The following is a 57,671-nucleotide window of genomic DNA, read 5'->3' as shown; positions in this document are numbered from 1 at the left end:
GATCGGTTCTACGTACGTTCTCGATTTTACTTGTACCTTTGTACGGTTCAAGTACGCTAACGAATTGCGCATTGTTGCCATACACCCGATTAACCACTGTAGGTGTGTAAGCAGCTGTATCGTTTCCTGGCCCTGGGGCTTCGCCTACGATCATCGTAGATGTCGCACTTGGCGAGCTGGTTAAGCTAAATAACTTTAACCCATTTCCATTAACGGTATTCCATGCACCTTCCCAACTACCGGATAGCTCCTTGGATGTGCCATTACGGAAGAAAGGCGTTGAGTCCTTCGTGCCTAACGGACCTGCGAAAGTGTCCATTGTCGTACCAGGTGTAAATGAACCAAGACCATGCAACAACCAATCGTACTGATGGCTCGTTGCCGATTCCAGTGTAAATAGATCGATCATATAATCCTTGGTTACAGCCACGGTTCGCTCATAACGACTCATGCCAGCATAAGCTTTACTGGATGTGTTCGTCATAATATTGAATGGTTCAGATTGCATGAATAACTTCGTTGGTTCATACACTTCCACATTGTTCACACTCGGTGTTGCCTGCGTATCGCCATCAACCATGACGGTGTTATGAGCGAATGTCGTTTTGTAATAAGATGTGTACATAGAGTTACTATATGGAGGGATGCCAAGATCCGGGGCCAACCGCTCCCCCTTCCCGAATACCTCCAGATGAAGCAAATCCGGATGACCGTGATACCCGCCATGCACACCATAATCAACAAGTGCGTAAAGCTGCTCATCTCCAGTACCTGCACGCAAAACAGAATGGCCGAGTCCCGTGAAATTCATACTTTCGGACGGCAATGTTCCTCCATTTGGAATCACGGATTTCCCGTAGAACACCGCTTGTTCGCCAACAATACCTGAGTTAGTATTGCCTGGCACGATAAAGCCGCCTCTAGCCCGCTCTCTATCGTTATACAGCATACTCAACAGCGTACCGTAATCAGCGTCATTATACTCCGCATATACGCCTTCGTAATCCATCGGTACAACTCTGCCTGGCGCCCCTAAATTCGTAGGATACTTACCAGAATCGTTACTGTTAATAATGCCGAGATCCGGGAACGCATATTGCAGTGTAACGTCAAATGTTTTCTTGAAGTTCGGACTAGCAAAAAGATCATAACCCATATTCTTCAAGGCTTGCGCATGGAAGAACAACGCTGACTGTGCGTAGAAATGATAACCAATCGCACCCTCATACCAGAATCCATCGGACAATACGCTGTTTGCCATTTGGAAATTAAATCCGCTCTTCCCTGTCACAGAGAAATCCATCAGCGTCTTATCTTCCAATGCTGCGCCAACTGCACCAATTGCCGCATTGTGCCACGTTTGCCAGTTAGACTTACCAACATCATAACCCTGCAAAGTTTTAGCTGAAGGGGCAAACAAATTCTGCTCCACATTGTATTTCTCAGCGGCACTCAACAGACCGCTTGGTTCAATTAAGTCATAGGCTTGCACGAGTTCAATCATTTGAACCGCTTCATCCAGCGACTGATAATATAGTCTGCCGTTTAGCGCTTGCATGGCATAGCTTGGATATAGCTCCGCATAATTGAGCAGCATCTCTTTGGCTTTCTGGGCATACTTCGCTTCACCACTTAATGCATAAGTTAGCGCAAGATTGCGTACCGCCTCGATATTTACCGTATGTGCTGTAAACCGCCATCCGCTATCTACATCCGAACCCGTGTATATTTGGTTGTCAGTCGGACATAAATGTTCATGAGGCTTGTCATAATTAAATACGAGTGGCGTATCTCCACAGACGAATTTCCCACTCTCTCCTGCTGGTTTGGAAGGATAATAGACCGTTTTGTTCAACCAGCTATCTGCTTTTACTTTAATCGCATCTAAGTAATCTTCTGCCCAACCATAGCTCTGAATCTTAGCCTTCGCCTCATTCAGTTGCGTTTGAGATGTCATAATGTAGGGATGCTGCTTCGTCGCGACCCTTGGAGCCCCTACCTTCGCATTCAATTCAACCGTTATTTCCTTACCACCTTGAATAGGTTTCACGGTATAAATGGCTTTCTGCACATCACCCGCTTGCGCGGAGGCAGGCACCTTGACCTGAAGATTCACATCCGTTTCCGCGCCTTTCGCAACGACAGCGGTAGTCGGAGTAACCGTCACATCATAACCAGGTCCAAATGCTGTTTTGGGCGAAATTTGATAAGCCGTATCGACGTCACTAATATTTTTGAGCGAAAATGTATAGTTTAGTAGGCTATCTGGCAATGTGCTCTTATCAATCTGTTTAATGGATGACTCTACTGCATTCTTAGCAAGTGCAAAACCATCGAAATACAACTTATCCGTCGGATCCGATACATCTAAATTGTACCAATTGGGATGTATGATGACTTGGTTGAAATTCGCTAAGTCAGCTAATCCCGTTGAATTCAGCATTTTATTGAAAGGTACTTCAACTTTCTTCCACCCTACCCAGTCCACATAAAACGTAGACATGAAATAATCGAAGCCAGGCGTTGGAACGTTACACTCAAGAATAAAGTACACCTTCTTATTCGATGCTTTCTCTGAATATAACCAGAATTCGATTTGGTCATTTTGCTTCCAAGGCCCTGTCATCCCTGTTATGTTGATGGCCGTTGTTGGATCCGTCCACCGCCCCGACTTGGTACCTAGAACTGCTGGTATTTCAGACGTTGCCGTCGTGTTCGTCCAGCCGGTAAAAGTCTCCATATTGCCAATCGGCGTACTCGAACTTCCAGACAAGTCCATATTATACGTATAACTCTTCACTTCACTGACCTTGCCTTCGAATTCAGCCTTCGTCGTTATTGTCAGTGGGTGATCCACTACTAGTGGTGTTGTATACAGCTTATAGGTGTTATCTACACCTTCAATTTTATAATAGACGGCAGCCCCAACTGTCGGGGATGATAAAGCAATCGACTTCGTTTCCGCATAGGTCCCCGCTGGAGGACTGGCGCTAACCGTTTCAACATAATCTCGATAAATAATCGCGTACTGATAGGTTGTTTCTTCGCTTTCTATATTGTTAATCGATGATTTCGTAACCAGCGTCACATTAGCGGTCTGTTCACCGTTCGATGTAAATGTGAGCGGGGTTGTGTAAAGTTGGAATGCACTGTCAATGCCGACTCGTTTATAGTACAGCTTCGCTAATGATGTTGGTGTTGATGCACTGGATAAGTTCACGATCACTTTATTCGTATACTCGCCTGAGGGCTTATTCGATGTGACAGGATGAACCGCTGCATTACCTGTCAACCGAAGGTCATCTAAGTAAATTTGCAAACCCACATCTTGGACTGTCGAACCTAGAGGCTGTGGATGGAATCGGATGTAATCTAAAGGTCCCCAAGCCGCAACGCTTGCAGAACTCTTCTGCGTTTGCACGACACTAAGCGGAATCTCGATTTCTTTCCAACCTGTCCAATCGAGAAGAACGCGATAATAGTAGTAGTTACTATCACCTTTCATGTGAAACCTGATCTCAAATGGCCGATCCGCCTGAGTGCCCGTTCTCGCCTTAGCAGAGTAAGCCCACACTTTAAACGTGGAGTAGCCATTCAGGTCAACATTGGGCGCCAATTTCGGATAAACCGAAACTGTACCTGTGACATCAGCTCCGTTATTGAACGTTAATAACCATTTCTTCGACCCTGTTCCCTCTTTGATAAATTGGGGATCCGCATTACTTTCTGCGGCCAGACTTGCCGTACTTGTGATATCGCCAGCTAGATTCGTCGTCGAATCCATATTGTTCAACTGTAAAGAAATCGGAAACTCCTGAACCGCCGCATCCGCGGTTTGGAGTGGAAGGAACAATTGCAGCAGGCTTAAGAGTAACAACGCTGCATGTAAAGCTGACAGCCTTTTCATAAACCGATGAAGCACCATAAACTTCATTCCTCTCCTTTGGATAATACAAAGCCCCGCTATCTCAGGCGGGGCTGTTAGTGGTAAAGATGGTAAATCCATTCCTCTGTAACCTTATTTCTTCACGGCTGCTTTCGCACGTTTGTCAGCATTTCTGTAAATATTTACGATTTCCTCATAACCAAGCTTCTTCTGCTCTTCAACGAATTTATCCCACTCGCTGAAGTTGCGTGAACCCATAATGAATTTGGAGAAATTCTCGTCACGATTCGCGTTTAAGGAATCACCCTTCGTATCCAAAATTTGTTGCTCTTCCAGCGTGAAAGCAAGCGTACTATTTTTCTCGCCATCATACTTAGGTGCTTCTTTATAAGCAGCTTGCAACTCTGGTGAAGAAACGGAAATATGAGCATTGAAATCAAACCATGTATAAGCGCCATCTGTGGACAAGCCGGTTTTCTTTCTCAAATCTGCGATATCCGCATACTTCGTTGTGAAGGAAGTTCCACTAGCCGTATCTCCTTCTTTCCCCCAGCTAACAAGTTTCTTGCCTTCTTCCGAGTAGAAGAAATCCAAATACTTCATCACATCTTTGATTTTGGTCGACTTGGAAGAAACCATGAAGCCTTCTTCTGTCACTGCGGTAAAGGCCGTCTTACGCGGTCCACCCGCCCAACCTGCTGGCGGAGCCATATAATTCATAGTGAACTGCGGATTGTCTTTACGTAATGCACTATTATAGAAGTCAATACGTCCCATGTAGTCAAGTGTCACGAATGCGCGATTCGTGGACACGATATCTTGCCACATTTTGGTATCAATCGTTAAGAAATCTTTCGGGATCAAGCTCTCTTTATAGAACTTGTTCATGTACGTCAACATCGTCTTGTATTCGTTCTGGATTGGCGCGTATTTCCAATCCTTGGATGCGCTGTCAAAGAACACGGAAGCTTTACGTTTCTCTACTTCGGCAGGTACATTGAAGCCCGCTCCGAAATCGTACATATAACGCAAGCCATTCCGGAATGTCAACGGATAGCTGTCTGGATAAGCCGCTTTCAGCTTCTTCAACGTATCATAGAGCTCATCCCAGTTCGTTGGCGGGGCTAAACCGAGCTTCTTGAATACATCTTCGCGGTACATCCATGTACGGCGGTTAGATTCACCTAAACCTTGGTTCGGGAACACATACATTTTGCCATCTGACGATAGGACGTTCTGTGCTTCTGTTGGGTACTTCTCCATCCAAGCCTTCAGGTTCGGCATGTCCTTCACATAGTCAAGAATGTTGACCAAAGCACMTTGCTGCCCGAATTTATCAGCGATTGCTTTCGTTTGTGTCCACATCAAATCCGGCATATCACCAGAAGCAACGGTCATGCTAAGTGCATCCTCAAGCAGATTTCCTGGCGGCAACTGAATATCTAGCTTCACGCCTGTTTTCTCCGTCAGATATCCCCATACCTTCCAATTCGCATCATAAGGCCAGCTTGGGTTACTGTAGTCTAGAAACTTGAAAGTTTGTGCTTTCGGTACTGCTGCTGATGAGGCTGCTGCTGTCGCTGCTGCGGATGGCGTTGCTACACTGCTTTCTTTGGAACAAGCACCCATGACGAAACTCATGCTCATAATTGTTGCTAACATAACGACCGACTTCTTCTTCATACGTTGCCCCACTCTCCCTAATTTCCTTCGATTTTGCTTTCCCCATGCTGAATGCCCTCATGCTGCACGACTGATTCGACTTCCCTGTCTCGCTTGTCTTGCTTTCCTTGCTTCCCATTGTTCTTGTACCTCTATATTAACCTTTGATCGACCCAATTAGTGCTCCTTTGGCAAAATACTTCTGAAGGAACGGGTAGATCATCAGGATGGGAACCGTTGTAATAATAATGGTTGCATATTTAATGGATTCATCTACGATCATGCTGTCGCCGCCGATATTGCCAGCGCCTGTACCCTGACCTTGCAGCACCATGTTGCGAACAATAATTTGTAACGGGAACAAGTCGGCATCTCGCAAATATAAGAGAGCGGAGAAGAAGTTGTTCCAGATTGCAACGCCGTAGAATAAACCAATGGTCGCCAGAATCGCTTTGGATAAGGGTAAAACGAGTCGGAAGAAGATGCCGATATCCGTAAGTCCATCCATTTTGCCAGACTCCTCCACTTCCTGCGGCATACCGGCAAAGAACGTACGCATCACGATGATGTTCCAGGAACTAACCAGCGTTGGTAGGATCATTGCCCAGATCGTATCAATGAGATGATAGCTTTTGACCACTAGGAACGTCGGAATCATGCCACCGCTGAAGAACAGCGTAATCACGATCATAATCATGAAGCCACGGTGAAACAGCATATGTTTCTTGGACAAGGCATAAGCTCCTGCTGCGCTGACTAGCAAAGAAAGCGTCGTACCGAGTAAGGTATAGAAGATCGTATTGAGGTAAGCCCTTCCAATTTCTGGTTTTCCAAAAACGGCTGCATACGTGTTCAAATTAAAATCTTTTGGCCATAGGAATACCTGCCCCTTTAAGACTGGCACGACACCACTGAACGAAACCGCTATCATATAAACGAAAGGATACAGCGCCGATACGACTACTCCCAGCAAACTCACGAATAAAACAATATCAAAGAGACCAAATTTTCTTTTCATACGTGTACTCCCTTCCCTACCATAAGCTTGTCTCGCTCGTTCTGCGGCTAATCCAATTGGCAGTCAGAATGAAGAGGAGGTTAATGATACTGCTGAATAAATCGATCGCTGTCGCATAACTATAGTTCATGGATTGAATACCGGTCCGATACACATAGGTGGATAACACGTCGGCGGTAGCATAAATGGAAGGATTCAACATCAGAAGCACTTTTTCGAAACCGATATCTAAGACATGTCCGATGTTCAAAATAAACAGAATAATAATCGCCGGCCGAATGCCCGGAATTGTAATATGCAGCAATTGGTGTCTGCGATTCGCGCCATCGACTCTTGCCGCCTCATATAATTGAGGATCAATCGCGCTTAAAGCTGCTAGATAAATGATGGTTTCCCAACCGACATGCTGCCAAATTTCTGATAAAATATAAATCGCTCGAAAGTAGTCTTCATTCTGCATAAAGTTCATAGCGTCATATCCGAACCACTGGATCACATTATTGACTAATCCACTCGTTGGCGAGAGAAACAAGAACATCATACTTACAACAACGACATTCGAAATAAAGTGAGGCAAATAACTAATCGATTGAACAAATCGTTTTAATGTAGCCCTGCGTACTTCATTTAGTAGTAGAGCTAGAATAATTGGCGCCGGGAATCCGAAAACAACTTTGGAAATCCCAAGGAGCACTGTGTTTTTCAGTAGCTTCAGAAAATCAGGACTATGAAAGAAAAGTGAGTAGTATTTCAAACCAACCCATTCACTTGCCCACACACCTTTGAAGGTGTTATAGTCCTTAAACGAAATCAAAATCCCGAACATCGGCACATACTTAAATAATAAGTAGTAAATAAGCGCCGGCAAAAACAAGAGCATTAAATACTTGCTGTTATGCCATCTCTTTTGGAATTGCCCCATGCCTTGACCTCCAGTCTGAATATCCTGTCTATGCTTCAAACTTTAAAGCAACGGGGACTCCTCAACAATGAGTCATACTTTCGATTCCTCACTATTTTCTACATTCCAGAAATCGACATAGATTCTTAAGGAAAGTCAATATTCGCTGCTCTAGCCTGATTGGAAAATTCCGCATGGGCATCCACCATCTGTCACTATTTTGCACCCTAACTACACTTCATGAGGCATGAATCATGAAAATAGAGAACTTTTTAAAGCTCAGAGTATTGAACCCCTCCCACTGTCCCGTGATATACTCAATATGGTTAACTCCTACTCAGGAAAGGAATGACACGATGAAGTGGATAGCACGATTTTCGACAAAAATCCAAAATCAAGTATCACTGTTCTACACCTTGTTCTTCAGCTTCATCGCGATTATTCTATTGCTCGTATCGATTAATACGTGGTCTTATTCCTTCTTCCGCGATCGGATCAAGGATGAGATTATCCTCAATAGCGGTCTGAATTTGAATACGACTGTCGCTAATTATGAGAAGCATATCAAGTTGATTCGAAGCATCATGGTCGGCTATCTGTTCAGCAATGACACAGAGATTCTCAAAAATAGCAATCCATTATCCCACTACGATACGGTGATTAAAGCCCAAAGTGAATTACAACACTCACTTAACAATTCCTTACTTTATCTAGACAACATCATCTACTACTTCAAAGACAGCCAGTTCATTATTGAGAAAGAAGGTACCCGAAACGCCGATACGATGTTCAGCAAGTTTTATGCCCAGTCTTCCTATACGGTTGATTTCTGGAATAAGGAATTGGCAAGCTCTCAAAGTTTCAAAATTTATCCTTCGGCCGTCTTCAACTCGGTTACCGCATTTGAGAATAAGCCGATTGGCAGTCTTATGCCCATTCTAATCAAGAGTGCTTACGATACGAATTTTGCCTTTATTGTCTTTATGAAGAGCGCTAAGGTCTATGAAGCCTTTCATCAGTCCCAGCCTGAAAGCAGCCTCCTCATTATGGATGGTAGCCACAACGTGGTTTTCTCCTCCGATGTGACTCAACTACCCTCTGAAATCAAGGAGCAATCTGGCAGTGGCTATTCCTTAATTAAGAATACCTATTACTTCTATCAAACCAGCGCAGAGACAGGTTTAACGTATATCGAGGTCGTTTCCGACAAAGGTCTCACCAAGCAAATTCACCGACTTAACCTCAATATGCTCGTTCTTATCCTACTTTCCCTAATCATCTCACTTGCGGTTTCCTATCTGATTGCTAGGAGATTCCATAATCCACTTGCGAATATGCTTCGCTCGCTGGAAGCGTATCACCCTGCAGGCCTGCAAGGCATCACGAATAGCCGAATTAAGGAATTCAACTTGCTTCACAATACCCTTCACGATCTATCCCGATCGAATCGGGAATTTCATAACGATATTCGCTCCAAGAATACACTGTTGCAGCAATTTGCCTATATGACACGGCTAAAGAAACTGGAAGGCAAAGGATCACAATTGCAGACCTCGATTGACGCAAACAAGCCGTACAAGCTCATTCTTTTTCAAATTGACTTCAAGGATAAGTTCCTCACGGAAATTACGAACGGGCATCAGCGCATTTTCAACACGTATAAGGAACTGATCGAGACTCATTTCTCACGCATATACACAGATTCATTGACCTTCCAATTGGAAAAAGATCAGATCTTGTCCATTCTTTTTATCGAAAATGAAGAAGATGTTAGGCATCCAGATGATCTAGATCATCTTGTGCGCATGCTGGATATTGACTCTGGGTATTGCAACTTCACCATTGCACCAAGTCTTATTCACAAGAACTCCTCTGACTTTGTGGAAACCTATCAGAACGCACTAGATCTCATTAAACAACGGAGGCTTGGCGAAGATGTTCAGATCATTACAGAATGGCTTCCACAGCCCGCTCTACTGATTCCTACACCATCTGAGGAGAACGAGCTGACAGCTAATCTACAAGCAGGTTCTGATGCCGTCACGATTCCTCTAGCCGATAAGCTGCTCGATCAGCTTGCCAAGGCTGGCGCACTAGCCCACCAGTTCCAAGACTTCACCAAAGATATCGTGAACAAAGCGATGAAGAGTATGTACGCCMAAAATATTTCCATCCACACGTTCTCGGACAGAGGTTCACCTTACGAGCTCTTGAAAGCATGCCATACCTTAGAGCAGTACAAGGATTTCTTGCACTGGTTCCTATCCCGGTCCGCAGCTGCCATGAAAGAGAAAAAATCTGAAACCGACGTCATGACCAAGTTCGTCATGGAATATGTGGAGTCCAATTTTGGAGATGATCTTTCACTTGAAGCGATCTCGGCTAAGCTGGGAATTACCGGTCCTTATTTATCGACCTACTTCAAGGAAAAGACGGGAACGAATTTCAGCGATTACATTTTCACCGTTCGAATGAATAAATCGATTGAAATGCTGCGAGATACCGACCTAAAAGTGCAGGAAATCGCTTCACTTGTTGGCTACTTCACAGCTGCTTCTTTCAACCGCGTTTTCAAGCGGCATACAGGGATTACGCCTAGTGAGTTCAGAAGGCTTAATAATAAGAATTAAATGAAAAGGGAGCAGATACACCTGGATGGTGTCTTTGCTCCCTCTTAGTTTCCCTTAATTTAGATCCTTAGCGTATCTCGCATAGCATTTCCAACTCTCATAACCCAACTTGCCATAGAAATCTACGAAAGGTGTCGTATCAATAACCACGTGGCGAACGCCACGCTGCAACAAATAATGAATCGCTGCTTGTACAATCGAGATCCCGTATTTATGTCCACGGTAGCTCTCATCGATGCCTAGAGGGCCAATACCGCCCAATTCTCCCTCGAAGAGCGGCGACCAGTAGATATTCTKAGCTAACAAAGGAGACTGCGCATCATTCATCCTGCAGAACCCAATAATTGAGCCCTCTTTCTCTAACAGAACGAACTCTCTGCCCGTACCCCCGCGTTCCCAGTAGTCGCGATGCTGGTAATCCCATGTGCCAGGAAAGCAGCGATTCATGAACGTTGTTAAGCCTTCTCGATCATTCCGATTGGCGACTCGGAATGTCGCCTCATGAACAGCTGGCAGAGATATGATCTGACCTTCTTCATAAGCGTTCAGTAGGTCGAAAGAATGCTCCAAGAAGGTGTATGTTCGCTTCTCAAACCACGCTTTCGTTTCATTAAGCTGATCTGGAATCCCCGGAAACAGACGACCGTGCAGATCATTGCCCAGCATGATCCGCCGTGCTCCGGCGTTCTGCAGGGATTCCTCGGCTTTGTAAAGCAAGTAACTCCCGATTCCCTTGTTTCTATGCTCAGGGTCTACCATCAGTGCCTGAATCCATCCCATATCCCCGCGAATGCCAAAACGCGCTGTAACTTCACTAGCCATCTTGGCAATGACAAATCCAACAACACGCCCGGACGGTTGCTCTAGCGCCACCCAGGATCCTTCCCTTAGCCAAAGTCGGTCTCCTACGACATTCTGCTCCAACAATCGAAGCCTCATCGGGAACGAGTCCGACAACTCCTTATTCCATAGCACGACCATATCACTCAGATGCGACGCTTCCATTCGTTCGAAAATCCAGTTCATGCTGCTCCTCCTCTGGGTATCCCTGATTTCACATACGTAACTTACAGCAAATGGCATAGCCTTACTGAGAAATATAGGACATCTGGACGATCTCGCCTATAAGCAAATCTTTCAAATGTTTGTAGATGATAAGAATCTAATCCACTCACAGGGCTATGAAAAGGCGGCATGCGCCGCCGTGCGATGGCCTACCGGGATTCTTCCTTAGCGCACAATATTTGTGCGCTAACGTGCGGCGGCCGACGGAGATTCTTCACTTGCGCACAATATTTGTGCGCTAGAAGGCGACGGCCGATGGGCATACTTCCCTTGCTCACAATATTTGTGCGCTAGCGTGCAACGGCCGACGGGATTCTTCACTTGCGCACAATATTTGTGCGCTAGCGTGCGACGGCCGACGGGATTCTTCACTTGCGCACAATATTTGTGCGCTAGCGTGCGATGGCCGACGGGTATGCTTCCCTTGCGCACAATATTTGTGCGCTAGCGTGCGACGGCCGACGGGCATGCTTCACTTGCGCACAAGATTTGTGCGCTAGCGTGCGATGGCCGACCGGATTCTTCACTTGCGCACAATATTTGTGCGCTAGAAGGCGACGGCCGATCGGCATACTTCCCTTGCGCACAATATTTGTGCGCTAGCGTGCGACGGCCGACGGGAATCTTCACTTGCGCACAATATTTGTGCGCTAGCGTGCGATGGCCGACGGGGATTCTTCCCTTGCGCACAAGATTTGTTCGCTAGCGTCCGATGGCCGACGGGCATGCTTCACTTGCGCACAATATTTGTGCGCTAGCGGGCGATCGCCGACCGGGTATGCTTCACTTGCGCACAATATTTGTGCGCTAGCGTGCGATGGCCGACGGGCATGCTTCACTTGCGCACAATATTTGTGCGCTAGCGTGCGATGGCCGACGGGATTCTTCACTTGCGCACAATATTTGTGCGCTAGCGTGCGATGGCCGACGGGGATTCTTCCCTTGCGCACAAGATTTGTGCGCTAGCGGGCGATCGCCGACCGGGATGCTTCCCTTGCGTTTCAAAAAGCCCCGCCCCCGCCAAAAGCGAGATCGGGGCATAGCATCCTATTACTTACTCCGCATATATGTGAGGATTTTGGCGTTGGCATTCCTCGATAACCCACAGTTGTCTGCGAACCTGCTGAGGCGTAATCTCCAGCTCTTTCCCCTCAGTCAGCGTGTCATACAGCATCAGATACAGCTTCTCTGTCATATGCTCGAATGCTGATTTACCGTCTGGAATCGCAAGCTCCCAGCTATCCGTTTGCCAAGGCAGCTTCTCACTGCAATAAGCAGGCTTCCCATCCGCCGAAAATAAAGGCTCTCGGATCAGCTTCTGCTCAGGTGCTTCTTCCGATATAAAATATTTCCACTCCAGCTTATTCCCCGTTCCATGGAGGCCACCGTTCGTTCCTTGAACGTTGAATAAATCATGAGGAAATGCAGAACTGGATGAAATTTCCATATCTATCGTAGGTCGACCCTTACCGCGCAAAATAAGCTTCACATAATCCTCCGCATTACCGAAGGTATTCGTTCTGTCCATGATGCACATCACCTCTGGCTGTGCGTCCGCACCGAACAGCTGCAGTGCCTGATCCAGCGGATGTGGCCCCGTATTCATCAAGCTGCCGCCATTATTGCTTTGCAACGTTTGCCAATCCCAACGGCGGGCAAACCCGTTATAGCTGAAGTCGATTTGCACGATGCGTCCCAGCACGCCAGACTCAATCACTTTACGCAGCTGAACAAAAGCCGGCTGATAACGGGATTGTTGGAATACAGCTAATATAGCGCCTGTACGCTCCGATGCCTCAATCAGCTGATCAACCTCTTCCGTTGACTTCGCAAGCGGCTTCTCGCACAACACATGTAGACCGCGGTTAAGCAGCTCCAGCGTAATCGGAAAATGCTGATGGCTCGGAGAAGCATTTACGATTAAATCCAGCTCCTCATTGGCCACCATCTCTTCCCAGGAGGCGTAGGCTTGGCATCCGTATTCTGACTTCGCCAGTTCTTGACGCTCTGGAATGGAGTCCGCAACCGCCGTAATTCGGTAATGCTCAGGCAATTGAACTAGCAAATTTCCGTGAATATCACGCCCGCTGCGTCCCTGTCCAATAATACCTACCTTCACAATTTTCTTGGTCATCGCAATTACCTCTTTCTATCATGGGTTTAGGTGGTCTTGCCAAACGTTTTCTTATATTCAGTAGGCGTAATGCCTGTTCGTTTCTTGAATGTTCGGATGAAATGGCTGAGATGATGAAATCCGACCTGGAAGCCAATTTGTGTAATCGTATGCATGTTGCGCTGAATCAGCTCCATCGCCCTTTCGATGCGTACCTCATTCACATAATCGACGAAGTTCTGGCCAGTTTCTTTCTTGAAAACCGTACTAAAGTAAGCAGGCGCCATATTCGCTAGGAAAGCTCCTTGCTCCAGCGGAATATCCTGACTGTAATTGTCGTGTATATATCTTTTGACCTCTTCAATTGGATGCTGGCTCGTCGATGTTGATTGTACACTTTGCTTGCGCCTAGCACGCCGATATTCGCGATCCATGATGATGAGCAGCTTGACGAGGCTCGTACATATGGCATATTCATAACCCGCTTCACGATGCTCAAATTCTTCCTGAATATCTTGAAGCAGTTGCTCGACGAGAAGTTGCTTCGACTTCGCGATATGCAGCCACGGCTGAGGCAAGGACGATAGCTCGGGTAATTCGTCAGCATTTTGAAGAAGAGGCTGCAAAGTATCCAAGAAAGGCTTCAACTGCTCCCTCACCAAATAGGGGAGAAAATCAATCAGCACCACTTCGAACTCATGATCCTGGGTGGCGCTCAAACTGTGTTCCACCCCAGGAGTGATGATGAACATATCCCCTCTGCTGACTTTCAGCGACTTGCCACGCAGCTGATGGTTGCATACACCCTTAAGCACGTAAGCAATCTGCGTATATTCGTGGATATGCAAGGGCTGCTTCAGCGAGAGGCTGGAGTAGCTGAATATTTTAAAAGGAAATTCCTTTTTCAGTGTTAAATTACTTTGAAAATAGGACATTCCCTTCCCCATGTTCATACGATTACCACCTGTCCGATGCCATATTTCCTTCAAGCATATGCCAATTGGCGGAATAGAACAACCCTTCTGCGTACTCGCGCGACTTAGCGCTTCCATTAGATCACTTATCTTCCGTCATAGACGAGCCTGCCAGCTTTGTAAGTCTGACGCAAGCGGATGCGTCCGTCATCTCGCACCCTATCCAAGAGAACGAAATCAGCCGGCGCTCCTACCGACAAGCCCTCTGCGGCAGGTAAACCCATCAAGCGGGATGGTCGTGTCGAGGCCATTTCCCAAGCAGCTGGGAATTCAGCGATGCCCCGTCTGTACAAATGTGCAATGCCCCATAGCAGCATCTGAGCCGAGCCTGCAAGCAGCCGGGGGTCAGCAGCCAAGTGAAGCTTGCCTTCTGTGGTAAGTACAACATCTCCACCGATGTGCGTCTTGTAGACGCCTGGTTCAAGACCGCTGATAGCTACGGCATCGCTAACAAGCAGCGCTTGCTCTCCTTTCACTTTCAGCACGACCTTCAACACTTGCTCCGGCAAATGGAATCCATCTGCGATCACACAGCTCCACAAATCATCCTGTGCCAACTGCTCCCACAAATAATTGGGATGACGTGGCAGCATCAGGTGTGCCCCGTTCCCTAGATGCGTCGACATCCGCGCGCCTGCCGCGACTGCTTCGCCAATCTGCGAAGCGTCCGCAGCGGTGTGACCGATAGACACGATCACGCCACTATCGACGCAGCGCTTAATGAATGTAGCACTGTCCGGCCATTCCGGCGACAGCGTCACGATCTTGATGCGGCCGCCAGCCGCTTCCTGCCAGCGGCAGAAGAGGTCCCAATCCGGCGGCCTTACGGCATCCAGACGGTGAGCGCCGCGCGCTCCGTCATCCCGTGAAATGAACGGGCCTTCCAGATGAATGCCCGCAATACCTTGTTCCGTCGCCGGATCCGCTTCGCAGGCGCTTGCAATACTGCCGAGCGCACTAGCGATCGCCTCGGGCGTGTTCGTAATGACGGTGGGGTAACTGGAGGTGACCCCTTCCCGCCATAGCTTGCGGATGATCTGATTAACCGTCTCCGCTTGCAGCGGAAGCTGGTTGAAGTCTAATCCCGCATAGCCATTGATCTGCAAATCGACCAAGCCAGGGGCGACGATTGGCAGTTCCTCATGAAGAGATGCGTCGAGCAGCATCACTTCACTAATCCGTCCATCGCGGACAGTAATCGCGACAGGTGCTCCTGTAGCATAATGGCGTGCGCGAATGACGTTCATTTTATCTGCCATACGAATCGCGGTCCAGATACATCGTGCAGTCTGGATGCTCGCGGAGAATCGTCGATGGACACTCGGTCGAGATGGCTCCGTTCAATGTGCGTTTTACCGCCTGATGCTTCGTTACACCAGGTACAGAGCAGAACAAATGCGTACCCGACATCAGCGCTGGAATCGTCAGGGTTAATGCATGGGTCGGCACGTCATCTAAACTTTCAAAGCAACCATCATTCACCTGCTGCTGCCGGCAAACATCGTCCAACTCCACACGCTTAATCAGTTCCGTATCTGCGAAATCAGCAACAGGCGGATCATTGAAAGCGATATGACCATTCTCGCCAATGCCAAGACAGACAATATCAATCGGCGCTTCTTCAAGAAGTGCGCTATACCGTTTGCACTCGTCCTCTGCCTTGTTCATGCTATTAATCAAATGCACCGTGCCAGGCTTCACCTGATCGAACAATCGATCGTTCAAAAAGCTCCCAAATCGCTGCGGCGCATCTTCACTAAGCCCGATGTATTCATCCATGTGAAACACAGTGATCCGTGACCAGTCGATGGCTTCATCTTGAGCAAGCGTTTCGAGCATTTCATTTTGCGAGGGCGCTGCCGCGAAAATAATTCGGATAGCCGCTTTCTCAGCAAGCAGCGACTTGATTTGGTTGGCTGCCTCTAGCCCAGCCGCTTGCCCCAACGCGATCCGGTTCTGATACACGTTAACCTTCAACGCATCGATTCGTGTATGCCAAACAGGTTGATCTTGTACTTGTGGCTCGCTCATAGGATCGTTCCTCCAATTATCATATAGTCAGCTGCCGCCCTTCGGCAGCACTCTTATAAATCTGTTCAACTAGCTGTACCGCTCGCAGGCCAGATTCCCCCGTAACCAGCGGTTCATCGCCGGCTTCGATGGCAGCCATGACGTCGAGCAGCTGGCTTTGATGAAAATCCGACACAATGCTGCGCGGATCGGTAATGCCGCCGTAGGCACCTGACTCTGCCCAAGTCGGTTCGCTTCGCCCTGGCACTGTCCAATGGACAATCGTCGAGCCTTCCAGCTTGATCGAGCCTTTTTCCCCGTACAGATTAATCGTCGCTGCAAAGCCCGGAGCAATGCTGGTCGAGGCCATGATCGTACCGAACGCGCCATTTTTAAATTGCAAAATGGCTAAACCCAAGTCCTCCGCTTCCATCTCGTGCGTCTGAGTAGCCACCTTGCCAAAGACAGTGTGTACGTCACCAGCGAACCACAGCAGCAAATCCAAGCAATGAATCCCTTGGTTCATCAGAGCTCCTCCATCTTCGGCAATCGTTCCGCGCCATTTCGCGCTATCATAATAAGACTGGGATCGATGAAAGGGGAGTGACACCTCAACCAGCAGAAGCTTACCGAGATCACCTTCATCCAAAACCCGTTTAATAGCTTGATTCTGTGCTTCAAATCGCCGCTGAGAGATGACAGAAAGTGTAACATTATTTGCTCGTGCCGCTTGCACAAGCCGCTCCGCGTCAGTCACATTCATGCTAATTGGCTTCTCGATAATCAGATGCTTGCCCGCATTCACAACCTCCAAACCGATAGCAGCGTGACTCCCGCTTGAAGTTGTGACACAGACGATATCCACATCAGACCTAGTCAAGAGCTCACGGTAGTCCGTCGTCCAGGTGCAGCCTTCTCGCTCAGCAACCGCTTGCGCCTTCGCTTCCACTCGACTAGATACCACGACTAGGCTTGCCTCTTCGATTTGACGAATAGCCTCGATATGAAAATCCGCTACCGATCCACAGCCGATAATGCCGAACCTCCAGTTAGCCAACCCTACACCTCCTCAAGCAGAGCTCGAAGGGCATCCAGCGTCATTCGCGTACCTGTCAGCTGGGTTCCGCCTTCTGGAACAAAATGCGTTTCAATCGTATACAACCCCGCATACCCATCCGCTTCAAGCGCCTTAATTTGAGCTGTTATATCCACATTCCCAGAACCAAGAGGCACACATTTCGGTGTTCCATCTTGACGAATGTAAGCATCCTTCAGATGAACATGGGCCAAGGCATTTTTCATGTACTGGTACCCGCTTGGGAATGCCTCTCTGGCGCCATACGCTTCATTGCCTGGATCCCAAAGGCCCCGAACAGCTGGAGAATCGATGGCAGAAACAAGTGCCGCCACTTCCTCCGCAAAGCCTCCGTTACAGGAAGGCTCATTCTCTAGGAGCAGGATCACGCCTTCGCGTGCTGCAATGTCGCTTGCCCTTTTTAAATGATGAACAATTTCATCACGATGCTGCTCCGGCTCCAACTCTCGCCAAAACGAGAAAATACGGATGCGCGTTGTCCCCAGCAGTTTTGCGATTTCGATCACTCTATCCAGTTTCTTAAAATGCTCCTCTACACTCTCCTCCTTCTGCCCAAACGTGTCCCCCGATTCAACCATTCGCTTCGGATCCAACGCGCATTTAAACAAAGGAGATGCAATGGCGGAGACATACAGTCCACGCTCTTCAACCATTTTGCGGATGCCAACGATCTGATCGTCAGCCAACACGGATACATTCATGCCATTCACAACTCTTACTTCAACATGTTGCAAACCCTGCTCTGCAGCCCAATTCAACGCTTTCTCGAAATCCGGAGATACTTCATCCGTCAGTACGCCTAATCGATTCCAAATCAATGAATAACCTCCACCTTCGCTTGAGCATGCGATTCTGTTTTCTTCTTATTTTTCCTAACTATACCAAGATTGTCTCGGTCAAAGTTGACGTTTCTATTGAAGTAAGTTTACATTTTTTTCGCTTTCTTTCAGCAGTATGGATATGGGCAACTACATGAAAATCACAGCCAGTAAATAAAAGGAATTTGAGTGCATATGTGGAATAGTCTATATACACAATATGAGTCTTTGTAACTACGAGAAGTAGTTCCTTTGTTCATGAAAAAAGGAGGTAATTGTATGAAATCAACGGGAATTGTAAGAAAAGTTGACGAATTGGGACGGATTGTTTTACCTATTGAGTTGCGTCGGACACTCCATATTGAGATCGGTGACGCCATCGAAGTCTATGTGGACCCTGAGCGTATTACGCTCAAGAAGTATATGCCTGCTTGTGTGTTCTGTGGGAATTTCGAGGACATGACCTATTTCAAAGGGAAGCTTGTATGCGGCAATTGTATTGAAGAGATTACGTAGTAATTCTCGTGACGCACGAACATCGGCAAAGTCGAACATAAGCCCTCAGGGATGATCCTGATGGGCTATTTTTTATAAAATAACGATTGCAATAGTTAGAAATAAAGTGTAGATTAAATACCTAAGTGCATAATCACGGGAGCTTGGTGAGACCAGGCTGAGAGGATAGTTATAACTATCGACCGTTAAACCTGATCTGGATAATGCCAGCGGAGGAACACAAGATCTCTTTGTATACCAGGAGACCGCCTCTATTAGAGATGCGGTCTTTTTTTCGCAGCATGAATCCTCCGCTTGATCAAATCGATTATAGGAGGCATGTAAATGTCAATGGAAACAAGTAAAGAAACCGACTCTTCTTCAATTTCCTCTTTTCCGGGAAGCAAAAAAGTGTATGTCGAGGGCTCACGAAAGGACATCCGAGTTCCTATGCGTGAAATCACTTTGAGTCCTACCACGGGCGCTTACGGCGAACAGGAAAACGCCCCTTTGCGTGTCTACGACACAAGTGGTGCTTATACAGATGAGGAAATCCAAACCGATATTCGTGCAGGTATTGCGCCTAATCGTTTGAATTGGATTGTAGAACGCGGCGATGTAGAAATATATGAAGGAAGAACGATTAAACCGGAAGATAACGGATATACCAAGGAAGAGAACGTTACCGAAGTTTTTCCAGGCTTACATCGTCACCCGATGAGAGCGAAAACAGGTCGTAACGTAACCCAGATGCATTATGCACGTCAAGGTATCATCACGTCCGAAATGGAATATATCGCGATTCGCGAAAATGTATCTCCGGAATTTGTGAAAGACGAGGTCGCTCGTGGTAGAGCGATTATCCCCGCCAATATTAATCACCCTGAGAGTGAGCCAATGATTATTGGACGTAACTTTCTCGTAAAAATCAATGCGAATATTGGAAATTCTGCTGTATCGTCCTCCATTGAAGAAGAAGTGGAAAAAATGAGATGGGCTACTCGCTGGGGCGCTGATAATATTATGGATCTCTCAACGGGTAAAAACATTCATACCACCCGGGAATGGATTATTCGTAATTCCCCTGTTCCTATTGGTACCGTTCCAATTTATCAAGCACTAGAGAAAGTCAATGGAAAAGCAGAAGATTTGACGTGGGAAGTATACCGTGACACGCTTATTGAACAAGCTGAGCAAGGTGTCGATTACTTTACGATTCATGCTGGTGTGCTGCTGCGTTATGTTCCTCTTACTGCCAAACGAGTGACAGGTATTGTTTCACGAGGCGGATCCATTATGGCAGCCTGGTGTCTCGCCCACCATCAGGAAAACTTCCTGTATACACATTTTGAAGAGATCTGTGAAATCATGAAAACCTATGATGTATCCTTTTCTTTAGGCGATGGTTTACGCCCAGGCTCCATTGCAGATGCGAATGATGAGGCCCAGTTTGCAGAACTAGAAACACTAGGCGAACTCACCAAAATCGCCTGGAAACATGATGTACAAGTCATGGTAGAAGGTCCTGGTCACGTGCCCATGCATTTAATCAAAGAAAATATGGATAAACAACTTGAAATCTGTGATGAGGCTCCTTTTTACACATTAGGACCGCTTACAACGGATATTGCGCCAGGCTATGACCATATCACTTCTGCCATTGGAGCTGCCATGATAGGCTGGTTTGGTACTGCCATGTTGTGCTATGTAACTCCCAAAGAACATTTGGGTTTGCCCAATAAAAATGACGTTCGTGAAGGGGTTATCACCTATAAAATTGCTGCTCATGCCGCTGATTTGGCCAAAGGTCATAAAGGCGCCATGGATCGCGATAATGCGTTATCCAAGGCACGTTTTGAATTCCGTTGGCATGATCAATTCAACTTATCCTTGGATCCAGAAAGAGCTATCGCATACCATGATGAGACACTCCCTGCAGAAGGTGCCAAGATCGCTCATTTTTGTTCGATGTGCGGCCCTAAGTTCTGCTCCATGCGGATTTCCCAAGATATCCGAGACTACGCCAAACTACAAGGCCTTGAGGAAGCTCAAGCCATTGAACAAGGGATGAGTGAAAAATCGGAGGAGTTTAAGAAAGCGGGCCACGCCCTATATACGTAAGTGATGTTATAGAAAAAAAGGGTTGCGCGTGCATTGCGCGTGCAACCCTTTTTTCATCCAGCTGCTACTACTTCACCTCGACCTGCACCTGCTCAAGTCGATACACCGCCAACAACTCGCCCGCAGAATTCGCGGCGAACATCACCGTACGCTCGGCTTCCAGCTCGAACGCATAGCTCCGGCCCGTTGCCGGATCGGTCACTTCAACCTGCGTATCCACGCCGAACTCCGAGACGAAGATAAACAACGAACCGCTGTCAAAGCTGAGCTTCCGTCCATACACGCCCGGCTGCTGCCCGCCTTTTACCCATGTCAGTTCCGCATCAACGCCAGCTGACTTAAGAGCATACGCATACAACTTCTCAAGTACATCGCTGCGCTCACCAAGCTCCACTGGGAGTGGACACCAGATCAGCTGCCCTTTGCCCAGCTCGTAGCTGCGAACGACGCCATGCTGTGAATTCCATTTTCCATCATCGGATAGTGGTACCTCTTTATTCAACTCAGCGATCCGTGCACCTCCGAAGGACACAGGAACCATTTCTCCTTCCAACACCATCGCCTCTTCACGCACAATGTTGCTGAGCACCGTTTCACCTACAATATCGGTCAACCGAGCGACAGGTGCCCAGTACTCATTTAATCCAAGCGGCCCAGTAAACAGTAGCGTTCCGCCATTTTCACGGACATGCGTCGTCAACTTCTCCAAAGCGGCATCACTGAAGTTATGCGCACTCGGCACGATAATCAACTTCGGCTGATCCGTCGACAATGCCTCGAGATGATACTCGCTCAACCCGCGGAACGGTACGTTCATCCCATAAGCTAGCGTGCGAGTCAGCTTCGCTGTTGCGTCACCGGCTACTTTGCGCGTGGAGAAATCATTCGAATACGGGAACACCGCCACGACATCCTCTAATTTGCGGCCAACAAAGAGATCGCGTATCTCACCCATGAAGGCCCCGAAATCATAGGAAACATCCGCCTCTGGCTTCTCTGTCCCGTCTGCCCGCAGCGCACCAATATGCGACTCATTGATGTTGTTCATATAGAAGTTGATATTCCAAATCCACTGAACAGCACCCGCTCCACCTGTTGAGAAGGCATAAGCATATTTACGCTCCAAAATATTTCGCAACTCATACTCCGACCGCTTTGCACGCCCATCCGCCGTCTCGACATACATGATGCCCGTTTCTTGAATCAAGCTTGGCTTCGTCGGCGCCTTGGAGAAAATCCCGTCCCACACCAACTGATCCATCAACCACCACGTATGCACCGTCGTATAGTCCACTGCTTCTGCATAAAAGAATGGCGATGGCCGCTGCGCCCCTAAGCCCTCATCCTGTCCCACAGTCGCCAACTGTGCGGGGTTAATACTGCGAATCGTTGCGATCAATTCCTTCGCCCAACGATTGTGCATGTCCATGGTGAAGAGGGTATAATCCAGCCATGGGGAACCTTTTTTCTCCACCGTCTCCGTTGTGCTCATGTTCACTTCAGAAGGATCCAACAAGCGGACACTTGCGAAGCTCGGCAGTTCCGCAGGAGACATATTCCAGCGCTCTTGCAGCTTGCGAATATCTCCATGTCGCTCCTCCAGCCAAGCTACATACGCTTCGTGCTCGAAAGCATCATGCGCCGACTGCGGCCCAGCAAAAGGCTTGCTCGGATTGAACATCGACGGCTCATTGATCAGATCCCAGTGCACATTCGTCGTTTCCTTATGTCTGGACACCACGGAAGATATAAACCGCTTCTGCGCTTCCACGCTGCGCGGATCCAAATACGGATTCACGCCCTCCCACAGCTCAGGTGTAAAAGAGAAGAAATTGAACGTGACTTCGATCCCATGTCTTTTGCAAGTCAAAATAAAAGCATCTATGCTGCGCAGCACTTCCTCATAAGGATGTCCGTCTACGAACATGATTTGACGCCACGCTGACCACACACCTGTACGAAGCAGGTTAATGCCCGCTTTGACCATTTGTGCAATATCGCGATCCCACACGGAAACGTTCGGCAAGAACAGAAACTTCCTCGCCACATCGCTCGTCATATACGTCATCCCAACGATCGGAAGCGGACGTCCGTCCTTCCAGAAGTAGTCACGATCACAGGACATCGGCGTCCCTTCACGAAGCAACTCCGCATCATATCCCCAGAAGCCTTGGTTAAACGTGCGCGTCTCCCCCGTATTCGCTACCGCTTTACAAACCGCTGTATAGTAACCCGCTTCAATATCAACAGGAATGTTTACCTTTTTAAAAGAGAGCTCACGTGACGCACTCATCGAGAATTCCGTCGCCCAGATCGGTGATGAGGCACCGTCTTTGGATACTTGAACGTGGAATGTCCAAGACTCATTCTCCGATACAGCCCCCGTACGATTCGCAAGCGTCTGCAATTGAACCGTCAACGCTGCACGGTCGCCCGGATCATAACAAGCATAGTTCGGTTTGAACCATATTTCCGTAACGCCTCGCTGCGTATATGCCGCTAACTCACTTACTAACGCCGCTCCCCCGTTACCCCAGAAAGTTTCATCCGTAACCACATTGGCGAAAATGTGGCGGCCTCCCGCGAACACCCCCTTCGTATTCTCAAGAAGTACGATCGGCGCTGCCACTTCACGTCCCTCCTTGGAAATCCCTTTCAGAAGAGGCGTGAAATGCGCATCCATCGGACCACTAGAACCAATTTGACCTGGATGATCATCGGTCCGTGTCACATGCAGTGCGAATCCAACCGTTGGTTGAATAGCGAACAAGTTTTCTTTGCCTGCCAGCAACGGCAGCTCGGTATTCACGGCATATCCAGCGATAGGAGCGTCGTCTACGGAAAGAATTTCATGAATTTGAAGCTGCTGATGGTACGCTGTCTGCTCGATTTCCAGTTCCCAGCCTTCGGCACCTTGGTAAGCCGGTACTCGGAAAGGAGCGCTGCCTAGATGTACGAATCCTTTGCCTTTACGCGCGTGAGTTAGGATTGCTTGCCATGCTGATTTCGGGAAGTAACGCCCGTGAAGATGGATGAAGTTATCTGCCCCCTGCCCCAGCGCTGCTTCTAGCTCCTGCGCTCCAACCACTCTTCCTATTTCTCCAAGCTGTGCAACAGCCTTGTCATCGGGCCGAATTCCTTCATATGGAAATGTGGGATCGTAAAATATGATCGTTGTAAGCATGCTTTCATCCTCCAAATCGATGTGTGGGTTCAATCGTCACTTTGTATTTGTTTTGTTATTTTTGTTAGGCTAACAACTCTTAATCATGAACATAATTTACTCACTTTCCGAGTTGCGGTCAATCTTTATTTTGCATAAAACCATAAAATAAACGTACATTGACAATATCCCACTGATCAGGAACAATAGATTTGTTAGGTTCTTTTTGAAAAATAACGTATGTATAACATAAAAGGATGTCACTCATGAGCCCAAAAGTTTCCATGCAGCAAATTGCTGACCGATTAGGTATGTCCAAATATACCGTTTCTCAAGCTTTATCCGGTAAATCAGGCGTTAGTGAAGAGAACCGTCTTCGTATTCAGGAGACTGCGAAAGCGATGGGCTATACGCTCCAACAGAAGCACGCACAACGCACACCAACGCATCATCTATCTGCCAGCCACGTCCCGAATGAAGATACTCTCGTCAAACCTGACATCTCTCCCTATATCTTGGTGTGGATTCAGTCTACCTATTTAGAGGACAACCCTTTCTGGGGAAAGGTTCTCACCGGCATTGCCGCAGCCAGCAAAGAATTGGGCTTTGAGCATCTCATCGTCCCCATCGCACCTCATCATCAACTGGGACTGCAAATGCCTTCCTATCTTGATCCTTCACATTGCATAGGGCAGCTGTTAGCAGGAACCTTTCCTGCCCAGTCTGTTATTTCGTTGAAACAGAGTGGTATTCCACTCATCCTCATCGACCATCATGAACCGCTCATCGAAGTTGATTGTGTGCTTAATAACAATTTGGATGCTGGCAAAATGGCCTGTCAACGCTTGCTCTCCACTGGAGAGAAGCGTGTAATTTTCATCGGCGATGATCAATTCGCCGTCAGCTTCAAAGAGCGCTGGTGGGGCTGCCGCATGGCCCTCGAAGATATGGCCGGACCTGCTGAGCACTACCATTTGAAGAAATGGCAAATCGCTTACTCGAGCCCACACATGCTCCATCAAATGGAGCACAAAGTAGCGGCATTGACGCCGGAAACTATGCCTGACGGTTTTGTTTGCGCCAATGATCACCTCGCGCTAGCGCTGCTGCCGATCCTGAAGCGTCACGGTCTCGATGTGCCTAGTCAAGTTAAAGTTATCGGACTGGACAATATTGAAGCAGCCGCCTATGCGACTCCAGCGTTGAGTACCATTGAGCTCGGCAAGGAATCCTTAGGCATTCGAGCCGTAGAAACGCTGCTTTACCGACTACAGAATCCGGGTAGACAAGTGGAGAAGGTCGTGTTATCTTCGCGTTTTATTGCGCGGGATTCTGGTTAAATAAAAAACAGTGAGTAAACACACCAATTACGGCGTATTTATTCACTGTTCTGTATAACTATTTGAGTTTGTTTAAACACTTGATGCGAAGCTAGCAAGGGGCAAAGGTTTTCTGCAATCCATACAGTAATCAATGCTTTGTAGCATTCCTGAATATTCAACATTGTCGAGGGTAACTTTGTTCTCGTGGAGACAAACTTCCTGTAAGTGCTTGTTTAGTTCATCTTGTATCTTATATAACAAAGATATTTCATCCGATATCGTTTGGATTTCGGTTTTCAATTGCGAGTAAGTTTTCATCATTCAACATCTCCTTCCGTTATAGAGAATTTATATATTCTTTATAACGCACAATCGATGAAAATGTTGGAGAATCTTGTAGATCATTCATGTAGATTTTTGTCGTACCACCTATAGCTACCAAAAAAAAGCGTACAGCACTCTCATTATGTACATGAGCAGCTATACGCTTTTTTCAACTACCTATTTGGATAAATAACTTAACCCTATAGAGATGAGCATGCCCGCAAGCGCAATCCAAAATAAATAAGAGCGCCCGATGCGCTTCAGACTTTTATCTTGTCGATCCATAACGGATTTCTTCCGATTGCTGCTCGTCTGCGTTTCTCCCTCAAGTTCATTGGTCACCTGCGATTTCCAATTCACGAATTGAAAGCCAATCCCGCTTACGACAACAGCTACCATCATCAAAATTAAAGAACCCATAAATACCTTGTCCGCAATGGACGCCATGCTGCATTCGACCTCACTATCTGCCTGTAATGCATTTATTATACTTCAAATGGGGTTACGAATACGAACTATCCCAGCTTGATGATGCTCACATTTCGACAAATTAAGTTTCCGTGTCATAAACCCTGATTGCTGCGGTATCTCCTTATTGGACCACCCGTTTTGACATCAGGTATCACTTTACCTTTTTCAACTAGAGACTTCAGATATTTTACGGCCGTATTTCTGTGGATGCCAACTGCTTGAGCTATCGAAATGGGCGAGTAGGCCTTCGTCTTATTTTCGATAAATTTGAAAATAGCAAGTTCCGTTGGAGAAAAATCTGTTTGGGCTATATTGGATTCAATCCCCCACTTTGCTAACGCATGCATCAACTGTTGTTGGCAACGGCGAGGCTGCTCCAGGATGCTATGCAGTGAAAAGCGCAGCACTTTCCAATCGTCGATGATAAGATCATTCTGGCGGAATCGGTCATCTGAAAATTTATACGAATCCGCGTTATGACCATGTGTTCCCTTATCGTCCACTTCGATGCAAACTTTGATACCGGTCGATGGTTTGGCCAAATCAAGATATCTGTATCCGTCTTTATAATCCATCACTTCGTACTCAGCAAACCAACCCTCAAAACTCCCGACAGCAGGCCAGAGCACATGGATAATGAATTTCTTTAGCGAGAAACTCAGACCCTTTTGCAGTCGCAGCCGCCGATCTCCTGTGGACGACTTGATTTGTAATTCTATCCACGTTTCGTACGCAGCACGAAGCTGCAAACTCATCTCATCATTTATTTTCCCCATCTCCTTCMCTACGTTGAGAAAATAAAATAGCCGCTTGCACTGGAAACGAGTTCCCATGCAAGCGGCGTGTTCTTCACGACCTGATCTATTCATAATTTACTTCAAGTTACGCGAAATTACAATAGTTATTTGCATTTCCATAAGCGCTAGCTCGGTGCAGCCGCAGGGGCCGGTGCCCTTGCGCACATTTTTTGTGCGCTAGCCTGCCGCGGCCGCAGGAGCCGGTGCCCTTGCGCACATTTTTTGTGCGCTAGCTTGCCTCGGCCGTAGGTGACGCTGCCCTTGCGCACAATTTTTGTGCGCTAGCTTGCCTCGGCCGGCGGGGCTGCTGCCCTTGCGCACATTTTTTTGTGCGCTAGCCTGCCACGGCCGCAGGGGCCGGTGCCCTTGCGCACATTTTTTGTGCGCTAGATTGCCGTGGCCGCCGGGGCTGCTGCCCTTGCGCACATTTTTTGTGCGCTAGCTTGCCGCGGCCGCAGGGGCTGTTGTCCTTGACGATTGGCTTACAACGTGCGATCGCCCGGCTTCCAGTTCGCTGGGCACAGACCGCCAGCTTGAAGTGCTTGAAGCACACGAAGCGTCTCGTCAACCGACCGGCCAACATTCATGTCCGTGACCACTTGATAGCGAAGCACGCCATCCGGATCAATGATGAATAAGCCGCGGTGTGCAGCGCCTGTTTCATCATCGAGGACGCCATAGGCACGTGCTGTTTCTTTGGAAAAGTCACTGACCAATGGGAACTTCACAGGACCAATGCCGCTTTGATCACGCGGTGTTTGTGTCCATGCACGATGCGTGTAGACGCTATCTACAGACGCTCCTACAATGTCACAATCGAGGTCAAGGAACTGCTCGTAATGGTCGCTGAACGCGGTAATTTCCGTCGGGCACACGAATGTGAAGTCGAATGGCCAGAAGAAGAATACGAGCCATCTGCCGCGGTAATCCTCGAGCGAGATTTTTTCCTCGAGCGTTTCCATATTTTTCGTGGAGAGCAGGGTGAAGCTCGGTGCTGGCAGCCCTATTTTAGCAAAAGTAGCTTGAGATTGAACGGTTAGTTGTTGTGTCATGGTTGTTATCTCCTTTGTTGTATGGGATTAGCTAGCGATTTCGGCTAGTGCTTTTTTGAGTTTGGTGACGTTGAGACCAAGAATTTTGTGCTCACCGATGACCGTGACAGGCAAGGACATGAGACCCATATCGTGCAGTTCTTGTCCGAATTGATCATTCAAATCGATATTTCTTTCTTCAAAACCGACTTGCTGATCTGTTAAATATTTTTTCAGTTGGACACAATAAGGGCAGTTCGTACTGGAATATACAATTACATTAGACATAGTTGGTCATCTCCTAAAAGGTTGAATTATTTGTATTGCGGGATCAGTTGTGCCCGTTTATTAATGAATTTATCGACCGCCATGGCGGCAATCGCACCATCCGCAGCGGCAACGACTGCTTGTTTCACTGGGGTACGTCTAACTTCTCCTGCACCGAAAACACCCGCAACCGGCGACTGCATTGAGCTGTCCAAAATCATAAAGCCATCCTCATCCAGAGGAACTTGATCCTGCAAGAAATCCGTACCTGGCTTGCTGCCAGATAGGAAAACGAAAACACCATCCACATCCAGCACTTCCTCGCCACCAGAGCTCGTACGAATTCTGAGACCATGAACTTGCTTATCGCCAAGAACCTCGAGAGGCTTCGTCTTATAGAGAATGTTCGTGCCTTTCAATTCTGGAACGTGGTGAACGCCTTGCAGCTCAGGTCGAGGCACAACGAAATGAATGGATTTCGTGAACTTGCTCAATGCCTGTGCTTCTTCCAGCGCTTCTTCTGAATCCCCGATCACTGCGACCGTTTTTCCTTCGAAAAATGCACCATCACACGTCGCACACGTACTCACGCCGCGCCCCATCAGATCTTCTTCACCAGGCAGCATGCGGTTACGTCCTTTAGAGCCTGTTGCAATGATGATCGCCTTGCCTTCAAACATCCCGTCAGCGGTAAACACGTACTTCGTTTCGCCTTCGACATCCACGTCCGTAATCGTCGTCTGGATGAACTCAGCTCCGAAGCCTTTGGCTTGGTCGCGCATAGTATCCAGCAGATCCTTACCTGACATTTCTCCAATGACACCGGGATAATTCGCAATTTTATGCGTAATGGCTAGTGCTCCTGCATTTGGTGCTTTATCAATAACTAAAGTTTTCAAATTCCCTCTAGCTGTATAAATCGCCGCAGAAGCTCCAGCGGGACCTGCCCCAACAATAATGACATCATACATCGGTGATGCACTCCTTCCATACGGCCTTATTCATATAATTGATAATCGATATCAGATAATAATTATTATAAATAAAATAAAAATAAAATCAACCTTGTTTATAATAATTCTAATTAATAAAAAAAGCTACCTAGCAAGTAGGGGGTTCCCACTCGTTAGGCAGCTTTGATTATAAATGCTTTGGAGACTACAAATTATCCTCTTCCCTGATCACAGGGTACGTCGAATATGGTGGATATTACTGATTGTACGGCGGGTATGGGTATGGGTATGGATATGGATATGGATACGGGTAATAGGGTGGGTAATAGGGTGGGTAGTATGGTTGTGTCGCCGCACCGTATAGTAAGGGAGCCACTACCCAAGGTAGTACATTGTTAAAGCCGCCGCCATGGAAGTGGCCTGGGCCACCGTGAAAATGTCCAGGACCTCCAGGGCCACCTGGGAAGTGCCCGGGACCTCCAGGTCCGTGGCCAATACCTCCAGGTCCACCTATGCCACCAACACCGCCGGGTCCGTGGCCAACTCCTCCAGGTCCGCCTATGCCTCCGATACCGCCAGGTCCATGTCCTATACCGCCACCATGCCCTCCGACCGGCGGACGAAATTCTTGATCTTCACGCTTCGTCATATCGTAATCACTCACAATCTCTGTATAGTTTGATTTTCTACTATACTGTATGTGTGCGATTGCCTATTCGGTGAACGAAAGCCCAAAAAATGGGCGCATTATTTGGATTTGAGTGCTTTTTCTTGATCTGCCTTCGTTTTCTCATAATCACTTCTATAACTATCAATAATTGACCTATCGTATCCATTCGACGTTAACTTCGATTCCGTGTCACTCATAATTTGCTCAAATCGACCATCAATCTCTTCAACCTTTGCTTTCCCTTTTGCTTTTAAGCTTTCACTTGGTGTGGCTAGATATTGAAGATACAACGCAGTTAGAGATGTTTGAGCTTCTGACATTAAGGACGAGATTTTTCCATCCGCTTCCGCCTTAATCGAATCGAAGGATGGCTTTGTTGGAGCGATAATTCCACCGCCTCCACCACCACCACCTGCTCCACCACCAATTGGCGGCGTTGTTACTGGTTTTGTCACTTCAGGCAATTTAACCTCAGGCTTCTTCTCTTCCTTCGTAACCGCGGACACCGTGTACGTTTCCGGATCCCAGTTAATCGTTTTCCCAACAGACTCCGAGAAGAAACGAATCGGAACAAACAAACTACCATCAACAATATACCCTGGCAATTCATCAGATGGGCTCTTCTTTACACCATCAAAAACATAATTAATTTTCTCTTTATATACCTTCAAATTACTTGGTGCTAACTTCGATTTATCGAACTTTTCATTGCTTTTAGAAAAAACCTGTGTATTTAATTTATATTCACTAATATTAATTTTCTCTGTCGTCTTAGGCTCTGCAATCGTTACCGTATAGGTATTCGGGTCCCAGTTGACCGCTTTATCTAGCGAGTAAGAAATGAATCGAATGGGAACATACGTCGTGCCTTCATAAATGAAACCCTGCTGATCCACTGGCGGCGCATATTCCTTCCCATCAAACGTAAAATGCATTGGAACCTGATACACATCAACATCCATTGGCACTTGTGCTGCTGATGCTTGCGCAGAAATCCCCATCACCAGGGCTAGGGATAAACCTGTAATTGCTTTCATTCGTTGACTCGCTTTCACTTTCTGAACACCTCTTTTATGTATTATTGGGAAGAAACCACTTTCTGTACGGCCGCAATTTCTGCCGATGTAAACTTCGTATACGCGATCTTCTTCAGTTCTGCCTTCTTCTCAGGCGTCAGTCCACCACTAGCCATTTGCCTAAGTTTATTGAGTTCAGATGCCGAGAATCGGCTCATCACGAACTTCACAGCATCCTGCTTATTTTCGAATTGAACATCTTCCTTCTTCTCCGTTGCAGTCGACTTCTTCTGTTCATTTCCCGTTGTTGGCTCTTGCCCCTTCACGGTATTCGCAGCGTTTACCTGCTCATTCGAGTTCTTCGGGTTCACGTTTCCATTAGACTTATCTTCGCTTGCAGACTTCAGCTTCTCAGCACTCGGGGTAACAGAAGGAGGAATTTCAATCGTATTTGCAACAGCGGACAAATCTATGGAATTCAACCATTGTTGGCTTGTCCCACCATCCACAACAAGTTGATTGGCTATTTTATCTGCAATCACATTCATCGCATAACTATAAGCCGTATAACCGCCAACCCCTAGCATACCTAGCACAATGATTGTCAGCATGAGCCTTTTTCTCATCTCAACCCCCTACTGTAGTTAGCAACTGTATTTACATTACTTTGTAGACTTCGGCTGCGTTTCAGCATACTTCTTCCCTTGACTTAAGCCATACTTCGCTGCAATTCCAATCAATTGGTTATACTCGTCTTCCGATAGCTTCTGCAGAATAATATCCTTGGCTTTCTTCTTTTCATCGACAGATAAACCATTACCAGCCATCTTGGCAAAAAGTTGTAGATCTGACGCACTTAATTTCTTCAAAAGCACCGAAGTCACCGAAGCCTTCTCCTTAAGCGTGATCGCATCCTGGACCTCTTTTGCTTTCTCCGTCGTAATTTGAGCTTCATAACCTGTCCCATTCTTAGACGCAACTGGAGATGGTGTAGAGATCTGATCAGCACTCTTAGATTCATTCGACTTCTGAGCAGATGAACTAGTAGCTTGTTTCTCAGTTGGCATATCTATCGGAATCGTTGTCCCTTGCGGTTTAAGTGTAGTCCTAGCATCATCTAGCTTCTGCACATTGGGAATAGTAGACTCCATCGTTACTGTAGTTGCGTTAGTTTTACTATTAACATCACTAACATCAGAAACTATTACACTAGTCTCATCTTCAGCTGCTTGACTGATTTCCAAAGGGATGGTGGGAATCATCGAATCCAGGAAATAAGACATAGCTATATTCATGCCAAAATACCCAATGACAAGCAGCATAGCAGCACTACTTCCTACCCATACTAGTCGCTTCATCCACTTCTTTTTCTTCATATATTCACCAACCAAGTCACATAATAGATATGTTTATTATAAACTCTAAGAGCCCAGAAGTCACATATTGTCGCAGAAAACGCAAAAAAAATGCACCTCAAGGTGCATTTTAACGCAAAAATAATCACACCACAAGACGGGTGACAAATTTCGACATACATTTCAATTGATAACAGTTATATTAAAAGGTAATATACACCATACACGGGAGACGATGCACTTGCCTAACTACTACTTTACAGAAGTATGGACCCCTTTGAAACTTCTCGGTATCAAGCTTTTCAAAGATGATGAAGGCGCTATTTGGATCAAATGCTGGGGATTTAAACGTAGACGTTTCACCGACAGTCCCAAATAGCTGTTAGGTACAAGCTGTTAATATTTTCATTATACCTGAGGATTAGACATTTGCAGAGGGACCAAAGTCATAGTCTGTAGTCCTATTCTAGCTTAAAACAATACCCGCGGCGTCAAGCAGACAGCGAACGGAAAAAAGCACCCAAAGGGTGCTTTCTTTATGTATACAATTTCGTACGATGATAACTAATCTTATTAAAAATCTTCGTTCGCTCCACATCACAGATGCAGCTATCCAGGATAACCTCGTTAAATCTCAACCAAAAAGAATGCCAAAACTTATCCATCTAATTCCCTCCTCGATTTCACATAAATCACTGGGAGGCACGATGATTCGGAAGCTGGCTGACATACTGGCATAAACCACCTTAGTCCCTATAGCTTTGCGTCACTGATTTTCATCAGCTTTGCCATTATCGTCCGATTTATGTGATTGACTTATATACCTATTGTAGCAAATCCATAGTTTGCAGCAATGGTCTATTCGTCGTGATTTTGGGAGCGAAGGAGGGGCGGAAGTACTAGGTTGGATGTGTTTTTTCCCAATTGGCTTATTACACGAATATCATTTCTCTATCGTTACAACAGTTCTTTCCATTGTTTCTTGCCCAATCTTATTAACTAAATACTGATAGAATTCATCTCTTAAATCTTCTCTTTTAAGAGCAAAATCCACAGTCGCTTGTAGAAATCCTTGCTTATCTCCCACATCGTATCTTCTACCTTCAAAGGTATACGCGTACATTGCTTCCCTCTGTGCTAGCACTCTAAGTGCATCAGTAAGTTGAATCTCTCCGCCTTTACCAGGTTGGGTATGTTCTAATATTGAAAATATGGCAGGAGTAATTATATACCTTCCCAGAATAGCGATATTAGTTGGTGCATCTTCAACCGCTGGTTTTTCAACCAACTCTTTGACTTTATAAATACGGTCTTCAATATGTATTCCATCAATAATACCGTACTTACTCACATCTTTATCTGGGATCGCTTGAACACCTAGGATAGTAGTTTTATACTGCTCGTACATTTCACTCATCTGCAATAAACATGGCTTTTCATTTACAACTATATCATCACCAAGTAAAACAGCAAATGGCTCGTTTCCAATAAAACTTTTAGCACAGTAAATCGCATGCCCTAATCCTTTAGGTTCTTTCTGACGAATATAGTGAATATTCACCATATCAGATATTTTTCTAACCTCTTCTAACAAATCATATTTCCCTTTAGATTCTAACTCGAATTCTAATTCTACAGATTTGTCAAAATGATCTTCAATGCTTTTTTTATTTCTTCCAGTTATGATCAAAATTTCTTCGATACCAGATTCAACAGCTTCCTCGATTATATACTGAAGAGTCGGCTTGTCCACAATAGGTAACATTTCCTTGGGTTGTGCCTTTGTCGCAGGTAAGAATCTTGTACCAAGTCCAGCTGCTGGAATAATTGCTTTGCGAACTTTCATTACTTGTCACCTACCTATTCCCCTAACTTACTCCATAATACTCTACGTACCAATTGGCAAATTTCTGCAATCCATCTTCTATTGAAGTATTGGGCTTAAATCCAATCGCCTTCTCCAATAATTCTGTAGATGCATAAGTTGCTGGCACATCCCCAGGCTTGATTGGCTCAAATACCTTATTAAATACTACCACTTTATCCATAGCTTTACTTAAAGCTCGCTCCAAAGTTTCTATAAATACCATAAGCTTTTCTGGACTGCTATTCCCTATATTAAAGACTTTATGAGGAACAGTCTCTGTTGGAGGTTTTCCAAGTAGTCGCTCAATTCCAGTTACGATGTCATCAATGAATGTAAAATCCCGATAGAGATCATTTTCGAAATCACCGTTATTAAATATCTGAATTGGCTCACCGGCAAAATATTTATCAGCGAATCCAAAATAAGCCATATCTGGTCGTCCCATAGGCCCATAAACCGTAAAGAACCGAAGTCCTGTAGCTGGAATCTTATATAAGTGGCTATACGTATGAGCCATTAATTCATTTGTTTTTTTCGTTGACGCATATAGTGAAACAGGATGATCAACGAAATCTGTTTCTTCAAAAGGAACTTTCTTATTAGCACCGTAAACTGAGCTTGATGATGCATAGACAAGGTGTTCCACAGGAAACTCCCTACACGCTTCAAGAATATTATAAAAGCCAATAACATTGCTTTGTATATATACATCTGGGTTTTCTATAGAATACCGAACTCCAGCCTGAGCAGCTAGATTTACAACTACATTCGGCTTGTACTCTTCAAAGATACGGGTAATCGAAGACTTTTCTGATATATCGACTTTAATAAATTTAAAATTCTTATACTGTTTTAGCAATTCTAAACGAGTATTTTTAAGGTTTACATCGTAATAATCATTCAAATTATCCAAACCGATCACATTGCAGCCCTGTTCTAATAACTTTCTAGACAAGAAATATCCTATAAATCCGGCTGCACCAGTTATCAAATAGACTTTACTAGGATCTAGCGGTTTGAAATCCAAGTTTCTTCGACTCCTTTATGTCTTCTCTAGTTGCAGATCCACGTCCAATAGAATGATATTCCACACCTGCGTCTCTCATATCAACTACATTATAAATATTTCTTCCATCATAGACCAGTGGAGTTCTCATCAGTTTTTCAAAAGTCTCAGGAGGAACCGCTTTGATATCTCCCCATTCAGTAAAAATAAAGCATACATTTGCATCCGTTAAGGCATCTTCAATCTTCTCAACATAGGTAATGCTACCCTTTCTATTCATTCCTTCGGGGTAGACTTTACTGAAATTCGAACTCCCAACAGGGTCATAGGCATAGATTTCTGCACCCTGATCTAACAATAAGGGCACGTTTTCAAGTGAAGCTGCTTCTCTTAAATCATCAGTGCCTGGCTTGAATGTTAAACCTAGAATTGCTACTTTCAGTCCATTAATAGTAATGAGCCTCTTACTAGCTTTGTTAAATAGCACAGTTTTTTGGTCATTATTAACATCAATTGCAGCCTTCACAGTCCTTAATTCATATCCATGTTGTCTTGCCATATAGTCAAGCGCCTTAGTATCCTTCGGAAAACATGAACCACCATAACCAATTCCTGCATTTAGGAACTTACTACCAATTCTTTCATCAAAACTCATACCTTTTGCAACAGCTTGAATGTCTGCACCGACTAGTTCACATAGATTTGCAATATCATTCATGTAAGAAATCTTAAGAGCAAGGAAGTCATTTGATGCATACTTAATCATTTCTGCTGATCTTCTATTTACTGAAACAATTGGTAAATGAAAAGGTTCGAAAATCCCCTTTAATTGTTCTTCAGCCCATTTGCTTTCAGTACCAATAATAATTCTTTCAGCGTAGAGAGTATCGTGTACTGCAGATCCTTGTGCCAGAAACTCTGGGTTCGATGCCACTTCTACTCTCACATCATTCACCAAAAAATCATTGATAAACTGTTCCACTTTGTCATTTGTTCCAACCGGGACAGTAGATTTCACTACGACAAGACAATCTTTCTCAATAGTTTCAGCAATTTGTCTTGCAACCGTTGCAATATATGATAGATTCGCAGAACCATCAGGCTGCTCAGGAGTACCTACACCTATGAAAATTGCGTCTGCATCTTTATAAGCAGATATGTAATCTGTCGTATATTCAAGTCTACCTGCAGCATAATTCTTTTGCATTAACTCTTCCAAGCCAGCTTCATAAATTGGTGAAACACCTGACTTCATTAAATTCACTTTATTTTCGTCAATATCGACGCAGGTTACGCGGTGGCCAACTTCGGCAAAACATGCACCTGCAACTAAGCCGACATATCCTGTTCCTGCTACTGCGATTTTATACATAATTATTTTCCTTTCTACTATTCTATATTTAGGTTTATTATCAAATTACAAATTGTATATCAGCCATTTTTTGTATTAAAACGCTATACTTAATGAATTCACATTTCACCTAATATATATGCCTTTTTTTAGAATCCAAAGTTCGTCTTATCCTAGTAGGCATAAATTTCATTCCTAATCCAAATATATCCTTCCGCATACTTGGAAAGAGAAACAATACTCCAAAATAGAATAAGGCACAAAGAATAATTGATAACATGTCCCATAACATTCCAGCATTAATTTGTTGTAGAAGATATCCTAATAACCCCATAACAGCCGCTGAAATTGCAGACGGAAATACATTTTTAATCGTTTTTAATACTGGAATTCCAATTGAAACCTTCATTAAAATAAAATGAACTAAAACAAACTGCATTCTTATCCATGACCTCGAATAAATGAATACCCAAAATCCATATTTTGCACCGATTAAACATGTCGGTACAAGAACAACCAGATGTAATAGTTGCCCTAAAAATGATAGTTTTGGTCTTCCTTTTGCTCTATAAACTTCACTACAAAAATGGCCAAATACAATCATTATGGAGCTAGTTAAAGCCCAGATGCCAATTATTTCACTTGCTTGGCCCCATTGATCACCTAAAAGAATTTGGGTTGCTAAATCACTATAAAGAAAAACACCTATACCTAGTGGGAGAACGATTATAGATACTACCCTTTGCATTTTGAAATAGGTTCGATTAAACAATTCATTATTGTTTTGCAAACGTGATAAGGTAGAAAATAAAATCGGTACAATTGAAGCTGTGATTAGAGCCATAAGTGCATTCACCATGGTGGTTGAAGTTTTGTATATTCCTAAGTAATATTCACTTAGCATACTGGAAATGATAAATACATCAACCCAAGTTGTTAACCATATGGATATTGATTCGAACAATGACCATATACTAAAGGAAAACATTTCTTTTAATATACCCATTCTATAAAACCATCTCGGTTTCCACTTTGATTTAATGGTTAGTATTACAGCATTTGATAGTTGCATAAATATTGTTCCAGTAATTAATGCCCAATAACCCAGTCCCAGTAGAGCAAGAGGTATGGTTACTACAAACGGTATAAAAATAGAAAACATTCTAACTATAAAAAGAGTTTTGAAATCGAAATCTCGTTTATATAGTGCCATTTGGATACTTGAAAAGGCTGTAAGCGGCAATTGAATACAGGCAACCGCAATAACATTTCCTAACCCTGGATTTCCAACCAACACAGCAATTTGTTCACTAAATAATATGATCAATCCCCATAATAAAATGGATATTGCAAAATTGGTTAAAAATGCCACATTCGCGTTTTTATGCTTATCTTCTTCATCTTTAAACTCATGTTGTACCAAATATTTTTGAAAGCCCGCATCAGTAAACATATCTGCGAAACTCGTAATCATAGTTACCGTGGCTACCACACCAAAAGCTTCAGGTGCAAGTAGTCTCGCTAAAACCATATTTGTGATAGGACTAACGATTTTTGCAGCTATCTGAGTTAGAGTCGACCATTTAGTTGCATTCATGACTTTACTCCGAAAACTATTATCGTTCACTTTTATTTTCTCCCTTTTAGTCTAAGAACCTCTTCTTTAGTGGTTTTAACGCCGCTAATTTAGTTTTTATAGATCCAAATCGATGATATAGGAAAGTTTCTTAATAAACTCGTTATTTTTTGGAAGGTATTATAATCCAATTACCAAAAATCTCATCATATTTATCAGGATAAAACTTTTCAAGTCCACTAAAATGGTAAAATGTTAGTTCTCCAAAATATATTTTTCCATTTATATTATAAAAATCTACACGTATGTGAGGTATTAATTTTGATAATATCCTTGCTAATCTAATCATGTCATCAAAACCTACAGGCTTATTAATTTTTTTTACACCATTTTTATAGTGTTGCCAAAAAGGAAGGTGATTGAATTCCATATCAAAAAAATCAAATCTAGTGTCAATTCCCCTATCTGTTGCAATGAATAATGCTTTKGGTTCTCCATCAAAGCAAAAAAACTTATAATCCTTTAACTCAACACCCGATTCATCAACCATATATTTTTCACATATAATCCGAGGTTTTATATTTTTGTATGGCCATTCCCTACCATGATAATAGTAATTACGACTTAAACTAATGTTAATTTTATTTCTTGCCGCTTCAATATCTAGCTTTGATTTATCTTTACAAATCACGAGTCCGCCCGAATCATGCGTACACTTCATCACAAACTGATCAGGAAGTGTAGAAAAATCGATTTCATCAAAAGAATTATAAACGCCAAGTAGTGGAATTAAATATTCTTCTCCGATTGTTTCCCCTATATATTTTCTAACTTCGTGTTTATCCACCATTTCTGTGTACTCCGGCTTTCGATCATATAACTTTAGCCATTGTAACTTTTCATTATATGTTGTGGGATTTTCCAAATTAAGTTTCTTACCCATCCGATGTTGGAATAACAATTTCAAATATACTTTATCTGGTATCCAAGTTTTTATAGCACTCTTTAAATTTTGCATACTACCACCCTTATATTGATTCTATTACACAAATCCAAACTCTTTACTTTAGTTTTAAAGATTTATACGTTCTTAATACGTTCCTAACATTCCTAACTATATAAATTCACCTTATAAAGTCGTTAAAGAAGACTGGGGGGGTTCTACAAGTCTATTTCTCTATTAATACCTTTAGTCATTTTTAAGACCATCCTAATTAAAAAAGTATGATGAACTTTAGTTTTAATAAACACCATCTGCATATAAAGGTTTGAAAACATCCAATAAGTACCCTGCCCAATTATATACTTCCTAATTAAGTAACCTTAGTTTTAGGAATGATTGATATAATAGCTTATTTTTGTGAAAAAATACTTCTATACGGGAAGATACCTGCTTGGTCTACATATAAATAATTCACAATGTAATATATTGAATAAATAAAAATGATTATTAAGGCAAATCTTTGTCTAGCTCTTTTATTCTCTAACTTTCTAAATAAAAGTGGAAATAAAAGCACCGAAGTTATAGCACCGAAATAATACATTCTCATCATAAAATACGAAAAGTACCCTGACAAACGCAAGGGATACGAGAGGAAAGCCACTCTTTCCAGGAAAGCCGCATCCTTTTCCTTAAAATATCGGTGGTAAATTAGTAGTGGCAACAATACCGGGCCAATATTTAGTATTAAGCCCATTCCTATACCATTAAAATCAGCTACTGTTAAATAATAATCATAAGATGCTGGTAAAATAAATGGCAATAGTTTGAAAATGGGATATAACAGTAAGGGTGAGATAATTAAAAAACTATTATATATCCATCCTTTTAGTGGATATAAACGTGTTTTTTTAAAATTAAGTAGCGGTAAAATCATCCCAATTAAAGCTGTAAAATGTATTAGTGACGCTATAATAATTACTATAAAATACTTTATATACTTACGATCTAATAGAAAGTGTATAGAGAGTAAAAAAATTGATAAAGCTAACATTTGTCTCGATTGGTTAAGTAATTGCATCCCAAAAAAAGCATAGTAAATGAAGAGTGCCATTGGTAATGACAATTTATCTTTCCATTTATCTAAGCCCCAGACAAGAATAAACAAAGAAACAAAAGAAATGAAAAATAAAAAAGCAGTTGGATTGCCACTTGATAAATTAAATATTATATATCGAAGGATATAGAACAAGGGACTTCCATTAACTATATCCTCAATGGATTCAGATATTGAACTTTTGTATTGAACATTCAAAAATCCCACAACATAATTTTGTGTATCATAATTTAAGTCATAAGCCCGAAAACCAATAAATAAAGACGGTGCAATTACAATAATACATATCCATATTATTTGGATACTTATACTGTTAGTCCGATTCGATTTACTTCTTTGATAAATAAAGGCAAATACTAAAGATATTATACAAACTAACCAAAATATTAAACCAGATAAAATATTGTCACTTAATACCTCGAAAAAGATCATTTAGAATGGTTGAGCCCCCTTCTTATTTCTAACCCTAGAAAATATTTTATTCCCCCCTCAATCAAAGCAAACAAAAAAAGTTCTACAACATTAATATTTCAAGTTAAGAATTTGGTTCATCAGTTTCAGATAAAAGGGTATAGAATTTGTCAATATAAAATTTCTGTAATTCTTTAGCAATCGATTTCATATCAAAGCCAGCTTCCACTAATTCTAATCGCGTATCACATCGAAGAAAATCAGCTGTCATATTAAGAATAATGTCTCGCCATTCTTCCGCAGTATCTCCAAGTGGAGCATAATGTACCAAATCTGTGATTTGAACTTCATTTGTAATAGTATCAGAGATTAAACAGGGTAAACCTGCTCCCTGCGCCTCTATTACTGTTCCAGGAAGCCCCTCATAAAATGATGGCATAACAAATATATCCATAGCTTGTAATAAATCCGAAATATCCGACCGAACCCCAGTTAGAATAACATTTGCATTTAGCCCTAGTTCTTTTATTTTATCTTCTATAGAACCTCTAAGTACTCCATCTCCTATCAGAATCAATAACGAATTAGGATTTGCATCATTAACAGACTTGAAGATGTCAAGTAAAAACATGTGATTTTTTTGAAGATTAAAACGACCGACATTTCCAATTACTAATTTTTGTTCTACTCCTAATTCTTTACGTAAGCGATCACGCGTTTCTGAATTGAACACAAACTTATCAGTTTGAATCCCATTTTTTATAATCTTATAGTTTCCTTTTGTAAATTGCTTCTCACCATAAAGCCATTTTGCTGCAAGACCAGAACATGCAAAATAATCAGTTGCATACGATTCAATGTTTCTTTGATTCCATAAATGAAGATATTTGTGAAGTTTACTGCCACTTTGCTGCGTATTTCTACTATGAATAATTCTAACCGGCACACTTGCTCTTTTAGCAGCTATTATTGCTTGAATATTGCTTAATGAACTTACATGTTGGTGTACAATTTTATACTCTTTGTGAGCAGAAAAAAATTCAATTAGTGCCTTGCGACTTTTCATGATGCCTTGCTTTCTAGATGGGACATAATGGATTCTTCCCCCAAGGCTTATAATTTCATCATCATAGTCACATTTTTCCTTAGATGTAACTAAGAAATCAAATTGAATCAAATCCCTGTCAATATTCCTAAAAATATTCATGAGTGTAGTTTCTACTCCACCTCGACCCATACCCGCGACGCAATGTAATACTCTCAGCAATTACTATCTCTCCCAACAATCTTTCCGTAAAAGTCGTCATATTTTTTATCCCGTATTTCAGGAGCAAACTCTCGCGATTTCCTAAAATTTACAATCGCTTGCGATTCCATCAAATTAAGATCATTAGCAAAATGTTTTATTTTCTTCGACAAAGCCATATAGTCCCCATAATTTATGCGGAACTCATCTTCTATTAAGTGTGTTAAACCTCCAGCATTAGAAGATATAATTGGACAACCTCTCGACATTGCTTCAATAGTTGCTCTAGGTAATCCTTCACTTAGACTAGGCTGTATATAAATATCTATACTATCTAGCCAATTAAATATTTCATCTCCAGCTTTTAATGTGCCTAAGAATGTAACTCTATTTTCAATTCCTAATGATTCTGCCAATTCATCGTATTGATCATGATCGCCTCTTCCAACCACTTGAAATTCGAAATTTTCATCCAAATCACCTATAGCTTTAATTGCTGTTCCGATTCCTTTTAGATTATTCCTAGTGTGTCCAGTCAATCCAACAACAAATTTTTTGTTTGTTTTGTTTTTAATTCTGGAAATTCTATTTTCGAGATTTTTTTCATTAATTTCAATAGAAACACCAGAACAGACAAGTACTTCTCCTTTTGTTGGATATTTGTCAACTAAAAAGCTATCACAGTAATGTGCATAGTCAGCATTGAGAAACTTCTCTTTTTCTAAATAGCGAACTATTGGTGCAACAACTCGCCCTTTCATAGTTCCTCTACTAATTAGAAAATCATAAGCATCGCCACCATTGTAAGTAATTATTATTTTATTTTTCCTCTTTGCTACCTTATAGGCAAAATACCCATTAATTCCATAACAGATTACAGCATCAGCGTCTTCAATTACTTCTCCTAGCTTTTTAATCATTTTAGGTACTGAAAATTTCCCGAATAGGTATACAGGAGAAGCAACATCAATTTTAAAGTATGATTTGTCATAATTATCATTTCTTGCAATAAAAACAAACTCGTCGAAATACTTTTTCAAATGATTTACATGTGTATAATTTGGTGAACTGAAATAATATACACCGTCCTTTTCAGAAAATCCATTATCAGTTACAAATACTAATTTCATTACAATGCCCCCCCCACTATTCCAAAGTAAAAATCCTCCATTTTTTTTGCATTTTGTGCAATATCATAACCCGCACACTTTATTTTCTCATGTATTTCCCCTTGTTTCTTGTTTCCGTTACTACTTAGAATTGCATCAGACCAGTCCTCTGCATGACAGCCTAAAGGAATTGCTTTAATAATATCTGTTAAAAATGCCTCGTTAGGAATTGTGTCCGCCACAACACAATGTAAACCTGCAGCTTGTGCCTCTACAGTAACTATTCCCAATCCCTCATATAAAGATGGAAATACAAATACATCCATTGCCTGTAATAATTCCGAAATATCTGACCGGACTCCAGTAAAAACTACACTATCAGTTAATTTTAAATTATTAACTTTTTTTTCAATTGACTGTCTCAGTTCTCCATCTCCAACCATCATTAAAACTGCATTATTATTTCGTTTATGAACAGCTTCAAAAATATCAATCAAAAACTCGTGGTTTTTTGAAACATCAAACCTGCCAATATGACCAATTACAAATTTACCTTCAAATTGAAAGTCTTTTCTTTTTTTTGTTCTTATATCTTCATTATAAATAAACTTTTTAGTGTCAATTGCATTCTTTATAATAAAAAAATTATCTTTTCTGCAAGCTTTTTTCCCAAATAACCATGTACCCGCATGATTTGAACACGCTAAAAGATAATCAGCAGTATATCTAATTGGATATTGCAATATACCTTTCACAATTGCTGATAATCCAGTACCAGAGGATGTGCTATGACTATGTGCTATTGTGGTTAGATTATATTTTTTTGCTATTTTAAGGTAAATCGAAGCTGTGCTTCTAACATGACCATGAACTATTTTATATTCAGGGTATTGTTTAAAAAAAACACTCCATGCTTTTGTATATTGAAAGTGGTTCTTCCCTGTATATCGCGGAATAGAAAAAATTCTACCCCCTAGAGATCTTATTTCATCATCGTAATCACATTTATCTTTAGTATGAACGATAAAATCAAATTGTAATTTTGTTCGATCAATATAACGATATAGATTTATAACCATCGTTTCAGCCCCAGCTCTGTTTAAACCTCCCAATACATGTAATATCCTAATCGGTTTAGCCATTGCTTTTACTCCTCATTATTTCATAAATATTTATTAATCTCGTTAATATAAGCTTTTATCACAATCTTCCTATCAAATTCCTTTTCCACCTTTATTCTACCAGCAAGACCCATCTGCTCTTTAGTTTCAAAATCTATTTCTAAATATTTCTCAACTTTATTTATTAAATCACCGGCATTACCAGGCTCAAATAAGTAACCTGTTAATCCGTCATCAACAACATCTTTAGATCCGTTAATATTCGATGCAATACAAATTCTACCCATAGCCGCAGATTCCAAAAGGACATTAGGTATTCCTTCTCCACCATGAGATGGCAAAATCGTACAATGACTTTTTTGTATATATGATTTTATGTTCTGTTGAAATCCAATATAGTTAATAATCCCTTTTTCATTATAATCATCAATGATTTCTTTATAACTATCCTCTTCAATGAAGCCAGCGACATAAAAATTTGTATTAGGATGTTTACCTTTTATTATCTTGGCACACTCCAAATACTGGTCTATACCTTTTAATTCCATGATTCTTCCTATAAAAATAAAATTCGTTTCCTTGTCGGAAGGCAAGTCACTCGCAGAATATTGTTCTAAGTTTACACCTGAACCAGGAAGCAATGCATAATTGTTCTTAATCATCTTGTTCTCAACAAAAAGTTCCTTGTCGCCACTATTTTGAAAGAATACCAAATATGATCGTTTAAGAGAAACCTTGTACAACATCTTTGCAATTGTACTAACAAAATTCTTCTTTAAAAAGGTAGCCCCAGTACCTGTTATATTACTAACCTGTCTATTCTTCGTGAAATTAGATGCTATACAACCATAAATATTAGGTTTAATAGTATACGAGAAAATAATGTCAGGATTTATTTTTTTCATTATTTTTATATAATTTAAAATGAGGCCAAAATCGGTTAGCGGATTTATCCCTCTCCGATCTATTGGGGTTTCGATAATTTCACAGCCCATATCACTAAAGTATCTGTTTTCATTAGCCTTTGGCATGGAAATAAATACCTCATGTCCATCTTGAATTAGTTTATTAATAAGTTCTTTTCTAAAGTTATATAATGTTATAAAATGATTTGATAAAATTAATATTCTCTTTCCCACGTTTGTCTACACCTGCTATCTATTTGATGCTGTCTCATAGTACTCGAAGCTTCCTTCTTAGCCCCAGTTCCACCTTCAACAACCCCGTCACTCTTTAGAACACTAACGATTGTCCCAAAGAAACACCTAACATCCATCCAAAGGCTAATCCTCTCAACATACTCCCCGTCCAACTTCGCTTTTACTTCAATTGCAAGCTCATCTCTACCATTAATCTGCGCCCAACCAGTAAGTCCTGGCATTATATCATTAGCACCAAACTTATCTCTCTCTTTAATCAAATCATATTGATTCCACAAAGCTGGTCTCGGACCAATAATACTCATCTGTCCAACAAATATATTCCAAATCTGTGGAATTTCATCTAGCGAAGTCTTTCTTAAGAATTTGCCCATTCTCGTTATGTATTGATCCGGCCTCTCAAGTAAATGAGTGGGAGTATCTTTAGGAGTATCCATTCTCATTGTTCGGAACTTTAAAATATTAAAGTAACTTTTGTTTATTCCAACTCGCTTTTGCTTAAATAGTACCGGACCCCTTGAATCCATCTTTATTGCTACTATTAATATAAAGAAAACTGGCAATAAAATTATTATTCCAATAAGCGATAAAAGCACATCAATTAGTCTCTTAACTTTCAAATACATAAAAGAACTACTCCTTTATGAATAAGTTTGTAATATCAAACTTACTATCAAAATCCCTCTAACCCACATTACTAAAACTCGGCACCAAATGCTTCACAGCCTCATAGACGGTTCCATGTTTATCAGCAATTACTTTTTCTAATCTTACAATCTTCAAAGCTAGATCACTTTGACTAATCTTCAAAGGACTCCCCACAAAAATCCGATCATGCGTGGTATTTCCAAGCCCTTCTTCGCTTAGAAGAAGCTCTTCGTACAACTTTTCTCCAGGGCGGATGCCAGAGAATTGAATCTCCATGTCGATTCCTGGCTCGAAGCCCGATAGACGAATAAGGTCAGTGGCTAGATCAACGATTTTGACCGGTTCTCCCATATCTAGGACGAAGATCTCGCCGCCTTTTGCGAAGGCGCCCGCTTGGATAACAAGCTGAACAGCTTCAGGAATGGTCATGAAATAGCGCACCATTTCTGGATGCGTGACGGTGACAGGTCCGCCTAAGGAGATCTGTTCTTTGAAATGCGGGATCACGCTACCGCGACTACCGAGTACATTCCCAAAGCGCACGGCTACGAATTTGGTTTGACTAACTAGATCCATGCTTTGAATGATTTGTTCGGCAATCCGTTTGGTAGCTCCCATGATACTTGTGGGATTGACGGCTTTATCTGTAGAGATGAGAACAAATCTCTCCGCGTTAAATTGATGGGCACATTCAGCAACATTTCTAGTGCCGAATACGTTATTCTTAATAGCCTCGGCTGGATTGCGTTCCATGAGGGGAACGTGTTTATGCGCAGCTGCATGGAAAATAACTTTTGGCTGAAACGTTTGAAAAACTTCCTTCATCCGTTCCAAATCCTGAACATCTGCAATCACTGGTTCTATGTGTAATGTTGGAAAAAGCCTATGTATTTCTTTCTCAATGACATAAATACTGTTCTCACCATGGCCTAACAGAATTAACTTTTTCGGATGAAAAGGTGCAATTTGTCTGCACAACTCGGAACCGATGGATCCGCCAGCACCGGTGATTAGAACGACTTTACCTTGTACATAATTGGCAATGCCATCTAGATCGATGTTAATAGGGTCACGCCCAAGTAGATCTTCTACTTGCACATCGCGAATTGCATTTATGGTGACTTTGCCTTCAATCAAATCATTAATTCTAGGAATGATCTTCATTTTGGCTTTGGTATGTTTGCAAATCGTTATAATTTCGGATACTTCTAGCTTGGAAACAGATGGCATTGCAATAATAATTTCGTCAATATCATTGGTTTCGACGATTCGAATAATTTCATTGCGGTCTCCTAAGACAGGCACCCCCATAATGATGTGCTTATATTTAGATGGATCATCATCAACGAAGGCAACAGGGTATACGGGAGAATTCGAATTATATTTCAATTCTTTCGCAATTAAGATTCCACAGTCTCCTGCCCCAATAATCAAAGCTTTCCGTTGACTGGATTGCTTCTTATTGTATTTATCTCTAACTACTCGCCATATAAATCGGCTTGCGCCTATAATGAGGATCATATTCTCCATAACTCGAACGTAGACAGCGAAGGGAACCCAGGGCTCATGTAACAAAATCATAATGAAATAAGACAGTGTACAGGTAGCTACCACTGCTTTGAAAATCGATATGACTTCGCCTATACTCGCATATTCCCATACGCGTCTATACATCTTGAAGTAGATCAAACAAGCTGATCCAACAACCATGGATATCGCTGAGTATTCCATCCACTGTCTCATATAGGCAGCAGGAATATGCAATTCAAACCTTAACAAATAGGCGATCACAACGCTTATCCATATCAGAACCATATCAAGCAAAACGAGTATTGTCTTTTTGCTGCCTAACTTCACGGAAATCCCTCATTCGTAAATGATCTTATTGACTTTCTCCATAATAATAGTAATAGTAAGCATCCTTGTTTTTACGATCCACATTGTTCAGCACAACGCCAAGAATTCTTGCTCGCACATTATCTAGGTTTTGCTTCGCTTTGAGTACAGCTTCTCTCTTCGTCCGATCTGAATTAACAACCAAGATTACGCCATCCGTACGAGAAGCAATGATCTGTGAGTCGGTTACGGCAATAGCAGGAGGAGCATCGATAAGAATAACATCAAAACGCTGCTTCAATTCCTCAATTGTGCTTATCATTTTCTTAGAAGCAAGAATTTCAGATGGATTTGGTGGGATAGGTCCCGAAGTTATAATCTGCAAATTAGGTATAAACGTGTCTTGAAGTACTTCACGGATGGTTAATTGATTCGTTAACAGGTTGGTAAGTCCCCATCGATTGGATACATGTAAGGTATGATGCATGGTCGGTTTACGGAGATCCCCATCGATGATCAATACTTTCTTGTCTGTCTGCGCATAGGCAACAGCTAAATTTATGAGCGTGGTTGATTTACCCTCTCCAGGTCCTGCCGAAGTAACCATAATAACTCTCAGCTCCTCATCAATGGATGAGAATTGGATGTTCGTTCTTAGTGCTCTGTAGGCTTCAGAAATGGGAGATTTAGGATTCTGATGTGTGATAATAGGTCTTTTATTGGTTGAGTTTGACATCCGTTCGTCCTCCCACGACTTGTTCGTTCGTTTGTTTGCTATGATGATTTTGAAAATCTTCTGGCTTCATCTTCGTGATCATAGCTAAAGTTGGCAACCCGAGGAATTGTTCAACCTCTTCTTCCGTCGTCAGTTGATCGTTCAAGTATTCCAATAGGAAGGCAATTCCTAGCGCAATCATTAATGACACTACGAAGGCAATAGCTACATTTAGCTTTTTATTCGGCTTCACAGGCACAGGATTTTCAATATCTTTGGCCTCATTCAGCAAGGAAATATTATCGACTTTCATAATCTTAGGGATTTCATCTTGAAATACGATCGACACGGCATTAGCTATGCTTGCTGCGCGAGCGTACGAAGGATCTTGTACAATTAGCGTCATAACTTGTGTATTGTTAACTGAGCTCACTTTGACCGTATTGACGAGCTGCTCAGCAGTCATTTTCAAATGTGGGTATTCGGCAACGACTTTATCCATGATTCTTGGGGTACGAATAATTTCTTTATAGGTGTCAATGAGTCTAATATTTAAATTAACTGTATTGATATCAACTTGGGATACGCCTACCTGATCATTTGATTTGTTTACAATTAACTTGGTTGAGGCCTGATAAATGGGTTGCATAAAGAAATAGCTGATAACCCCCGTTGCTACTGTGCTCAGAACAACAATTGAAAGTATCATCCACACCCTTTTCTTAATAATTTTCAAGTAATCTTTTAAATCCAGTTCCATGCCATTCCCTCCGTCTACATGATGTCATGTCTCGCCTTGGTCGTTGGTCTCATCATATTTTTATTAGAAAAGATAAGGAATCCCCCTCTATCTGGTAGAGATGAGGATTCCTCCTGAAATATACGGTTACTATTTGTTCAACAATCGATAGATAACAACCGCGGCTTGAGCACGAGTAGAGTTAGCATTGGGATTAAATACATTGCCTTCCTCGCCAATGACAATACCTTCACTTGCAGCAAGCGCAACGCCAGATTTCAAAGATGAGCTAATTGCATTCACATCTGTGAATCCTTTAAGTGCTTCGTCTACCTTAGCCGGGCTCAAAGAAATCCCTTTAAGTGCGAGTGCTCTAGATGACATTACTGCCATTTCAGCACGAGTAATGTTGCCATTCGGATCAAACTTCCCTGCTTCTTTACCATTCACAATGCCATTCTTAACAGCGGAAGCCACGTAGACTTTGAACCAGTCCGAATCATTCACATCGGTAAAGTTTTCCGTTGCTGTTGCACTTTCCAGGGAGAACGTTTTTACGATCATTTTCGCGAACTCTGCACGTGTTACTAGACCGTTCGGTACGAAAGATTGATCAGCGCGACCTTCTAGGATTCCTTTGGATGCAGCAACTTGAATTTGTCTACCAGCCCAAGCCTTTACTGAAGCTGTGTCGCCGAATTCAACTTTATTCTCAACTACTGTATACGTAGAGAATCCTGTACGCAGTGCATTCAGAACGCCATTCTCATAGCTGCCGCCGTAGAATTCTAATTTGCCATCTACGATTTTGGCTAAGGATAACAACTCTGTATCGAATTTGCTGCCGTTAGGAACTGGAATCGTTACTTCAACAGGTGTATTGAAGTTACTAATTTTCGTTCCGCCAGATGTAAATTCAAATTCATATACCCCAGCTGCTACAGGCAATTGTGTTGCACTTGTTGCTACTTTGGTATCTTGATTCGTCACTTTAAGTGAAGTATCTGCTCCGAACTCAGTTGGACTTACGCCTAATGAAAGGCCATTCATGGAAATGGCTACTGTATTTACACCATTCGCAATTGCTGCATCCAACAAGGCTTTACCTAATGGAATTTCCGTTGTTTTGGCAGTGATGGAACCGAAATCAAGCTTAAGTTGAATCTTCTCAACTGGTGCATTCGGATTCAATTGTTTCAATTGATCATTTAAAACTTTGGCTTTCTCAGCAATTTCTTTCATCTTGCCCGCAAGTTCAGTTACATTAAGAGTCGGTTTAGCTGTGTCGCCTTCAACCTTAATCGACTTGCTCAGATCTAACGTCGCTAGTTCTTGAAGTGCATTTTTCACTGCTTCTTGTGCTTTTTGGAAAATCTCTTGTTTCTTTTCTTCGGATGCGCCCACGAGTTCTTTGGCAAGATTGCCTAGATCCACTGTTCCTGGATCAGGAGTAACTGCAGGAACACCGCCAGTGCTACCACCTGTATTTCCTCCGGTGTTACCGTCGCCATCGTATGTTTTCGTTAATGTCAGCTTAGGTGAGATGTAAAGTAGAAGGCCGAATTTGGAATCGCGTGCTTGTAGTACGCCGCTGCCTGTATTAGCACCATCAAGTACAAGTTTACCTCCAACAAATTTCACATTGGTTCCACTTTGTTGACTCCAGATTAGATATGGATTCAAAGACACGCTAAACACGCTAAGTTTTGGTTCGTATACTGCTGAGCTCGAATCCAAATCACTTGGTGTCAATTCTTCTGCCAATAGGTATCGGATACCAGCAGACTCGATTGCTGTTCTTGCTGCAATGGCCGTTGGGCCAATCTTATTCGCAACTCGGTTCTGAACTGCATTAAGATCGCCAAGTGAAATTTCGTAAAATTTCAGAAAGTTACTAATTAGTAAATTTTGTGTCAAAATGTCATTGTCAACAATTGTACTCAACGTATCTTTGATATCTTGAGAGGTACCACCGAGCAAGAAAACTTTCCCTACACTTTCAAGTAGCTCGTTTTGGTTTTGTTCCGAAGCCATCGCTTGAAGTGCAGCATCTTGGAAAGCTATCACATCAGCTTTAGTTAAAGTTTTCCCACCAGGTACTTTCGTAAAAATAGCATCAATTGCTGGTTTAACATGCGAATCGTTCAGCAATGCATTGATTGCTTCGCCAGACTCATCGTAGAATAAATCCAAGCCATTAATAAGCGCAAATATCGCTTTAACATCTACATCTACATCGCTAAATTTTGACCAGACATTTCCAAGTAAAACTTTCATATCATCTGTTGTTATTTCATTTTTAGCAACTGCACCAGCAACAAGATCTCTCGTCGCCTTAACTGCTTTAAGCCCATCATCATCCTTAGCTAGCTCAACACGCAAACCTTCAAGTTTAACTTGTAAGGAAGACGTAGCAGCAGAAGCAACCCCTGCCGTAATACCCAGTTTATTAGCTAGACCTTGCTCACTCAATGGAAGTCCAGCAATGGATGCAAACATGATGCTTGCTGCCAAAGTTGTAACAGTTAATTTCTTTTTCATCGTCATGCTAAAATTCACCTCTTTTAATTAGTTGTCTTGCTTTATTTGGATTTCCAAAACTGAAACCATTTCGGTCTCGACCAAACAGGGGATTGTGTTTCGATGGAAAGATTATGTATGATCCTGTTGGCATTGTTTTGAAAAGAACTCACAATTCCTTGCCCTAGCTCTGTACGTAAAGCTTCATATCCTTCAGCAAGTGCGAACCCACGATTTGTCGTGTTGTGTGCGTCTGACGAAATAAAATGTGCTAAGTGGTTCCTGCATAAATCAAATGACAGTGATTCAATGGATTTACCGAAGTGACCGAGCAGGGAATGAGCCGTTACTTGACTCAAGGCACCAAGCTGCACTAATTCAAGAAGCTTCGTAGGATCCTGGGCAATCTGACGATTACGCTCCGGATGTGCGATAATTGGCACGATATCCAGTAGCAGCAGTTCGTGCATGACTTCATCTATTCCCGCAGGTATTCGATCTGATKGGAATTCCATAAGCAAGTAGCGTGAGCCATCTAATGTGGTAGTGCGCCCAGCTTCAAGATCGTCAATTAATCCCAGATATACGCGAATCTCTTGACCTGGATGGATATGAAGAGAAATATTCCTGTTATTGAGCTCCTCTTGAAACAATTTCACTTGCTCTACAACTAAAGTTGCATCGTTCGTGAATCTACCATTTTCATGATGGGGGGTAGCAATTACTGTATGTATTCCTTGTTCCACGGCTGCCCTTGCCATGTGAACGGCTTGCTCCAGATCAGATGCCCCATCATCTAAATCTGGAAGAATATGACTATGTATATCAATCATAGGAGACCCCAATCACGTAAACAAACGATATAATTTCGACAAAAAATCAGGTTTTCAACCATATTTCTCCCAAATCTCTTACTGAGAGTGTAACATATATACGATGTGTTGCCTACCTTAAGGACTAGGTATCAAGTACCAAATTCACGATTTTTATGGAATATTAATCAAATTTTCACCTTTGTAATAGTTCCGAATTTTATGTTCAATTATGGCTTAATCTCTTTATAATATCCCAGAAAAGTTTATAATGTCTCTTTTTTTCATATAATTCGACAAATTTAAACATGATATTTTTAGTTTCGACATTTTCCGCTATCGATATTAATAGTTGAATTTTCTGTAAATTATATCATACAACATGAAACTACATAAATTTAGAAAATGTCTCACAACCTATTAACTAACCACGATTTATAAAATTCATCCCCCTTTATTGTGAATAAAAGGAAAAAAGCACCTGTTGTAGGTGCCTTCCCTTATGCTGGATTAAATCAAGTACTGATTATAGTTTCAGCTTTTATTTTTCAAATAATATCAACATTACTTTTGCCGCTTGCTCGCGAGAAGCCACTTGGGACGGAGATAACGTCGTATCAGAGGTTCCACTCAATAAGCCTTCCCGTACACTAAGTGCCATATAATTGGTTGCCCATTCTGAAATCTCTTTTCTGTCACTAAACAAAGTCAGTATTTTTGATGAATCTGCATTAGTCACAGTTTTCGTATTTTTTACTTTTTCCAAAGCGCGCCCGATCATTGTGGCCATTTGTTCACGGGTAATTTTTGCATTGGGCGCAAATTGCTCTGAAGTAACTCCGTCAATGAAACCGGCCTTATAAACGGATGCAACTTCTTTGGCATACCAAGCATCTGTTGCCACATCTTTAAATGGCATAATAGAAGAACTAGTAGTAAGGCCAAGCGTATTAGACAGCATGACAGCAAATTCCGCACGAGTTACGTTTGCCGTCGGATCAAATAACGAATCACTGCGGCCAGTTACAATCCCCTTGGCGAATGCTTGCGAAACGTAAGTTTCCGACCAACGGCCCTGTACATCGTCAAACGATTTATTAATTTGCATCAATGTATACGTACTAAAGTGACTAACACTGAATTCAATGGAATTCGTTTTTTCATTGTATTTGCCACCTGGAACAAGTTCCCATTTCCCTGTCGTAGGGTTAAAATACTGTGGTGCAATTTGATTAACGTCTACTTTTGACTTATCTACTCCATTTAACGACATACTGATGACAATCTTATCACCAAACTGATTGTTTAGCAGCGTTTCGGTATTGTCATCCTTTTTGGAGGATACATTCAAATCATTCACAGGAACATTTATCGTATCTGCAAATGACGGTTTTTTATCTAGCAGTGATTTAGAATCAGTTGGTTGACTTACTCTGACTTCGATCGATTTTACTTTATTGGAATCGACAACTGGTAAGGAATCAGGGCTGAATTTTAAAACGACACCATCGACGTTGACAACCAAGTCTACGTTCTTCGTCTTCAAATCACTTAAACCAGAAGAAGGAATCGTAACATTCGTAATGTCTCCAACTGATGTATCTTTAGACACATTAATAATCACTTGCTTTTCCAATTTATTTGCCAAATCCGAGAAATGATTTTGATTCAGCAAATTTGACAATGCATTTGTCGTTTGGTCAGCACTTTGAATTTGTTTCTGTAAAGCATCAGCATCTACAACGATCTTGGTTTCTTTTCCGCTGGTATTCATTTTAAACTGCGTGGAATCTAGGGTTCCAGCTTTTTGATTAATTGAATTCACCAAATCGATGACGGTCGTCATCAGCTTTGAATCATCGGAAAGACCTTGGTCATTCGTTAATTTTCTCACAGACCCAGCTAACGGTATAATTTTCTCCGTCAATGCGATGGATTGATTTACGGCACTCACTTTGGAAGAAAGTGAAGCCATCAATGTGAGATTATCGAGAATCGACTGAAGGACCTGCTTGGATTTATCCGGGTCTGTAAGCGTGGTTAGCTCTGTTAAGATCTTATTTAATTGTTCAGATGCGGTGTTAATCGCTTCTTGTATCTCTTTGTCCGATGCATTTGAATTATTGATTAATTTAAGTGAATTCGTGATTTTAACGATTTGATCTGGGTCAATCGTAGTCACAGGACCACCAAAGCCGCCACCACCACCACCACCACCAACAGTAGCAACTTTAATCACCATAGGAGAAGCAGTTATGGAACTTGTGGAATTCCCATTTCCGCCGACAACGATCGTATATTGTCCTACCCAGCTTCCTAATGTGAATGTCAACGTTGTGTTACCTGTGCTATTTGACTTGGCTGATTTGGCATCTGTATGGAAAATACTTCCATTACCATCAATAACTTTCATCACAATATCCCATTGGGCAGGGGACGTTACAGTTACTTTCACTGTCTCGCCTGGGGCATAGGTGGATTTATCGGTTTGTGCTTGCAGATTGACAACAGCAAAGACAGCTGAAGTTAATGTAAATGCGCACACTAGGAGCAAGGTAAGAAACAAACTAAAAACACGTTGGGTAAATTTCAATTGATTTCATCCTTCCCTTGCAATATGAGAGGGAATTTGCGAAAGTATTTCGCAAATTCCCCGGTTCAGAACTACCGTATAACCTTTGACTCGGCGAGAAGCTTTTGAACTGCGGTTAAACTGTTATCTAAGCTATCGTAAACATGCACAGTAACAGAATAATTTGAAAGATCGCCTGATATACCATAAAATTTCTGTTCGAAAGATTGAATGGCTTCTGTTAAATTTGCGGAAACTGTCGTAATTTGAACAGGCGTATTACCATTCATTAACTCAAATACAATCACTTCATTGCCTGGATGATCGTTTATCTTGTTGATTGTAACATTGGCTGTGATCAAGCCATTACTAGAGGAACGGACAAGAGTACCCCCTGCAATCTCATACTGTCTGCCGTCGAAGCTTCCGGCCAACACAACACTTGAATTCGTTACTGCGGAATTTCCAAGAGCGTTTTTCATTCCACTTATCGTTAAATTAGTATTACCAACAGTCAATGTGGATCCGGCTGGATTAACAACTGTAATTGTTAAGACTTTGCCGCCATTTGACCAAACCCCGTTATAATAAGCACCTATTACTTTGCCACCCAAGCCCACAATGCTGTCAATAGCTGCTTTGTCCATTGTCCCAGACTTGTTCGTCGCTTGATCGAAGGTAATGGTAATTGTTGAGCCTACAGTTATACCAGACTGAGCAATGTCATAACTGGCTGCAATCGCGCTAACAACGACTGGCGCCGCGATGTGGCCAAATGTGCCTTGAATTTGATATGTGCCTGTCACCATAGCAGTTCCGGTTACATCCATAATACCTAGGGAGTCAAGAGTAATCGTACCGTTATCTTGAAGCTGTGGATTACTTCCTAGTGTGATAACTAGTGTTCTTGAATCGAGCGACCACACTGCCGATGCTCCGGTTCCTAGAATATTGGACAATGCATTAACTGTTGCAGATTTGTTCGTATCTGAAGCAAACGTGATCGTGAGTTTGTCTCCCGTTCCAGCGCTATCGTTGTTTCCTGCGTCAGTAGCAACCACCGCATTCACGCTTGGAGCCAACGCTTGACCGAAAGTTCCATCTAGCGTTTGTACTAGATCAGTAAGCCATGCCAAGTTATTACTATCCTTAATACCAAGATTAGTCAGATCAATTTGATCTCCAACTTGAATTGTAGCGCCATTGGTCACATGGATCGTCAACGTAACTCCGTCCGAGCTCCATCCAGCTGTTGCACCAGTTCCGAATGTGTGTCCGTTGCTCACTTTAATATCCCTAGGATCAATTGACGGCTTATTAGTTGCTGTATTGAAAATAAGAGCAATTGTATCTCCTGCACCTGCGCCTGGAGCTCCACCATTCATCGCTATGGCATACAAGAAGCGAGGAAGAATACCTGGAGTAAAGGTTCCACCTAATACCACCGCGTTTGTGTCTGCCGCAGGTATTGTTCCAGTCACATCTCTAATGCCAAGGCCGCTAAGATTCAAGGAATTACCGATTGCTAAGTTTGCATATACGGCGCTGCTTACCGCGCCATAAGTGGCTAAAGTAATCGTTAACGTTTGCGGTGTTGTCCAGGAAGCTGTTGCGAAATCTCCTAGCGTGTACACAGATCCCGTTACTGTAGTTCCCGTAACTAACACTGCTCTCAGCATCTCTGATGTAATCACAGGTGTATTCGTCGGCCGATCAAACATGACAACGATCTTATCTCCATAGATACCAGTCGTTCCATCCGCATCATAAGCAATTGCAGAGAGTACTGACGGAATTGATGCTGTGCCAAAACTACCTTGGAAGACTCTTCCGCTTACTACCGTCAGATCCACTTGTCCAGTGGCATCCTTAATGCCGTGACCGGCAGCAAACGAGAGTGTATCACCATTTTGGATCGTAGCCGACGAACCCAGAGTTATCGTCAATACGGTGTTCGTGCTATCCCAAGCATACGTAGAACTGGTTACTGTCGCAAGCGTTCGAACGCCGCCATCTACTACAATCTTCGTCGCATCGAAGTGACTGTGATCAACAGCTCTGTCGAATACAAATACTAGTTTATCGCCTGTCGTTGTAACATTACCATTTGAATTGACAGCATAGATTAGAGTTAAGTTTGGTGCTACGGCTTCGCCGAAGCTGCCTCCGATGGCAATGCTCGATTGTGCTGCCAGCTCTTGCGTGCCTGTCGCTGCGTCCAAAATGCCGTTGCCACTCACGATGCTAATCGTATCGGCCGTTGTAATCGTTGCTCCAGTTCCTAGCGTAATCGTCAAACTAAGTTTGTCGCTGCTCCAACTGGATGTCGCACCTGTTCCTAACTTGCTGCTGATCTTCGTCAGATCAACTGCTCCGCCGTTTGACGGTGCATTCAGCGTGATCACTAACTGGTCGCCTGCTCCTACTGTCGGCTTGCCGTCGCCATTGAGCGCCGTTATGCTCGTCACCATTGGCGCTACGGCTACGCCGAAGCTGCCTCCGATGGCAATGCTCGACTGTGCTGCCAGCTCTTGCATGCCTGTCGCTGCGTCCAGAATGCCGTTGCCGCTCACGATGCTGATCGTATCCGCCGTTGTAATCGTTGCTCCAGTTCCTAGCGTAATCGTCAAACGAAGTTTGTCGCTGCTCCAACTGGATGTCGCACCTGTTCCTAACTTGCTGCTGATCTTCGTCAGATCAACTGCTCCGCCGTTTGACGGTGCATTCAGCGTGATCACTAACTGGTCGCCTGCTCCCACTGTCGGCT

44 protein-coding genes and 2 riboswitches (1 of these 46 running past the window's edge) are annotated in these 57,671 nt (G+C 43.0%); of the genes, 4 read left to right on the top strand and 40 right to left on the bottom strand.

The genetic code is table 11. The features are described 5' to 3' along the window. The 4 genes from AB4114_RS27765 to AB4114_RS27750 form a co-directional block, all read right to left on the bottom strand. Nucleotides 1-3,934, bottom strand: the 5' portion of a protein-coding gene (locus AB4114_RS27765; protein WP_441991371.1) for an S-layer homology domain-containing protein. The gene continues 2,237 nt to the left of window position 1, outside the view; the window shows 3,934 of its 6,171 coding nt (coding positions 1-3,934); the start codon lies at nt 3,932-3,934; the stop codon falls past the left edge of the window. A gap of 84 nt (nt 3,935-4,018) precedes the next feature. Then, nucleotides 4,019-5,569: an extracellular solute-binding protein gene (locus tag AB4114_RS27760; protein ID WP_441991370.1), complete on the bottom strand. Its 1,551-nt coding sequence runs from the start codon at nt 5,567-5,569 to the stop codon at nt 4,019-4,021. Between the two features lie 136 nt (nt 5,570-5,705). Next, entirely contained in the window at nt 5,706-6,566 is an 861-nt protein-coding gene (locus AB4114_RS27755) for a carbohydrate ABC transporter permease (protein ID WP_441991369.1), read from the bottom strand. A gap of 16 nt (nt 6,567-6,582) precedes the next feature. Continuing rightward, on the bottom strand, nt 6,583-7,488 hold the full coding sequence (locus tag AB4114_RS27750) for an ABC transporter permease (protein ID WP_441991368.1): 906 nt from the start codon (nt 7,486-7,488) through the stop codon (nt 6,583-6,585). 335 nt (nt 7,489-7,823) lie between these two features. Here AB4114_RS27750 and AB4114_RS27745 point away from each other — a divergent pair, with 335 nt between their 5' ends. Then, nucleotides 7,824-10,097, top strand: a complete 2,274-nt coding sequence (locus AB4114_RS27745) for a helix-turn-helix domain-containing protein (protein ID WP_441991367.1) — start codon at nt 7,824-7,826, stop codon at nt 10,095-10,097. A 54-nt stretch (nt 10,098-10,151) separates the two neighbouring features. Here AB4114_RS27745 and AB4114_RS27740 read toward each other — a convergent pair whose 3' ends face one another. The 7 genes from AB4114_RS27740 to AB4114_RS27710 all read right to left on the bottom strand — a co-directional run bounded on the left by AB4114_RS27740 (nt 10,152) and on the right by AB4114_RS27710 (nt 18,173). Next, nucleotides 10,152-11,123 (bottom strand): GNAT family N-acetyltransferase, encoded by a 972-nt coding sequence (locus AB4114_RS27740; protein WP_441991366.1) that lies wholly within the window; start codon nt 11,121-11,123, stop codon nt 10,152-10,154. Between the two features lie 1,093 nt (nt 11,124-12,216). Beyond that, entirely contained in the window at nt 12,217-13,296 is a 1,080-nt protein-coding gene (locus tag AB4114_RS27735) for a Gfo/Idh/MocA family protein (RefSeq protein WP_441991365.1), read from the bottom strand. 26 nt (nt 13,297-13,322) lie between these two features. Beyond that, nucleotides 13,323-14,228 carry an AraC family transcriptional regulator gene (locus AB4114_RS27730; protein ID WP_441991364.1) on the bottom strand — a complete coding sequence of 302 codons (906 nt, stop codon included), beginning with the start codon at nt 14,226-14,228 and terminating at the stop codon, nt 13,323-13,325. A gap of 107 nt (nt 14,229-14,335) precedes the next feature. Then, on the bottom strand, nt 14,336-15,508 hold the full coding sequence (locus AB4114_RS27725) for an N-acetylglucosamine-6-phosphate deacetylase (RefSeq protein WP_441991363.1): 1,173 nt from the start codon (nt 15,506-15,508) through the stop codon (nt 14,336-14,338). After that, nucleotides 15,498-16,280, bottom strand: coding sequence for a glucosamine-6-phosphate deaminase (locus tag AB4114_RS27720; protein ID WP_441991362.1), 783 nt, complete (start codon nt 16,278-16,280; stop codon nt 15,498-15,500). The genes AB4114_RS27725 and AB4114_RS27720 overlap by 11 nt, the downstream gene beginning before the upstream one ends. 19 nt (nt 16,281-16,299) lie before the next feature. After that, nucleotides 16,300-17,316 carry a Gfo/Idh/MocA family protein gene (locus tag AB4114_RS27715; RefSeq protein ID WP_441991361.1) on the bottom strand — a complete coding sequence of 339 codons (1,017 nt, stop codon included), beginning with the start codon at nt 17,314-17,316 and terminating at the stop codon, nt 16,300-16,302. Between the two features lie 2 nt (nt 17,317-17,318). Continuing rightward, on the bottom strand, nt 17,319-18,173 hold the full coding sequence (locus AB4114_RS27710; protein ID WP_441991360.1) for a sugar phosphate isomerase/epimerase family protein: 855 nt from the start codon (nt 18,171-18,173) through the stop codon (nt 17,319-17,321). A gap of 279 nt (nt 18,174-18,452) precedes the next feature. Here AB4114_RS27710 and AB4114_RS27705 point away from each other — a divergent pair, with 279 nt between their 5' ends. After that, nucleotides 18,453-18,689 carry an AbrB/MazE/SpoVT family DNA-binding domain-containing protein gene (locus AB4114_RS27705; protein ID WP_441991359.1) on the top strand — a complete coding sequence of 79 codons (237 nt, stop codon included), beginning with the start codon at nt 18,453-18,455 and terminating at the stop codon, nt 18,687-18,689. Between the two features lie 125 nt (nt 18,690-18,814). Continuing rightward, a riboswitch (TPP riboswitch) is annotated at nt 18,815-18,924 on the top strand. A 95-nt stretch (nt 18,925-19,019) separates the two neighbouring features. Next, nucleotides 19,020-20,789, top strand: coding sequence for a phosphomethylpyrimidine synthase ThiC (gene thiC / locus AB4114_RS27700; RefSeq protein WP_441991387.1), 1,770 nt, complete (start codon nt 19,020-19,022; stop codon nt 20,787-20,789). Between the two features lie 67 nt (nt 20,790-20,856). Here the strand turns inward: thiC and AB4114_RS27695 are convergent, their stop codons facing one another. Next, nucleotides 20,857-23,973, bottom strand: coding sequence for a beta-galactosidase (locus tag AB4114_RS27695; protein ID WP_441991358.1), 3,117 nt, complete (start codon nt 23,971-23,973; stop codon nt 20,857-20,859). A gap of 245 nt (nt 23,974-24,218) precedes the next feature. On the opposite strand from AB4114_RS27695, the gene AB4114_RS27690 reads away from it, so the two are divergent. Next, entirely contained in the window at nt 24,219-25,292 is a 1,074-nt protein-coding gene (locus AB4114_RS27690) for a LacI family DNA-binding transcriptional regulator (RefSeq protein ID WP_441991357.1), read from the top strand. 483 nt (nt 25,293-25,775) lie between these two features. On the opposite strand, the gene AB4114_RS27685 is transcribed toward AB4114_RS27690, so the two are convergent. The 28 genes from AB4114_RS27685 to AB4114_RS27550 all read right to left on the bottom strand — a co-directional run. Further along, the gene (locus tag AB4114_RS27685; RefSeq protein ID WP_441991356.1) at nt 25,776-26,045 is read right to left on the bottom strand and encodes a hypothetical protein; all 270 of its coding nucleotides are present in this window, start codon (nt 26,043-26,045) and stop codon (nt 25,776-25,778) included. Between the two features lie 116 nt (nt 26,046-26,161). Beyond that, nucleotides 26,162-26,845 carry a hypothetical protein gene (locus tag AB4114_RS27680; RefSeq protein WP_441991355.1) on the bottom strand — a complete coding sequence of 228 codons (684 nt, stop codon included), beginning with the start codon at nt 26,843-26,845 and terminating at the stop codon, nt 26,162-26,164. A 503-nt stretch (nt 26,846-27,348) separates the two neighbouring features. Further along, nucleotides 27,349-27,918, bottom strand: a complete 570-nt coding sequence (locus tag AB4114_RS27675) for a peroxiredoxin (protein WP_441991354.1) — start codon at nt 27,916-27,918, stop codon at nt 27,349-27,351. Nucleotides 27,919-27,945: 27 nt separating this feature from the next. After that, entirely contained in the window at nt 27,946-28,185 is a 240-nt protein-coding gene (locus tag AB4114_RS27670) for a glutaredoxin family protein (protein WP_056624514.1), read from the bottom strand. A gap of 26 nt (nt 28,186-28,211) precedes the next feature. Further along, nucleotides 28,212-29,135: an NAD(P)/FAD-dependent oxidoreductase gene (locus AB4114_RS27665; protein ID WP_441991353.1), complete on the bottom strand. Its 924-nt coding sequence runs from the start codon at nt 29,133-29,135 to the stop codon at nt 28,212-28,214. A gap of 238 nt (nt 29,136-29,373) precedes the next feature. Next, on the bottom strand, nt 29,374-29,766 hold the full coding sequence (locus tag AB4114_RS27660) for a hypothetical protein (RefSeq protein WP_441991352.1): 393 nt from the start codon (nt 29,764-29,766) through the stop codon (nt 29,374-29,376). A 98-nt stretch (nt 29,767-29,864) separates the two neighbouring features. After that, entirely contained in the window at nt 29,865-30,842 is a 978-nt protein-coding gene (locus tag AB4114_RS27655) for a copper amine oxidase N-terminal domain-containing protein (RefSeq protein WP_441991351.1), read from the bottom strand. 23 nt (nt 30,843-30,865) lie between these two features. Beyond that, nucleotides 30,866-31,429 carry a hypothetical protein gene (locus AB4114_RS27650; RefSeq protein ID WP_441991350.1) on the bottom strand — a complete coding sequence of 188 codons (564 nt, stop codon included), beginning with the start codon at nt 31,427-31,429 and terminating at the stop codon, nt 30,866-30,868. A gap of 36 nt (nt 31,430-31,465) precedes the next feature. Next, the gene (locus tag AB4114_RS27645) at nt 31,466-32,179 is read right to left on the bottom strand and encodes a hypothetical protein (RefSeq protein ID WP_441991349.1); all 714 of its coding nucleotides are present in this window, start codon (nt 32,177-32,179) and stop codon (nt 31,466-31,468) included. Between the two features lie 515 nt (nt 32,180-32,694). Next, a complete protein-coding gene (locus AB4114_RS27640; protein ID WP_268796258.1) occupies nt 32,695-32,823 on the bottom strand; it encodes a hypothetical protein in 129 nt (42 codons plus the stop codon). A gap of 46 nt (nt 32,824-32,869) precedes the next feature. Continuing rightward, nucleotides 32,870-32,958, bottom strand: a riboswitch (cyclic di-GMP riboswitch). Nucleotides 32,959-33,101: 143 nt separating this feature from the next. After that, a complete protein-coding gene (galU, locus tag AB4114_RS27635; protein ID WP_441991348.1) occupies nt 33,102-34,004 on the bottom strand; it encodes a UTP--glucose-1-phosphate uridylyltransferase GalU in 903 nt (300 codons plus the stop codon). Nucleotides 34,005-34,026: 22 nt separating this feature from the next. Continuing rightward, nucleotides 34,027-35,052 (bottom strand): SDR family NAD(P)-dependent oxidoreductase, encoded by a 1,026-nt coding sequence (locus AB4114_RS27630; protein ID WP_441991347.1) that lies wholly within the window; start codon nt 35,050-35,052, stop codon nt 34,027-34,029. After that, nucleotides 35,027-36,403 (bottom strand): UDP-glucose dehydrogenase family protein, encoded by a 1,377-nt coding sequence (locus AB4114_RS27625; RefSeq protein WP_441991346.1) that lies wholly within the window; start codon nt 36,401-36,403, stop codon nt 35,027-35,029. Before AB4114_RS27625 ends, AB4114_RS27630 begins: the two co-directional genes overlap by 26 nt. Nucleotides 36,404-36,512: 109 nt before the next feature. After that, the gene (locus tag AB4114_RS27620) at nt 36,513-37,979 is read right to left on the bottom strand and encodes a lipopolysaccharide biosynthesis protein (RefSeq protein ID WP_441991345.1); all 1,467 of its coding nucleotides are present in this window, start codon (nt 37,977-37,979) and stop codon (nt 36,513-36,515) included. A gap of 142 nt (nt 37,980-38,121) precedes the next feature. Further along, complete coding sequence (locus AB4114_RS27615; RefSeq protein WP_441991344.1) at nt 38,122-38,976, bottom strand: ATP-grasp fold amidoligase family protein; 855 nt, start codon at nt 38,974-38,976, stop codon at nt 38,122-38,124. A gap of 334 nt (nt 38,977-39,310) precedes the next feature. Continuing rightward, on the bottom strand, nt 39,311-40,447 hold the full coding sequence (locus AB4114_RS27610; protein WP_441991343.1) for an EpsG family protein: 1,137 nt from the start codon (nt 40,445-40,447) through the stop codon (nt 39,311-39,313). 103 nt (nt 40,448-40,550) lie between these two features. Next, nucleotides 40,551-41,693, bottom strand: a complete 1,143-nt coding sequence (locus tag AB4114_RS27605; protein ID WP_441991342.1) for a glycosyltransferase family 1 protein — start codon at nt 41,691-41,693, stop codon at nt 40,551-40,553. Further along, nucleotides 41,687-42,802, bottom strand: coding sequence for a glycosyltransferase family 4 protein (locus AB4114_RS27600; protein WP_441991341.1), 1,116 nt, complete (start codon nt 42,800-42,802; stop codon nt 41,687-41,689). Before AB4114_RS27600 ends, AB4114_RS27605 begins: the two co-directional genes overlap by 7 nt. Beyond that, complete coding sequence (locus AB4114_RS27595; RefSeq protein WP_441991340.1) at nt 42,802-43,923, bottom strand: glycosyltransferase family 1 protein; 1,122 nt, start codon at nt 43,921-43,923, stop codon at nt 42,802-42,804. Before AB4114_RS27595 ends, AB4114_RS27600 begins: the two co-directional genes overlap by 1 nt. Nucleotides 43,924-43,943: 20 nt before the next feature. Then, a complete protein-coding gene (locus tag AB4114_RS27590) occupies nt 43,944-45,041 on the bottom strand; it encodes a glycosyltransferase family 4 protein (protein WP_441991339.1) in 1,098 nt (365 codons plus the stop codon). Further along, nucleotides 45,023-45,688: a sugar transferase gene (locus AB4114_RS27585; RefSeq protein ID WP_441991338.1), complete on the bottom strand. Its 666-nt coding sequence runs from the start codon at nt 45,686-45,688 to the stop codon at nt 45,023-45,025. Before AB4114_RS27585 ends, AB4114_RS27590 begins: the two co-directional genes overlap by 19 nt. Nucleotides 45,689-45,746: 58 nt before the next feature. Next, a complete protein-coding gene (locus AB4114_RS27580; protein ID WP_441991337.1) occupies nt 45,747-47,567 on the bottom strand; it encodes a polysaccharide biosynthesis protein in 1,821 nt (606 codons plus the stop codon). Nucleotides 47,568-47,592: 25 nt separating this feature from the next. After that, nucleotides 47,593-48,282, bottom strand: a complete 690-nt coding sequence (locus AB4114_RS27575) for a CpsD/CapB family tyrosine-protein kinase (protein ID WP_441991336.1) — start codon at nt 48,280-48,282, stop codon at nt 47,593-47,595. Continuing rightward, nucleotides 48,263-49,021 (bottom strand): YveK family protein, encoded by a 759-nt coding sequence (locus AB4114_RS27570; protein ID WP_441991335.1) that lies wholly within the window; start codon nt 49,019-49,021, stop codon nt 48,263-48,265. Before AB4114_RS27570 ends, AB4114_RS27575 begins: the two co-directional genes overlap by 20 nt. 129 nt (nt 49,022-49,150) lie before the next feature. Beyond that, nucleotides 49,151-51,547, bottom strand: a complete 2,397-nt coding sequence (locus AB4114_RS27565) for an S-layer homology domain-containing protein (protein ID WP_441991334.1) — start codon at nt 51,545-51,547, stop codon at nt 49,151-49,153. A gap of 35 nt (nt 51,548-51,582) precedes the next feature. Further along, nucleotides 51,583-52,353, bottom strand: coding sequence for a tyrosine-protein phosphatase (locus tag AB4114_RS27560; protein WP_441991333.1), 771 nt, complete (start codon nt 52,351-52,353; stop codon nt 51,583-51,585). Between the two features lie 520 nt (nt 52,354-52,873). Next, nucleotides 52,874-54,925 (bottom strand): S-layer homology domain-containing protein, encoded by a 2,052-nt coding sequence (locus AB4114_RS27555; RefSeq protein ID WP_441991332.1) that lies wholly within the window; start codon nt 54,923-54,925, stop codon nt 52,874-52,876. Nucleotides 54,926-54,996: 71 nt separating this feature from the next. Beyond that, nucleotides 54,997-57,671 (bottom strand): beta strand repeat-containing protein (locus tag AB4114_RS27550; RefSeq protein ID WP_441991331.1); only part of this gene is annotated, 2,675 nt, incomplete at its 5' end.

The organism is Paenibacillus sp. 2RAB27 (genome assembly GCF_052115445.1).
GTDB lineage: Bacteria > Bacillota > Bacilli > Paenibacillales > NBRC-103111 > Paenibacillus_E.
The sequence above is the reverse complement of the archived record's forward strand: the minus strand, read 5'-3'. Positions and strand labels throughout refer to the sequence as shown.

Bases quoted from the DNA above. Each gene is read 5' to 3' on its own strand.
- AB4114_RS27755 (WP_441991369.1), bottom strand. From the start codon at position 6,566: ATGAAAAGAAAATTTGGTCTCTTTGATATTGTTTTATTCGTGAGTTTG.
- AB4114_RS27750 (WP_441991368.1), bottom strand. From the start codon at position 7,488: ATGGGGCAATTCCAAAAGAGATGGCATAACAGCAAGTATTTAATGCTC.
- AB4114_RS27735 (WP_441991365.1), bottom strand. From the start codon at position 13,296: ATGACCAAGAAAATTGTGAAGGTAGGTATTATTGGACAGGGACGCAGC.
- AB4114_RS27730 (WP_441991364.1), bottom strand. From the start codon at position 14,228: ATGAACATGGGGAAGGGAATGTCCTATTTTCAAAGTAATTTAACACTG.
- AB4114_RS27725 (WP_441991363.1), bottom strand. From the start codon at position 15,508: ATGGCAGATAAAATGAACGTCATTCGCGCACGCCATTATGCTACAGGA.
- AB4114_RS27720 (WP_441991362.1), bottom strand. From the start codon at position 16,280: ATGAGCGAGCCACAAGTACAAGATCAACCTGTTTGGCATACACGAATC.
- AB4114_RS27705 (WP_441991359.1), top strand. From the start codon at position 18,453: ATGAAATCAACGGGAATTGTAAGAAAAGTTGACGAATTGGGACGGATT.
- thiC (WP_441991387.1), top strand. From the start codon at position 19,020: ATGGAAACAAGTAAAGAAACCGACTCTTCTTCAATTTCCTCTTTTCCG.
- AB4114_RS27695 (WP_441991358.1), bottom strand. From the start codon at position 23,973: ATGCTTACAACGATCATATTTTACGATCCCACATTTCCATATGAAGGA.
- AB4114_RS27690 (WP_441991357.1), top strand. From the start codon at position 24,219: ATGAGCCCAAAAGTTTCCATGCAGCAAATTGCTGACCGATTAGGTATG.
- AB4114_RS27685 (WP_441991356.1), bottom strand. From the start codon at position 26,045: ATGGCGTCCATTGCGGACAAGGTATTTATGGGTTCTTTAATTTTGATG.
- AB4114_RS27680 (WP_441991355.1), bottom strand. From the start codon at position 26,845: ATGGGGAAAATAAATGATGAGATGAGTTTGCAGCTTCGTGCTGCGTAC.
- AB4114_RS27675 (WP_441991354.1), bottom strand. From the start codon at position 27,918: ATGACACAACAACTAACCGTTCAATCTCAAGCTACTTTTGCTAAAATA.
- AB4114_RS27670 (WP_056624514.1), bottom strand. From the start codon at position 28,185: ATGTCTAATGTAATTGTATATTCCAGTACGAACTGCCCTTATTGTGTC.
- AB4114_RS27665 (WP_441991353.1), bottom strand. From the start codon at position 29,135: ATGTATGATGTCATTATTGTTGGGGCAGGTCCCGCTGGAGCTTCTGCG.
- AB4114_RS27660 (WP_441991352.1), bottom strand. From the start codon at position 29,766: ATGACGAAGCGTGAAGATCAAGAATTTCGTCCGCCGGTCGGAGGGCAT.
- AB4114_RS27650 (WP_441991350.1), bottom strand. From the start codon at position 31,429: ATGAGAAAAAGGCTCATGCTGACAATCATTGTGCTAGGTATGCTAGGG.
- AB4114_RS27645 (WP_441991349.1), bottom strand. From the start codon at position 32,179: ATGAAGAAAAAGAAGTGGATGAAGCGACTAGTATGGGTAGGAAGTAGT.
- AB4114_RS27640 (WP_268796258.1), bottom strand. From the start codon at position 32,823: ATGGATAAGTTTTGGCATTCTTTTTGGTTGAGATTTAACGAGGTTATC.
- galU (WP_441991348.1), bottom strand. From the start codon at position 34,004: ATGAAAGTTCGCAAAGCAATTATTCCAGCAGCTGGACTTGGTACAAGA.
- AB4114_RS27625 (WP_441991346.1), bottom strand. From the start codon at position 36,403: ATGTATAAAATCGCAGTAGCAGGAACAGGATATGTCGGCTTAGTTGCA.
- AB4114_RS27620 (WP_441991345.1), bottom strand. From the start codon at position 37,979: ATGAATGCAACTAAATGGTCGACTCTAACTCAGATAGCTGCAAAAATC.
- AB4114_RS27610 (WP_441991343.1), bottom strand. From the start codon at position 40,447: ATGATCTTTTTCGAGGTATTAAGTGACAATATTTTATCTGGTTTAATA.
- AB4114_RS27600 (WP_441991341.1), bottom strand. From the start codon at position 42,802: ATGAAATTAGTATTTGTAACTGATAATGGATTTTCTGAAAAGGACGGT.
- AB4114_RS27595 (WP_441991340.1), bottom strand. From the start codon at position 43,923: ATGGCTAAACCGATTAGGATATTACATGTATTGGGAGGTTTAAACAGA.
- AB4114_RS27585 (WP_441991338.1), bottom strand. From the start codon at position 45,688: ATGTATTTGAAAGTTAAGAGACTAATTGATGTGCTTTTATCGCTTATT.
- AB4114_RS27575 (WP_441991336.1), bottom strand. From the start codon at position 48,282: ATGTCAAACTCAACCAATAAAAGACCTATTATCACACATCAGAATCCT.
- AB4114_RS27570 (WP_441991335.1), bottom strand. From the start codon at position 49,021: ATGGAACTGGATTTAAAAGATTACTTGAAAATTATTAAGAAAAGGGTG.
- AB4114_RS27565 (WP_441991334.1), bottom strand. From the start codon at position 51,547: ATGACGATGAAAAAGAAATTAACTGTTACAACTTTGGCAGCAAGCATC.